Raw genomic sequence first — 56,499 nt, 5'->3', positions numbered from 1 at the left:
CAGTCGCTCTTGAAGCGACTTGAATATCTTATCAAGAAATCAACATCATGTCAACAACAATTTAACAATTAATTAATTTCTCAATGAAAATACTTAATCAATCGTAAAAACGATCTTTTCAGTATACATAAGCTTGGACAACATGTCAACAACAAGTGACCTCTTGTCCAGCAACATGAAAATATTATCAGCATTGAATCCATTTGTCAATAAAAATTTGCTGTGTTCCGTTTATTTTGTTCATAATCCTAAGCACGGCCCGAATTTTCTTTCGAAACCTTGTCATTTAGTTGAAATTGCAATCAATGTCTTGGGTGCTTGTGATCTTTTAATTACCGGCTAATTTTTAAGGTGTCTTCCCTTTCTTTAAGATTAACCGTTCACCTGAAGTTAACCCAACCTTTGCGCATTCGACACGACCACTTTTTCTCATAAGTAACCGTTACGTCATGCCCATCTCCATCTGCAAAAAAGAATGTTGATGCAAATAACGATCTCTTGCGCTGGAAAACCCAGCTTTCACTTAGCAAACTGCTTTCTTTGTTCACGGCGCAACAAAAAAGCCCGTCTGCCAACTTTCTAGGAGGCAGAACGGGCTTTACATATGCTTTATTTATTAATCTTTCTCATCTGAGGAAACAGCAGCACGTCGCGAATCGACGCGGAATCAGTCAACAGCATAATTAAGCGGTCGATCCCGATGCCTAGCCCGCCGGTTGGCGGCATGCCGTACTCCATTGCTTCCAAGAAGTCTTCATCGATAATCTGTGCTTCGTCATTGCCGGCTTCGCGTTCGCGCATCTGATCCTCAAAACGTTCGCGTTGATCGATCGGATCGTTCAATTCGCTGAACGCATTGGCATGTTCTCTACCAACAATGAACAGTTCAAAACGATCACTGAATCGTGCGTCGTTCGGATCCTTCTTCGCAAGCGGAGAAATTACAACCGGATGACCGTATACGAAAGTCGGTTGAATTAATGTTTCTTCAACTTTTTGCTCAAAGAATTCATTAACAACGTGTCCGTATGTCATATCATCCTTTACTGAAACACCGTTCTCTGCAGCCAACTTACGTGCTTCTTCGTCAGTCATTTGCGGCCAAAGGTCAACGCCGGTCTCTTCTTTGATCGCGTCGACCATGTGTACACGGCGCCAGCGGGGCTTCAATTCAACCTTTGCATCACCATATGTGATTTCTGTGCTGCCGAGTACTTTTTCAGCGACAGAAGAGATAAGATTTTCGGTCAATTCCATAACGTCACGCAAATCCTGATAAGCTGTATAGAGCTCCATCATCGTAAATTCAGGATTATGTTTTGTTGAAACACCTTCGTTACGATAGACGCGGCCGATTTCATAAACCTTTTCAAATCCTCCGATAATGAGCCGTTTGAGATGCAGTTCAATAGCAATACGCATATATAGATCCATATCCAAGGCATTGTGGTGCGTGATAAACGGACGCGCCGCTGCTCCGCCGGGAATGGAGTGCATGGTTGGCGTCTCGACTTCAAGATAGCCTTGTCCATCCAATTCATCGCGAATGGCTTTAACAATTTTACTTCTTAGAATAAACGTTTCTCTGACTTCAGGGTTAACGATTAAATCCAAATAACGTTGACGGTAGCGTTGCTCCACATCTTTCAATCCGTGGAACTTGTCCGGCAGCGGTCGCATCGCTTTCGAGAGAATACTGAATTTATTAACCTTAATGGACAATTCACCCACATGTGTTTTAAATACAGTACCTTCAACACCGACAAAATCGCCGATATCAATATGTTTGAAAATCTCGTATTGGTCTTCGCCTACGGCGTCCTTGCGAATGTACAGCTGAATTCTGCCGGAAAAATCCTGGATATCGGCGAATCCCGCCTTGCCTTTACGTCTTTTGGCCATCAAACGGCCAGCCATGACAACGGCAATTTCATTCTCTTCGAGTTCTTCCGCCGTCTTATCTGCATAAAGCGTGCGAATCTTTTCTGTATCATGCGTGCGATCATAATGACCACCAAAAGGATCAATTCCTTGTTCAATCAAAACCTTCAGCTTCTCGCGCCTGGCTTGCAGCTGATCGGTCAGATCCACTTCCTGACTCATTCTTCTTTCAACCTCCAGTCGTATCCCGCTGGCACCAAACAGTGCTCTATAGCAGGATCGAGCTTTGCTCATTTTCAGATGCACAATGAAATACATCTGGCGTATAAAGAAAAATTTGGCGGAGTCCGATTCATACATGACTAAGCCTTAATTTCTCTTATACTAGACACCGCTAATTTCTTATCTTTAATACTTTGTTATTTGTATAAAGAAAACTGCCAGCAATACTTCCGGCAGTTTGATATCTAATCGAATTATAGAGAATTAAAAAAATACTGTCAACCTTAGACTGTCGGTGCTAAATCAAGCTCCAGCTGTTCTCGGAAGTCAATGAGCACCTGACGAAGCTCAGCTCCGGTCTCGCATTGGTTAATTTGCTTGCGCACGTCGTTGCCTCCGCACAAACCCTTCATGTACCACGCAGCATGCTTACGCATTTCCAGCGAAGCAATGTGCTCACCCTTCAATTTTACCAATTGATCGAAATGGATTAAGCAGACATCCGCTTTTTCTTTAGCAGTCGGTTCAGGAGGCAGCATACCACTTTCCAAGTATTTAACCGTCCGATACAGCATCCAAGGATTTCCAAGTGCTGCGCGTCCGATCATAACACCATCCACTCCGGTTTCCTCGAGCATCCGTTTCGCATCCATCGGCGTTCGAACATCACCGTTTCCGATAACCGGAATGCCGACGGACTCTTTTACCTGGCGGATAATGTCCCAATCGGCGTTTCCTTCATACATTTGCACGCGCGTACGGCCATGAACCGCCACTGCACTGCCGCCTGCACGTTCTACTGCTTGGGCATTGCGCACAGCATAGATGTGATCGTCGTCCCATCCCTTACGCATTTTAACAGTTACCGGTTTGTCCACTGCATCGACAACAGCAGACACCATCTCATAGATCTTATCAGGATCGAGCAACCATCTTGAGCCAGCATCACTTTTGGTCACTTTGGGCACCGGGCACCCCATATTTATATCGATAATATCCGCATTTGTGTTTTTGTCTACATATTTCGCCGCCTGAACAAGTGTTTCTTTTGAACCGCCGAAAATTTGCAGGCTGAGCGGCTTTTCACGATCATCAATATACAGCATATCTAATGTCCTTTGATTGTGGTGAATAATACCGCGGTCAGCGACCATTTCGGCACATACCAACCCGGCACCGAAGCGCTTGGCGATCAGGCGAAACGCTGAGTTGCATACACCCGCCATTGGCGCGAGGACCACTTGGTTTTTCATCTCAATCGGACCGATTTTCAGCATCAAATCAACCTTCCTCGGTTTATAATTCCTTCATTTCCTGAAGAGATATAGACAGTGTGTCACAAATTTTCGTAATAAGTTCTGTTTCAGGTTCGCGGCTTTCTCTTTCAATTTCACCTAAAAGGGTTAATGAAATACCTAATTCTTTAGCAAGCTCAGCTTGCGTATAGCCTTTCAGTTTTCGAAAAGCCCGAATTTTCCTTCCCCATTGTTCTTTTTCCATAATCGCACTCCCTCTCCTTCATTGAGATTTTGCCACATTTCCATAACTGAACGGTTGATTCCAGGAACAACCAGGTGAGGCGCAATCTCAGCAAGCGGTTTAAGGACAAAAGCGCGACGCGCGATTTCAGGATGGGGCAGGGACAGTTCTTCTGAATAGGTAATCATTTGGTCAAAAACCAATAGATCAAGATCAATTGTTCTTGGTCCCCAGTGTACCTCTCTCATTCGATCCAAATCTGCCTCTATTTTTTGAAGCCTATGCAATAGAATGATTGAGGGAAGAAGTGTTTCAATCTGCACGATCATATTTAAAAAGTCTGGCTGCTCAACAGGACCATAAGGGTCTGTTTCGTAAATTGACGAGCAGCGCACAACATTTATCTTTTGTTCTGCTTGCAGCGCCTCGAGCGCGTGTTTCAAAAACCCCGCCCGATCGCCCATATTCGATCCAAGCCCTAAGTAGGCAGTTGTTCGAAACCGTTCAACCTCCACCGATACCGAGTCATAGTGACCGGCAATAGGCGGATTGGGTTTAATTACTTTAACCCGGCAGCTTTCAACTTTTGAAAAGCCGAGCAGTATCACTTCAGCAATTTTTTCAGCTACTGTTTCAATAAGCGCGTAAGGACGGCCTTCCACGATTTCCTTTACCTGCGCATATACTTCCGCATAATTAACCGTTTGATCAAGTCTGTCCGTAGTTCCCGCTTGATAAAGATTACATGCTAACGTTAGATCCACTTCAAAGCGCTGACCCATCCGTTGTTCTTCCGGAAGCGCGCCATGATATCCGTAGAACTGCATGCGGTTCAAATTAATTGTGTCAGTCAAGGTGAACCTCCTGCAGCATTGTATCCATCATTTTCGCCATACGCGCAATCTCGAGCACATCATGAACACGCATAATTTGGCAGCCTTTGGAGATTCCAAGACAAACAGTTGCTCCCGTACCTTCAATCCGATTGTCCACGGTTACGTTTAGTGTCCTGCCAATGAAACCTTTCCGCGATGTGCCAAGCAAGATCGGATAACCGAGCTCATGAAACGCCTCGAGATGGTTCATTACAAAGAGATTCTGCTGGTAGTCCTTAGCAAAACCAATACCCGGATCAAGAATAATGTGCTCCGGATCAACACCGGCATCCAACGCGATTGCAATGCTCTCACGAAGATCATTTTTCATGTCGCTTATGATGTCTTGATAATTATTGTTGTCGCGATTATGCATAAGAATGATCGGCACGTGATAGTCCGCGGCTATTTTCGCCATCTCGGGATCCGCTTTGGCACCCCAGACATCGTTAATGATGTCCGCGCCTGCTTCCAAGGCACGACGAGCAGTTTCCGCCTTAAAAGTATCTATAGAAATTGGCAGGTCCGTATGCTCACGTACCGCCTTAATCATTGGTACGACACGAGCGATTTCTTCATCCATTGCGACCGGCGTATGTCCCGGACGTGTCGACTCGCCGCCAATATCAATGATATCTGCACCGTCACGTTCCATTTGCAATGCATGAGACACGGCATGGTCAAGCTGATTGAATTGTCCTCCATCGGAAAACGAATCCGGAGTTACATTCAAAATACCCATAATCACCGTTTTTTTTCGATAATCCAGCGTTCTGCCCCTTACGTTCATCAGATGAAAAGGGGAAAGTTGAAAATTGCTCACAGGTGTTTGTTCCTCCCGAAAATCAGTCACGGCTTTAGAAAAACTTGAATTCGCCAAACATTTGGCGAAGCCGCCGTCGCGACGGTCACGGATGACCCAGTGCCCGGCTTATCACAGGACGTACTTCCGCATGATGCGGTGGCTTCGACGTTGCTCACAAAAAATGGGCGCCGTTAGTCAAAGTTCCTTTATTTGTCGTGCCGATGACACTAAATTCCTCTAAATCTTCTTTTTGTATAACAGAAACAGTATAACACAGATGGTCGACTTTACTTTTATAAACCGCCGGGCAAGTGCAGGTCAGGCATGTTCTCCATCTGAAAAAAATAGAACAATGACTAATCCTCGCCGCCGAGTGACCCATTCTTTACATAAAAAAAGAAAAAACCCGGTTTCCCGGGCTTTTGCTCTACATATTTGATTATTCTTCGACTTGATACAGTGGTGTGCTCAAATAACGCTCGCCGTTATCCGGCACAATGACAACAACTTTTTTACCTTTGCCAAGCTTTTTAGCAACCTGAACACCGCCATAAATTGCTGCACCACCGGAGATACCGGCAAGCACGCCTTCTTTTTTACCGGCAAGGCGCGCGTATTCGAATGCTTGCTCGTTAGCAACATCAATGACTTCGTCGTAGATTTCTGTATCCAATGTATCCGGAATAAAACCGGTTCCGATTCCCTGGATCTTATGCGGACCGCCTTTTCCTCCATTCAATACTGGAGAGTCCTTCGGTTCAACCGCATAAACACGGATGTCCTTAAATTTTTCCTTCAAAGCTTTTCCGCTTCCGCTCAACGTACCGCCTGTTCCGACACCGGCCACAAATGCATCCAGCGAATCGAAAGCTGCGGCAATTTCTTTACCGGTCGTTTCATAATGTACCTTCGGATTTGCTGGGTTCTGGAATTGTTGGGGTAAAAAGTAGCCCTTTTCCTTCGCAAGTTCTTGAGCTTTGGCAATCGATCCTTTGATCGCTTGGGCACCAGGAGTCAGAATGACTTCAGCACCGTATGCCTTAAACAATTTGCGCCGTTCAATGCTCATCGTTTCCGGCATAACCAAAATAGCTTTGTATCCTTTTACAGCAGCAACCAAGGCTAAACCAATCCCAGTGTTGCCGCTTGTCGGTTCGATAATGGTATCGTTCGGTTTCAGTTTTCCTTCTTTTTCAGCGGTTTCAATCATCGCCAGCGCGATTCGATCCTTCACGCTGCTGCCCGGATTAAAATATTCAAGCTTCGCATAGAGTTCCGCATCATTTTCACCAGTCAAATGATTCAAACGAACAATCGGCGTATTTCCAATCAATTCCGTAACCGAATTTGCAACAGTCATCATTCATCCCCCTTTAAATCCTCAGTAATCATGTATGATTTATACACTATATTATCAGTCAATTTGTGGTTCGTCAATGATTATGACTGCTCCGCAATACATCTGTTTGCTTATACAAAAAAGCATGTGTTATTTATATGCAGCTATTTGAAAACTTAGATTTTCCCAATGCTTAGTTAAGGCTGGGCCGGTGTCTGGTGCCTCATGATGCAGCGAAATTTTTATACTCGCCATTCGTTAAAAGTTTCATGTAAAAAAAGAACCTGCCCAAAGACAAGTTCATAGATTATTTATGCGGAATCAGTGCTTGTAATTCATCTGCTGTGAATGCGTAATGCGTTTCGCAAAATTGGCAAGTCACTTCCGCACCGCCGTCTTCATCAATCATGGCCTGAATTTCCTTTGCTCCTAACCCAGTAATGGAGCTTGCGAATTTTTCTTTTGAGCAACCACAGTGAAAAGCCACCGGGTGCTTTTGCAAGAGCTTATAATCGCCGTCCGGGAAAAGGTCGGCAAGCAATTCTTCAGGAGAATGTCCCGCATCAATGAGTTTAGAAATTGGCGGAATAGTCTTCAGCCGCTCCTCAAGTTTTCCAATAGTTGCGTCCTCTGCACCGGGAAGTACCTGAATAATAAAACCCCCAGCAGCCTTCACCGTCTGATCAGGGTTGACAAGCACACCGACACCTACGGCAGAAGGCACCTGCTCAGAGCGGGCAAAATAATAGGTGAAGTCGTCACCCAGCTCGCCTGAAACAATCGGCACACGCCCGGTAAAATTTTCTCTTAGTCCCAAATCCTTCACAACGCTGAGGAAACCGCTCTTGCCGACCGCGCGCGCCACATCTAATTTACCATGTGCATTTAATTCAAAATGTACTTCAGGATTCGACACATAGCCGCGCACTTGTCCATGGGTATTCGCATCGGCAACGATTGCGCCGATCGGACCACCGCCTTGAACAGTAACTGTTATTTTTTCATCGCCTTTTTCTTGTGCGGCCATCATCATCGAGGCAGTCATCGTTCGGCCAAGTGCTGCTGTTGCGGTTGGCCATGTTTTGTGACGCGACTGGGCCTCTCTGATTGTTTCAGTCGTTACCGACGTAATCACCCTGAGACTGCCGCTGCATGCTAAAGCCTTGATAAAATAATCGCCCAATCCGATCATTCCTTTCTTTTTACGCATTGCGTTGATAAATGAGGAAGAGCCCTTTAAGTGTCAATAATGGGTCCACATGGTCAATACTATCGGTCTCATGAGAAATCAGTGAGCACAGTCCTCCGGTCGCAACAACGACCGGATTCGAAGTCGCCTGTTTTTTCATCCGTGAAACGATACCTTCCACTTGCCCGACATAACCGAAAAGAACTCCGGACTGCATGGCGTGGACTGTATTGCGTCCGACGATATGCGGCGGTTTTGCAATTTCAATTCTCGGAAGCTTCGAAGCTCGCTCATAAAGCGCTTCGGTTGCTATATCAATGCCGGGTGCAATTGCCCCGCCAATATACGCCTTTTGCTCATCAATATACGAAAAGGTTGTTGCCGTTCCAAAATCGATTACAATGATTGGTGCCTGATAATCGTTCACCGCTGCTACCGCATTCACAATTAAGTCTGCGCCAAGCTCTTTCGGATTATCGTACTTTAAGTTTAATCCCGTCTTAATACCGGGGCCGACGACTATTGGTTTCAGATGAAAATACTTTTCGCACAACCGTTCCAGTGCAAACATAATTGACGGTACAACTGATGAGATGACCACACCGCTGAACCTGTCAAAGGATAGGCCGGTGTATGAAAAAAGATCATTAATTAGCATGCCGAATTCATCTTCTGTCTTCTCACGATCTGTTGAAATGCGCCAATGATTTGTTAACTTTCCATCATCATAAGTGCCAAGAACAATGTGGGTATTGCCTACATCACAAACAAAGATCATCTCGTTATCCTCCAGTTTATCCAGCCGGTTTCTCGAATTAAATCAGGGCAAAAACGAAAAGGAAGGCACTCCCATTCGGAGAAGCCTCCCTTTTCTTTGTATGTGCAATCGAAACAACGATCAAATTTTATGCTCGTCATCTTTTTTCTCGGTGTCCGATTGTTCTTTCGAGTCAACCGGCTTCTGCATTGAATCCTCGTCCTTTGAATGAATCGTCACTTTGACATCACTCTTTGATTCATCCTTCGGTTCAGCTGGATCAATTGCAGGCGCTTCTTCTTTATCATCTTTAGCAGAAGCGTACCGAGTCTTGCTTGGTTCGATATACTTACCTGTTTCATACAGTGATTTGATCTGCTCTTCTTCCAGTGTTTCCACCTTGAGCAGCGTCTGGGCAATCAATTCAAGCTTATCTCGATGTTCAAGGAGCAGCTTTTTGCATCGATCATATTCCGCCTTTACAAAGCGCTGCACTTCTTGATCGATTTCAAAAGCAATTGCATCGCTGTAGTTCTGATCGTTCTGAATATCGCGTCCCAAGAATACTTGCCCGCTGTCATTATTGCCGAATTGCATCGGACCCAGCTTATCGCTCATACCGAATTCGGTAACCATACGACGTGCCAATCCCGTGACGCGTTGCAAATCATTGCTGGCACCGGTTGAGATTTCGCCAAAGATAATTTCTTCGGCAACTCTACCGCCAAGAAGTCCGCATATCTTCTCAAGCAATTCCGGCTTGGTCATGAAATAGCGATCTTCTTTTGGAAGGGAAACCGTATACCCACCGGCCTGGCCACGAGGGATGACCGTAACTTTATGCACTTCATCCGCGCCTTCAAGAGCAAGGCCGATAATCGTATGCCCCGACTCATGATAGGCAACAATGTTTTGTTCCTTCTTAGAGATCACACGTGATTTCTTAGCGACACCGGCAATGACACGTTCAACTGCTTCATCGATGTCTTCCATATTGATTACTTTTTTATTTGCCCGAGCAGCGACAAGTGCTGCTTCATTAAGCAGGTTTTCCAAATCGGCCCCTGAAAATCCCGGAGTCAGTTTAGCCACAGTTTTCAAATCAATTTCTTTAGCCAGCGGCTTGTTGCGTGCGTGAACACGAAGTACAGCTTCTCGTCCAACAAGGTCGGGACGGTTAACCGGAATCTGACGGTCAAAGCGTCCGGGACGGAGAAGTGCCGGGTCAAGAATATCCGGTCGGTTGGTTGCAGCAACAATAATGATGCCTTCATTGGCTCCGAAACCGTCCATTTCAACAAGTAATTGGTTCAATGTCTGTTCGCGTTCATCATGACCACCGCCAAGACCAGCACCACGTTGACGCCCTACAGCATCAATTTCATCAATGAAAATGATACATGGCGAATTTTTTTTCGCTTGATCAAACAAATCGCGGACACGAGACGCGCCGACACCAACAAACATTTCTACAAAATCCGAACCGCTTATTGAGAAAAACGGTACACCCGCTTCACCTGCTACCGCACGTGCGAGCAGTGTTTTACCAGTACCAGGAGGGCCCTCAAGCAATACACCTTTCGGGATTCGCGCACCAAGCGCAACAAACTTTCTCGGATCTTTCAGGAAATCAACGATCTCCACCAGTTCCTGTTTCTCTTCATCAGCTCCGGCCACATCTTTGAATGTGACCTTCTTCTTGTCTTCCGAATACAGCTTGGCTTTGCTCTTGCCGAAATTCATTACTCGGCCGCCGCCGCCCTGGGCTTGATTCAGAAGGAAAAAGATAAGGAAGAAGATAATGGCGAACGGGATCAGTGATGTAACAAATGTAATCCATCCGCTTGTCCGTTCGGTCGGTTTAAAGTCTAATTTGTACTGTTTTGCCAAATCAGTTACCTGATTCACAACTTTGTCACTCGCCGGCAAATACACTTTGAATGTCGTATTTTTATCAGCACTCTTCAAGTGTCCCGTTGCTGCGTAAACGCTGCCTTCCGGTTGTAAGGTTAACTGATCTACTGCGCCTTTACTTAGGTTCGTTTGAAAGGCGCTGTATGTCATCGGTTTAACAGTACGATTCGTTTCCGTCAGCCAGCTGACGATACCGATGATCACTAAAGCAATAAATAAATATATGATAATATTCTTAAAAAGTCGATTCATGCCTTACCTCCTCCCGCTCTAAAAACAAATCATATTTTATAGTACCACATACACTTGTTACTGCCCAAGCAATTGCATTTTTGCGAGCAGTTCCTCTAAATAGCAACAAAAAACTGTTAAATGAGCAGCTCAAGCCTCGTATATCTCAGGCTTCAATATTCCAATAAATGGAAGGTTTCGGTATTTTTCCGCATAATCAAGACCATAGCCGACTAGAAAAGCATCGGGAACAGTAAATCCTGATAAGTCCGGAGCAACATCCGATTTTCTTCCTGACGGTTTATCAAGCAGCGTCACAATTTTTATGGATTTCGCCCTTCTCGTCTTAAATAATTCGACTAAATAACTCAGGGTCAGTCCGCTGTCAATAATATCCTCAATTATCAGAATATCTCTGTTTTCCACTGAAGTATCCAAATCCTTGAGAATTTTCACTTCCCCTGATGACACAGTAGAGTTGCCGTAGCTGGACACATCCATGAAATCAATTTCAATCGGAACAGTAATGGTCTTAATTAGGTCAGCCATAAAGGGGAGTGCCCCTTTCAGCACACCGATCACTAGGGGAAAGGAGTCGGCGTATTCGTTTGAGAGCGCTGCACCGAATTCATGCACCTTATTTTGAATTTCCTCTTCTGTTATTAATATTTCCTTGACGTCTTCCTTCATTCCTGCGTCCTCCCAAAACCAGCCAACGGTATAAATTTAAGCTTTATATAGGTCTTTTTCTCTAAATCAGGCGGTGACGGATAAGGCGTGCCTCGCCTCAACAGCGGCAGCCAAAGTATACGGCCGTTCGCATCGGTAATTACAGGCCACTTCATTCTTTCATTGCGGTCAATCTTTTCGTTGATGAAAATACGCTGGATCTTCTGCGATCCTGTCATCCCATTCGGACTTATACGATCTCCGCTTCGCCATGTCCGCACATAAAGCGGAAGGGCAATGTTTTCCTCATCGAAGATGCAACAGGCTCGGCCCAATGCAGAAGAAGATAATTTGTCTCCTTTCACATAAGCGGCCTCAATGGAGCCGGAAAGAAAATCTGTCCGTCCAGGGATACTGATCGCTGCCTGTTCTTCTATGTCACCGCTTTCCAGCACGAAGCCGACCCGACAGCGGTTGTAGGATTTTCTAGCTGTGAGCCCCCCGGGAAGAATGACGATCCCTGAGGAACGACTGGAATGCAGCAGCAGCAATAGTTGTTCAATATGTATCGGTTGGTGCATCGGCTGCAACTGTTGATTTGTATAGAGATAACATAATAGTAGATGAATTGTCCGCCTTTGTAAAGCCGGGTGAATGTCACGAAATTTAGGGATTGAAAGCGCATATTCATATTTCCTTTTATCCAGGATTGCCTGCTCAAGCTGATCTTCAGCCATCCGTACAAGCAGTAATTCATCCTCTGCAATCCGCTCGCTTTCATACTGGAATTTGAGATGTACCTGGGGATTCTCTTTCTTCAAAAATGGAAGTACATATTTCCGGAAGCGATTTCTTGTGTGCGCATCGGATTCATTCGACTCATCAAGCCGCGGAACAATTCCGTTCTCAGCACAATAATTTTCTAAATCAGCTTTTGTCTGCGAAAGAAACGGCCGTATAATCTCCCTTCCCTTAAAAACACGCCGAACAGGAATTCCTGCCCTCCCTATTCCGATGGTGCCGCGCACCTGTCGCATCAGCATGGTTTCTACTTGATCGTCACCGTGATGTGCCAGTACAAGCGCATCTGCTTTGAATGTTTCCATCGCTTCTGCAAAAGCCCTGTATCTCAGCTCACGCGCGGCTGTTTCAATGCTGATTTTCCTTTCTGAACTCCAAGAATGGGCATCAACCGTTTTCCCTATAAAAAGGATATCCCTTTTTTCGCAAAATGATGCGACATATTTTTGATCCTCGGCACTTTTGACTCCTCTAAGTGTGTGATCAACGGAACAGACAGCCAGTTCAAGCTTCCAGTCCTTTTTTTTCATATAAAAAAAGTGCAGAAGCGCCATCGAATCTGCCCCTCCGCTGACACCGAGAACAAGTCTTGCGTTTGAGCGGATCAGGTGATGAGTTTCAATAAAACGCGTCACACGTTCAGAAAATGTCATCGTTATTTTCTCCCCAGAAAATACTCGCTAAATAATGTATGTCCACAATACTCCAATTTTTACATGACGTAAATAATGACAAACAAAATATAGGCAGTTAATAAAACCGAAGCGGCAAGCCATGCTGATTTCCAGCTGTTGCTTGAACTTGTATTTGTTTTTCGAATAGTACGCCTTGTCTGCGGCGAGCGTGGCTCGCTTTGACGGCTCGTCATTATTTCTTGGAGCAGCTCACGCCGCATAGCCTCTGCACTTGGGTAGCTCCCCCTCATTGCATTTATTGCTATTTTTCGATACGGTGCCAGCTTCGGATGACTTTTCACAAATTGTACAAGCTGAACTTGAGGTTCATTTGTCCGTACAATGCGTTTGCCTGCGGCAGCATAAATCAAAATCATCACGCAAGCAAACAAATCATAGCTCGGTTCCGCACGACGTCCGCCGAAGCCCCAATATCCTCGGTCATAAAATTCAGTATATTCTCTCACAGATCTTCCTATGCGTGTTGCTCCCCCAAAATCAAGGCAGCGGATCGAATGGCCCGGATGTATAAGAATCAAATTTTCCGGCTTCAGATCACCAAATATATACCCCGACCTGTGCAGCTGCTGCAGTTGCTTCAACAGCTGCAGCATATATACAAGTGTCCAATCAAAGGGTTTCCGCTTAAGCGCATCGGCCAATGAAATGCCGTCCAAGTATTCCATAACGCAGAATCCAATCGTTCTGCCCCGCGTCAGCCAGTCGTCGCTATCATATAAAGAAGGCCCCAAAGGATCCCCTTGGAGCTTTTCAAACTGTTTCAGTACATTAACCTCTGAGATCAGTGACGCGCGATCCTTAGCCAGCTTGATCGCGACCATACGGCGTCCTTCTCTTCCCAAATACACCGTACCTTGTGCGCCGCTCCCCAGCCACTTGACAAGCTGGTATTGGTTTCGATGCCATTTCCCGGTGATCAAGGTTCCCGGAGCAAAGTGCAGATTATCTTGGGCCATCATCATAGGCCTCATCATCTTCAAAGAGCGACTGTTTTCTCGACACCGACGAAAAGCTTTTTACTGCTTCTTTAATTGCCGGTCCTGTGGGTGTAATGCCATGCGAGCTTATTTTTTCAAAGATGCGTTTAATGCTGTCCAACTGCGGCGTCCATGAAATGACTTTCTGCACGGACTTTCTTTTCCCGGGAAATAGAAAGAGACAAAATTGATTTTCACCCATGCGTGCGGATAAGCTCAGTGACAAATCGGTCAGTGCCTCGCGTACAGTCGGCAATTTATTTTTCATACTGGCACTTGTGTCAACAAGAATGCATACATGGAGATCAGCTGTTTCACCAACCTCATCAACGACTTCCATTACTTTTCCACGTTTTTCGGGAGGCAAATCCTCTACCGTTTCCCCGTCACCCAAAATATCCTGAAGCTGTCGATTGATCACACCTTTAATCGTCTGAGTCATCGCCTGCTTTGTCACCATTTGCACCGTTTGCGCGAGCTGCTTCGTCTGGACGATTTGGCTGATCCCGCCGCCCGCCTGTGCAATTCCCTCTACTTCCTGCAAGCCATGACTGTCCTCCGAGTCATATTGATCAAGAACACCAATGACATTAACGGTAATCCCTTGTTCACGAGCCAGTGCCGCCATTGCTACCGGATCTTCGCCTTCATTGGAACACCCGTCAGTGATTAACAAAATTTGCTTTAACGTGCCCTTCTTCATTGAGTCTTTCACTCCTCCCTGAATCTAGCATTATGATAGACAGGAAAAGTAGTTTCTATACCGTTAGTCTCGTAAAACTTGCCTCATGACCGCCAAAGCAAAATCTATCTGCCTCGCAAAGATGCAAGCAACGATAAAAACGGTGTGAAAGATTCATTTAATCCCATTAGGCACGATTGGCATGTTCATCGCTTCGATCCGTCGAAAAAGCCGACCACTCAGGAATATGATGGCTGATTCGTGCAGCGATGACTGTCATATCGTCATCAATACTGCCATCTCCGACACGAATTACTTCCTCAAGCAGCAGATCGGCAATTTCTTGCGGGTCATTAGTCTGCAGCTCTTTAATTTTCCGCTTGACCCATGCTTCTTTATTCTCAATATGCTTTGGCACATCAAAAATCCCATCGCTCATCATGATCAGTAGGTCTCCGGATTTTAACTGTTCAGTCTTCATATCCACATCAACATCACGTATAATTCCAATTGGTAAATTACCTGCATCCAACATGAAAACACGGCCGCCGCGCTTAATAAAGCTTGGATTTGATCCTATTTTCAGAAATTTTGATGTCGCATTTTGCAAGTCAATCAGTGCCAAATCCAGTGTCGCATAAATTTCCTCAGTCGAGCGAAGCGATAGGATTGAATTAATGGATTTGATCGCCAGCGTCTCATGAATACCGGATTTTAATACTTTATTCAGCAGCTGTAAGGTATCTTTGCTTTCCATGTCCGCACGTTCGCCATGCCCCATTCCATCGCTTATTGCCATAACGTATTTTTTGGAACCGATTTCAAAAAGTGAGTAGTTATCCCCGGAAATGCTGCCCCCTCCTCGTGCGGCCGTTGCGACACCGGTATCCAAATCGTATGCACGAGCAGAAATAAAAACAACACGACTCGGTCCTCCGGGATAATCAGAGGCTTGCTTTTTCTCAACAACAATACTCTCGCCGAGAATATCGGACAGCAGAGGTGCAATAACTTTTTCGCATGCACCGTAATTATCGGTCGGCAGCAGCGCTTCAATATCAATAGCCCCAGATTCTAAATTGTAAATCTCCAGACTCTCAACGCGGATACCGATACCATTCAATTTAGCTAGAATCATTTCTTCCTGCCATTCATGAAGACCGCGTTCACGCTTCATTTCACTGGCAAAATCGCCCATTACCTGTGAGACACCTCTGAGCTGATCCGCGACAAGCCGTCTGCTCTCTTTAACATTTTGTTTCATCTTCTCATGCAGTTCAGACAGACTCTGCTCTTTGCGGATGACTTCCAGCGTTCGCTCCGCCTTGGAACAGTGACTACGCCATTTATGATGCAGCCGTGCATTCTCTTCACGATTTCCACGCCGCGACTCATCACGCAATTCGAGCATCAGCTTCTGCGTCCGTTCAAAATTATTGACCCAGCAGAACTCTTTTTTGAAGCAGTTCTGGCATGTCTTGGCCGTGACATTACTCAAAACGTCGCTGTCTTCCTCTGTTTCCGCTTCTGCCGGTGGATAAAAGCTCTTCGCAAGCGTCTGAAAAAGGCCTGAAAACTGCTCCACCCGACCAACTGTTACATCACGCAGCTTACGTACATATTGCTGTTGTTCAGCCTGATACTCGCGTGTCCCCGGAATAAAGGAAGCCATTTGCCGGATCAGACTCTTCGGTGTAACAAGAAAAAGTATAATGGCCGCAATCGAATCAATCACCTCGCTCCCAAGCCCTGCATATCCGCCGCCATAAACACCAATTAATAATGTCGAGATTAACAATCCGGCACAAACACCCGCTTTTCCCGCCTCCTTAAGTAAGCCGCCAAGCACGCCTGAGAAGGCGAGCAGGCTCATTTGATAGAGACTCGACACGCTCGCCATGCCCAGAATGAGACCGATCACCACACCAACCGTTGAACCGATCGCCGCACCGCCAGCGTATGCGAACAGAAGCACGGCATACCGGGCAAGTACATGATCAATGGATAGATCATAGATATGCAATCCGATTGTTCCGGCGATTACTGATGAAATTAAAATGACGAAACAAATGATTTCCTCATTTCGAAACAGTTTATGGTTAACACGCGTAGACATGAGCGGAACGCTCTGCATAAATATGAGTGTCACAAGCGCGGATAATGATGCCTCGGCTCCGGCCGTGAGCACATCCGTCCATACAAGTGTCAATGAAAATGCTGCCTGACAGAGCAGACGCACTAAAAATCCGGTAAGAAATACAAGTCCAGGCAGCCAGCGTTCCATATGCACACGTTGAAACGAAGCCACAATCCTCCACCCTGCCAAGAAAACGATTAATCCAAGCAGTGCGTAAAAAGCTTGTCCCACAGACAGCGTGAGCCCTCCGGCCAAAACTGCCATTGAATCTGCCCATCTCCGTTTGCGTTTCATCCAGAATACAGTTGCAAAAAAAGGAAGAATAAACGGTGTCAAGCTTGTAATGATTACAGCCCGTCCAAGTAAAAATCCTGCTGCCAGAAAAAACAGATCGGTACGAAACATAACACCCAGCAAAAAGGTTTGAAAAGAGCGCTGCGATTTTGATCGTTCTTGTATCGTTTGATTTTTTTGTAGGTAAGGGTCAATGGTACCCGCTGCTGCACCGCCAAATTTTTGAATCATATCGCTCGCCGCCTTTAACTTATGATTGTATGATCCATTAAAGCATAGTAGACGTTCATAATTTGTCACAATCACAAGCCGCAGATCAAAAAAACTTCGACGGCATTCTTGATGTTCAGCCATAAACGACAAATGATCGTGCAGTCTGTCGATGAATAGCATGAATTTATCGTCTATAGAAGGCGAAGACTTTGAAATACCGCCTTTTTTCCCTAAATTTTCTGCCTTCGCCATCGTTCATCTTTCACCTTGACACCACTACAAAAATTCAGCACCTTTAAAACAAGTCATTCATAACAGCGCCTGTTCAGTGCAGTCAAGCATTCCAATAGGCAGTGTCGGAACTCCCCCTGTCAAGGGGCAATAAAAAACACCCAAGCTCTGTTTGAACTTGGGTGTTGCGTTTATATATTGAGAAACTTTCGGAGGTCGCGCTCAGCCTCTTCTCGCACCGCGTCCCCCGCGTTTGGATTCTGTCTGGCGCTTAATTGTCGAAAGCCGATCTTCACTGTCCTTCAAATACTGGGAGATTTTGTCCTCAAAGCTTGGAGCACGCGAGGTAAACCGTTTCCCGCCGCCATGTCTCTGAGAACCTCCGCGCGAGGATGAAGATGCAACCTTAGGTTTATCGACAGCTTTACGGATCGATAGACCGATTTTTCCATCCGGAGCGACTTGCAACACCTTTACCGTTACTTCATCACCAACCGCCAGAACGTCATGAATGTCTTTCACATACCGATCCGCAACCTCACTGATATGAACCAGACCCGTTTTTCCGTCTGGTAAATCAACGAAGGCTCCGAAGTTCGTAATTCCTGATACTTTACCCTTCAGCTTGCTGCCTGCTTCAATTGACATAAAAAAAAGCTTCCTCCTAAATTGGTATCACTAATTATATTATTATACATAGCAAAAAAAGTGCCTGTCAATCCTTGTTATTATCGGGTTTCGAAAAAATAATTTCTCCTTTATTCGATAACAGATAATCGCGCCTTGCAATTTCGCCAATATATTTTTTATTATGCAGCAGAGAAATGCGTTTCTTCAATTCCACTGCTTGGGATTTCGACTGATTCAGCTGTTTTTGTAAACTTATTTTTTCTTGTGATGCAGCATTTAGTTTATGGGATTGCGAAATCAGAGAGGAGATCATGAAGGCGCAGGCTAAAGCAAAAACAATAAAAAAAGCAGTCAAACGCCGAATTAACCCCTTGTGCCGTTTTCTTTTTCTCTTTTCATTCATTTCCTGCGACTGCAGATAATTATTCTGCAGTCGAGTGACCCGCTCTGCACCGGCACTCTCCATATCGTTCCCCCCGATCATTTCCGTTTGGTGAATAGTGACATCCACTGATTGAATTTCTGCTGTATCCAAATTCTTTTTTTTGCCAGATAGACCACTGCTCGATCCGGAAGAACCAGTCGAACAATGCCTCTTAGAATTTTCAAAGGAATCAAAAGCAGAAAGAGCAAAATTTTCAGTAAGGTGTTTACTGTCATTCTACACAATCTGAAGACAAGCATCAATAGGAAAAAGAGCGGATAAATCAATAATTGATAGACAGTTTTTGCGGTAAAACGCCCTGTTCGGACAGTCACCGCAACAATTTTGCCGAATAGACGCATGAATGGTTTTTCTAAAAGTGCTTTATAAAAAGCAAAGCCGAGTGCAATACCCAGGAAATAATAAAGACGCAATTGTCCTTCATTTACGGGTAACAAAAGTGAAAAAAGCAGTACAGCCTGTACGATCCAAAAGAGAGGGTCTGAAATCAGCAAAATCCAACGGCGTCCTTTTTTCGGGTGCACAAAGTGCTGATAGACCGAAAATGAAGCACCGAACCAAATACCCATGGCGAGCATCAGGATAAGCGAGACGTATTGCTGTTCAAGCGTCATCGAAACAGCTTGCCGAAGAAGCCTTTATGAGCTTCTCCGCCCTGATCATCCAGATAGCTGATTTCAATAATATGCCCCTCAATCAATACCTGGCCCTGCTCAACATTCAGATTTTGCATTTTCAGACCGGAACCTCGAACGGCAAGATACCCCAATACCGTCTCAAGCAAGAATTCTTCATGATCAAAGCTTTCCACGTGTTTGACACCGGTAATCTCGATTGATTTCCGATCCTTAACAACTATATTTTGATTTTGCGCCGGCTTGTCTTTATTAGGGATCTGAGACGAATAAAATTGACTCATTGGACTCCCCCTCCTCTGTTTCCTACATTATGAGGGAGCTGTCCCATTTAGAACCAACCGGAATCACCAACAATAAATCAATTTCTACTTAATGCTTATTGACCTTCCTGCTGGTCACGGACCACTTCATAGAGCGAATCGGCTTCTTCTTTTTTGACGACTTCTTTTAACAGCAAGATGCGAACAGTCATTGGTTTTTGGCCGAAGTGCAGAGTCAGCTGATCACCGACCGCAACATTCGAGCTTGCCTTTCCGGGTTGTCCATTAATATCAACGCGCCCCTGATCGGCGAGTTCCTTCGCTACTGTTCGCCGTTTAATCAATCGGGATATTTTCAAATATTTGTCTAATCTCATTTTTTCACTGCATCCTTAAATTTATTGCCGGCTCTAAACCCTGGCACGCGGGTCGCCGGGATTGTGATTGTTTCGCCTGTCTGGGGATTGCGTCCTGTCCTGCTTGCGCGCTGACGGACTTCGAAGGTACCGAATCCGACAAATTGAACCTTTTCATCGGCATTCAGCGCTTGAATAATTTGTTCCAGCGCTTCGTTAACCACCGTTTCCGTATCTTTTTTCGCAATGCCCGTTTTCTCTGCCACTTTATGGATGAGTTCATTTTTATTCATTCAAACCATTCCTCCATATTGTATTCATTCGTTTATACGTTTTTTCCCACGTATAGAGATCTGCTCAAAAGAGATGATCATAGTCCTGCCTCCCGAGCATCTTCTATAACCATCATTTTTTTCATTCTATCATAAGTTACCTTCAGATCACAGTTTCCGAGACCGTGCCGATGCCGCACTGTGCTTCTTTTTTCTTCGTATCGGAAGCCGCTTCAGGTCATGCTTATTCAGAAAACGGACCATATAAAGGATCACGATAAAGACCACACCGCCGACTACGGCTCCGGATAAAGCGAGCACTGATGCTGCGGGCCTTGCCGAAAGGGGATCGGTGAAGCGGCTGATTATTCTTTTCCAAAGAGACACGCTTGCCGCCATCCCGGATAAGGCAATGCCTAATTTCACAACCGCGCGCCAGGGCAATCGCTCGGTCAATGCATGGCGGTGCAAATAGACAAGACTCATTACAGCAGCTGCAGCGGTTCCTAGACATGTACCCAAAGCAGCACCGACAATAGCAAAGTGCGGAATAAGGAAATAATTTGCCGCACCTTTTACACACGAGCCAAGGACAAGAAAGTAAAAAGGTACCCAGGGTTTTCCGTTTGCCTCTAAAATTCCTGAAGCGGTCAAAATGATCGAAAGCGTCAGCATCGTGAACGATGCAATTGCGAAAGCTGCCGTTCCGTCGGCATTTCGAAACAGCATAATATTAACCTCGCGGCTGATCATCATGAGTCCTGCAGCTGCTGCTGCACCAAAAGCAACGCTTACTTTAATCGAAAGCGTTGCCTCCATTTGAAATTCATAACGCTTTCGCAATGCTGCGAGTTGCGCTAGGCGCGGCACCATGGCCACCGTCAGCGAAGCAGATGCGATCATTCCAAACTGTGTCAGTATATAAGCACGATCATAGATGCCCTTTTCAGCACGCGGATCGGCAAGATGCATTTTACCCAAAAGCCGAAGTACGGTTAATGAATCAATAAGCTGAAACGAGAGCAGGGGAACGGCAAGAATGGAAAAAAGACAGCCGGCAGTTATAAGTGTTTTGACCATCCGCCAATTGATTGCAACGGCCGACCTCGAAAACAGTTCGTATGCGAACTGTTTTTTTCGGGGCAAAAACAGAATAAGAATAATCAGTGTGACGAGCGGCGCAAATGCCGATCCTGATGTTGCAACCAATCCGAATGCATAGGCATCTCCATGATTGAGAAATAAATACCAGGACAATCCTAAAATGAAACAAACACGCGTCACCTGTTCTCCGATTTGAGAGAGAGCTGTAGGCAGCATATTTTCCTTGTCGCCTTGAAAAGTTCCGCGCAAAAGGGCCACAATCGGGACGAAAAGATAGGCTGATGCGGCGATACGAATTAAGGCAGCAAGATGCTGATCACCAATCAGTGCTGCCAAAGGCTGTGCAAAGATAAAAAGGGCAGCAAAAAAGAATCCGCAGATCAGCAGCAGCGCGATCAGTGCATGCCTTTGCACGTCCACTTTCGCGTCATGCCGTTCTCCTGCCTCAGCCATATATTTGGAAATGACAATTGGAAATCCCGTGCTTCCAAGTGCCACTGCCAGTGCGTAAAAAGGATAAACTTGCTGATAAACATAAAAACCGACGTCGCCGGCAAAATTTTGGTAGGGAAGCCGGTAAAGCGCGCTCATAATCTTCACCAGCAGAGCTGCACCCGTGAGTATCGCCGCACCGCGCCACACCAAGTGGCTCTCCCTCTTCTCGTTGCCCATGATCTCTCTCATTTCTCCAAGAATTCTCTGTTGGATTATATCATAACTTGCCCTATCGCGTACCTGGAATCAAGAATCAACCCAATAAGAAAAACCGGGCAAAAAACGCCCGGTCCTTCATTAAGTAACGAGTAAAATAAGCGGAGATTTTCCGGTTATATGCGCCATGGCGCTAGTTTTGCCTGTAAATAAGGGTAATTTTTCCGCTTATTCAGAGAAAAAACCTCTATTTTTACATTTTTCGATTCAATAAGGGTAATTTCTCCGTCTATTTAAACGATTTTACCATTCATTTTCAATTTAAGCGGAATTTTTCCGTCTATTTCTCAGATTGGGCGCTTGCCTGATCACCCACCCGAATCTTATGACGCTGATCATTGTACCAGCAAGGCAGAACGATATACATTCTTTTCTTGTAAGAAAAACCGGGCAAAAAGCGCCCGGTCCTTACTTTCACAGGACGTGATGGCTTTCGCGTTGCATACAGGACGTATGCGTATTTAGCGAAAGCTCCTTTACACTTGCGAAAGTTCCCTTTTTTAGCATTGATTTGTGTCTTTATGGTGTGAATCATCGCTTCGGTTGCTCGCATCAACTGAGCGCGACCGCGGGCGCACCGCGAGCCTCCTCAGACAAGCAGAAATCCGCGGGGTCTCGCTGGCACCTGATTCCGCTGGCGTCTCGAACCTCCGCTTTTATTCTCGTCCAAGACACTGGCTTATTCGTTTAAATATGGGGCAAAATCCTATACTTTCTTATCTTGCAAAAAAGAGGCGCTGCAGCCGCCTCCTCTCATGCAAACATTTTACTTTTAATGCTCCATCTGCCTGCCAAGAAAGCCTGCAGCCGTCTCAGCAAGCTTTACCTCGACTTCACCCATCGGCTTCTTGTCCTTATCGATGAGAATAATGGTACCGATTGGATCGCCCCCGGCAATAATTGGTGCAACAACATAGGGGCCGGACAGATTTTCATGTCCTTCCATTAGCGGCTCGCCGCGATCCTGTTCAAGAATGGTTTGCCGCTGCTCCATGGATTTTTCCGGTACCGCAAGCAGACGCTTTTCCAAGTAGTCTTTTTTAGGTCCTCCCGCGACTGCAATCACAGCATCACGGTCACTGACAAGGGTCAGCTTGCCGGAATTTTCCGCCAAGGACTCCGCGTATTCTTTTGCAAAATCGCCGAGCTCGCTCAGCGGCGAGTATTTTTTCAAAATCACTTCGCCATCATGATCAACGAAAATTTCTAGTGGATCCCCTTCACGAATACGAAGTGTACGCCGTATTTCTTTAGGAATAACTACCCGCCCAAGATCATCGATTCGGCGGACAATGCCAGTTGCTTTCATACAAGGATGTCCTCTCTTTCCGCTTCCGCAAAAATCATCTATTCCTTGCATTATTATCTGCGCTACTGGTCAAAGTATGCATTTTTCGCCAAATTTATCCTACCTTCTCAGACGGCTTCTGAAGCTGCTCGATTCCGCCAAGCAGTTTAGCAACCTCCTCCAGCAGCTTAGAATCTGCATTGCGCCTATTCTGTTTAATGGTTATTTTCATTTTCGATCCTTCCGCGCCGAGACCAACTCCGGACCCCATTTTGCTGATTGCTTTAAACAGCGACTCTCGATCCAATGATTTCCAGCCCATTTCCGAGAAAATAATTCTGACCTCAGAACTTTGCTGCTTAATTTCCTCAATCATTAATTGATTTGCTGTCACGCGTATCTCGGCCACTTTGAACAGGTCGGCTACTTCTCTTGGGTAATCGCCGAACCGGTCGATCATCTCATCCTTCAGTTCTTCAACATCTTGAACCGAGGCAGCAGCTTTGAAGCGTTTATACATATCAATTTTCTGCAGAGAATCCTCAATATACAGATCCGGAATGTATGCATCTGTCTCCATCTCAATGGTGACTTTAGGCGGTTTTGGTGCCATGTCCGTACTGCTCTTCTTGCTGCGCTCAGCAATGGCATCCTGAAGCATTTGCGAATAAAGATCAAAACCGACAGAGTCGATAAATCCATGCTGCTGGGCGCCCAGCAGATTTCCGGCCCCGCGAATGGACAAATCACGCATTGCGATTTTAAATCCGGAACCGAGCTCGGTAAATTCCTTTATGGCTTGCAGTCTTTTCTCAGCAACCTCGTTCATGACCTTATCGCGTTGATACGTAAAATAAGCATAGGCAACACGGCTGGAACGCCCGACTCGTCCGCGAAGCTGGTACAGTTGAGCTAGCCCCATTCGATCGGCATCGTAAACAATCAGGGTATTGACGTTTGGAATATCAACGCCGGTTTCAATAATTGTCGTACTAACAAGTACATCTGCATTTCCGTCGAGAAAATCAATCATTGCAGATTCAAGTTCTGATTCTTTCATTTGCCCATGCGCAAATGTGACTGCTGCATCAGGGACCAGTCCGGAGATCATTTCAGCCATCCGCTGAATCGTTTCCACACGATTATAAAGGAAGTACACCTGCCCGCCGCGCGCCATTTCGCGTTCGATTGCTTCCCGAATTAATGACGCATTGTATTCCATGACAAAGGTTTGTACAGGGAAGCGGTTCTCCGGTGGTGTTTCAATAATTGAAAGGTCACGTACCCCGAGCATCGACATATGCAGTGTACGTGGAATCGGTGTCGCGGTCAGTGTCAGCACATCGACATTCGCCTTCAGACGTTTAATTTTTTCCTTGTGGGTGACTCCGAATCGTTGTTCTTCATCAACAATCAGCAAACCGAGATCTTTATATTGAACATCCTTTGACAGTAGACGATGCGTCCCAATGACTAAATCAACCGTGCCCGCTTTAAGGCCCTTAAGCGTTTCCATTTGTTCTTTCCTCGAACGAAAACGGCTAAGCAGTCCGATCGTGACCGGAAAATCTTCAAACCGTTCACTCGCCGTCTCGAAATGCTGTTGTGCAAGGATTGTAGTCGGAACCAGAAGAGCCACTTGTTTTCCGTCGGCAATGGCTTTAAATGCAGCACGCAAAGCAACCTCGGTCTTGCCGTAGCCCACATCACCGCACAGCAAACGATCCATCGGCTTCTCGTTCTCCATATCCTTCTTGATTTCTTCAATGGCTTGGAGCTGGTCTGTGGTCTCCTCATATGGGAACGCCGCTTCAAATTCCTGCTGCGCATCGCTGTCCTTCGCAAAAGCGTAGCCTTTGCTCGCTTCACGCTTTGCGTAGAGCTTGATCAAGTCATCAGCGATATCTTGAATCGACGAACGTGCTTTGCTCTTGACCTTCTTCCATTCGCCGCCGCCTAGTGCATAGATCTTCGGTTCCTTACCCTCGGAACTCACATACTTCTGTACTTGATCAATATGTTCCACCGGGACGTAGAGCTTATCATTGCCCTTATAAATAATTTGCAAATAATCTTTATGCGTACCGTTGACTTCAAGCGTCTCAATACCGGCGTATCGGCCGATCCCGTGATCCACATGAACCACATAATCGCCGACTTTAAGCTCGCTATAATTTTTCAGGCGTTCGGCATTCGACAGTTTCTTTCCATGATGGTTCGCTTTCGCCGTCTTTTTTGTAAAGACTTCCTGCTCAGTAATCACGGCGATTTTCTTAAGCGGCAATTCAAAGCCAATTTCAAATTGACCGATTGTAATCTGATTCACACCGTGAACAGGTGGCGTTTCGGGTGCTACAAATTCCGCCTGAATGCCATAATCCGATAATACTTGATCTAAGCGTTTTGCTCGTTCTTTGTCAGAGGCGAGAAAGGTAACGGAGAAATCGCCCTTCTTCCAACGTTCAACCTCAGTCTTCAACAATTGAATCTGACCATGAAAATTTTGCATCGCACGACATGTTATACTGACGACATTCTGCGGCTGAAACTGACCATGGTACCTGAGGAAAAGGGACAGCAAGAGAAGCGGATGGGACAGCCGCTCGGTCAGTTGTGGCCAACTCATAGTCAGCGGCAATTCACTGACCATATCCCCTCTTTGCAGCATGTCGACTCGCCATTCGGCTTCTTCGCGATCCAGCTGTTCAGACATTTCTTGGATCCGGCTGATCTCATCAAAGATAATCAAAGCATCTTCAGGCAAATAATCATCAATAGTCGTCAATTTGTTGTAATACAAAGACGCATACTTGATCATTCCGTTAAAAGGCACACCTTGTTTTAATGATTCAATGTCAGCAGAGCTATGTTCGCTGAGCAGCTCTTGAGCCTTCTGATCCTTCATCTTGGCTAACGAGACAGCCAGTTCATGCTCAAGTCCTTGCGCAGCCGCCGCATAGTTTTCCTCGTAAAGCAGAAGTTCCCGTGCCGGACCGATCAGCACGCTGTTTTGAATCATTTCCAGCGAACGCTGAGAGTCACTGTCAAAATAGCGAACAGAGTCGATTTCATCGTCAAACAGCTCAATGCGGATCGGATGGGCTTCTGTCAGCGGGAAAAGATCAATGATTCCGCCCCGTATACTGAATTGACCTGGACCGGCAACCATAGATTCGCGTTCATAGCCCATGGCTGTCAATTTTCGCGGAAGCGCATCTAAATCAACCGTCTTTCCGACCTCAAACTGCAATAAGCTCGCTTTCCACAAATAGAGCGGAGCGAGCAGTTTTTTCAGTCCGGCGACCGGTATAATAATGAGTGCTTTGCGATTTTGCGCAAGCCGGTTCAGTACATCAATACGTTGAGCGAGCAGTTCCGGGCTTGCCACAGCAAGTTCAGACGCAATCAAGTCGTTGGCAGGGTAAAGAAACAGCTCCTCCGAATCGATCAAGCCTTCGAGATCATTATAAAGTTTCTGCCCTTGATAAAGGTTATGTGTCACAACAACAGATGTCTGATGTCTCTTCTGATAAACCGCCGCAATCCATAATGCTTTTGCGCCGCCTGAAAGTCCGGACACCAGCTGCTGCTTCATACCTTGCTCATAGCCTTCAAGGACTGTTTGAATTTCATCTATGTTCTGTTGATAATAGTGGCTCAGGCCAAGCATGGACTACCCTCGCTTTCTGAAAACCGAAAAACGCTTTGGCTTAAGCCAAAGCTCTGCAGTGATTCTTCAGAACCCTAATCATCTGTGATAAACTTCTATGATTATACCCGCGCGGTTTTCTACTTATTCGCATTATACGTATTCATCACCTGTGAAAAAGGTAACGTGAGCCAAGCTTCTGCAGCTGATGCTGCACGTTCAATTGCCGACGAAATCTGTATTTGGTCATCCCCGGAAAAACCTTGAAGCACATAACGTATGACTGCCTCACGCGAGTGCTGAGGATGGCCAACACCTACTTTAATTCGAGCAAATTCCTGCGAGTTCACATGCTGAATAATTGACTTAATCCCATTGTGCCCGCCGGCGCTTCCCTTTTGCCTCACGCGAATCTTGCCTACCGGCAGATCCATATCGTCCTGAATAACCAGCAAGTCAACGACTGACAGCTTAAAAAAACGAAGCAGCGGCCCAATCGCTTCACCTGAGGCATTCATATAAGTAAGCGGCTTCACTAACAAAAGTTCTTCCCCATCGATCGACCCTTTTCCAAACAGCGCATTAAACTTGTTTTTGTTTAAACGGATTCCGTGCTGCTGCGAGATTAAGTCGATCACTTCAAACCCTATGTTATGCCGCGTATGGGCATATTCAGAACCGGGATTGCCCAGTCCGACAATGACTTTCACAGTGATTCCTCACTTTCTATCTGAGATAAGTGTTTCGCGCATTAATTTCTCGGCTCAACTCCACCGTGTCTTATCTCATGTTCAGAAATAACCAACATGTTTTTACTTTCTAATTGGTACGAAAAAAGGCGTAACGCATTGGTTACGCCTTTCCATTCATTTAAATGAACACTTATTCAGCTGCGTTTTCACCATCAGCTGCAGGCGCAGCAGCATCCGCAGTTTCGGTTGCTTCTTCTGCTGGTGCTTCAGCTTCTTGTGTACCATAAGACAGCGTCACAACAACGTCTTCAGGGTCGCCAAGAACGGTATATTTTTTCGAGTCTGCAAGGTCGCTCACACGAATGGCATCACCGACAGCCAGTTTAGACACGTCAATTTCAATCGTATTTGGAAGATCATTAGGAAGCGCGCGTACGGTCAGCTCTGACAGCTGGTTGTTCAAGACAACATCGCCGGTTTCAACAACTTCCGTACCCTTAAGTACTACAGGTACAACAGCATCGATTTCTTCATTCATATTGATTTCGAGAAAATCAATATGACGAACAGTGCCCTTTAACGGATCAAATTGCAATTCATGAGCCATCACCGTATATTTTTTCTTACCTTCAATGTCCAAATTGATAATTGCGTTTCTGCCTTCGCTGCGGAAGAGCTTGCTTACTGCTCCGGCATCAACCGCAACAGATTCGTTACCTACTGTCTTTCCATAAACTACGGAAGGAATCTTTCCTTCTTTTCTCAATTTCTTTGCATACGATTTCTTGAATTCGCTACGAACAGCCGCACTTAATGTTGCCATGCGTCATTGCACTCCCTTTCAAATGGATCCTTATTAAATTTTTGACGAATCACGTATAATCTAACCCTGTAAGGCACTAAATTCCGATCGATAGTTAATTAAACAACCTGCTGACCGACAATTTTTCATGAATACGAATAATTGCTTCACCAATCAACGGTGCGACAGACAACTGCACAATTTTGTCAATTTTCTTTTCTTCAGGCAACGGAATCGTGTTGGTCACAACGAGTTCGCTGATTGCAGACGCCTGAATACGTTCGATTGCGGGACCCGACAAAACAGGGTGTGTACAGCAAGCATACACCTTTTTAGCGCCGCGCTCAACTAAGGCGTTAGCGGCAAGCGTAATTGTACCTGCCGTATCGATAATATCATCGACAATAATGCACGTTTTGCCCTGAATATCGCCGATAATGTTCATGACTTCCGCAACATTGGGACGCGGGCGGCGTTTATCAATGATTGCAATCGGTGCTTTTAGGCGGTCAGCCATTTTGCGTGCACGCGTCACACCGCCATGATCCGGAGAGACAATAACGATATCCTCAAGCTGCTTGCTCATGAAATATTCCGACAGGGTCGGGACACCAAGAAGCTGGTCGACAGGAATGTCAAAAAATCCTTGGATTTGCGGTGCATGCAAATCGAGCGTCAACACGCGCGTTGCGCCTGCCGTTTCCAAAAGATTTGCGACAAGCTTTGCTGTGATCGGTTCACGAGCACGTGCTTTGCGGTCCTGTCTCGCATAGCCGTAATAAGGGATAACCAAATTGATCGTTTTTGCGGATGCGCGTTTCAACGCATCAATCATGATCAGCAATTCCATCAAGTGTTGATTCACCGGATCACTTGTTGACTGAATGACATAAACTTCACTGCCTCGAATGCTTTCTTCGATGCTGATTTGGATCTCGCCGTCACTGAATGACGATACAATGCATTTTCCGAGTTTAATACCGATATGCTCTGCAATTTGCTTTGCAAGATCAGGATTTGAATTGAGGCTGAATACTTTCAAATTTGGATCTAAATAGCTGACCATCTAATGGTTCCCTCCAGTTAATGGTTTAACCTGTACTTTAATTATGTTTTTTTGCCCGGATCTTGCGATGCCTCACCTATTTTTAAATGCTCGGCCCGCTCCGTTCTCCAATGTCCGTGTTCTTTACGTCGACAAAACTGCCCACTTTTGTCTGATCATGGATCTTGGACAGCGGACGAATATGTGCGAAAGGTCCGATCTGCACATTGCTTCCAATCGTACTGTTCTCCAGCACAGATTGATCAATCTGCGTCCCGTCGCCAATCACACAGTCGCGAATTTGCGAATAAGCACCGATTGTGCAGCTGCTTCCGATTCGTGTCTTTCCGGCAATGACCGTCCCCGGATAGACAACCGTATCCATGCCGATCTCGCATTCCGCCGACAAATAGGTTGTATCCGGATCGATCAGTGTCACACCATTCTGCATCATTGCCCTATTGATGCGTACCTGCATATATTTCCCTGCAGCAGCCAATTGAATGCGGTCATTGACACCGACTGTTTCCTCGAACTGTTCTGTTGCGTAGGCAATCACTTTCTCAGAGTCGCGGACAAGCAAACCAATAACATCAGGAAGATAGTATTCACCCTGAACATTATTGTTTTTCACTTGCTTTAAAAGGGTGAACAATTTACGGTTGTCAAAACAATAGATGCCCGTATTAATTTCTTTTACCCTTTTTTCATCAGGATTTGCATCTTTATGTTCGACAATTTTCGCAACATTTCCTGATGAATCCCGAATGACGCGACCGTATCCCGTCGGATCTTCCAATTTAGCGGTCAACACTGCTGCCGCTGCCTGATTCTTTTCTTGAATCTGAATCAGCTTCTCAATGGTTTGATGAGTGATCAGTGGAGTATCTCCGCAGAGAACAACCGTCGTGCCTTCTTGCTCGGCTAATCGATCCGCGGCTTGAAGCACAGCGTGTCCTGTTCCAAGCTGCTTTTGCTGCAACAGGCATTCAGCCCTATCACCGACCGCCGCTTTCACCTCATTCGCCCCATGTCCGACAATGACATAAACCTTTTCGAAATCAGCTTTGCCAACCTCATCAATGACATGTCGGATCATCGGTTTGCCACAAACCTGATGCAGCACTTTATATAGTTTCGATTGCATTCTTGTACCTTTACCGGCAGCAAGAATGATCGCAAATCGATTTGACATGATGAACCCCCATAGCTTTCGCTGATCCTTAGCGTCCATTTTAGACTATAGCTTAAAAACAACCCTTTTTCAAGATAACAAAGGCGAAATTTGCGTCAATTCGTCAGAACATGTTTTTTAATGTTCAAGTAAAAAAAAAGAACCAATTGGCTCCTTTTTTTACTAATAGCTCTTATCCTCAAATCGAATCGTATTCATGAACAAGTAATTCGTGAACATGCTGGGCTTGTCTCACAAAATTCTGCAAATGAAAAGTATCTTTAAAATGACGTTGACGCAGCCCTGCTGATAAAAATGTTTGACCTATCAAAGACATGCAATCTTATAACACGGCCATTATTTAAGAAGCGCCTGCCTGTTCGAATGAAGGATCGCCCTCACATGCATGTTCATATTCACTAAGTATTGCCGACTGTATTTTCTCTCTAGTCCCTGATGTGATGGGGTGGGCAATATCCCTAAACTCCCCGTCAGGTGTCCGCTTGCTGGGCATCGCGACGAATGTGCCATTGTTTCCATCAATCACGCGAATATCGTGGACAACGAACTCTTTATCAAGAGTTATTGAGGCGATTGCCCTCATGCGCCCGTCAGTATGCACAAGCCGCAATCTGACATCTGTTATTTCCATTGATAAGACACCACCCTTTCCCTTATGCGTAACTCGTCATTCTAAATACTTGTTTCAACATAAAAAGTGGGAAATCCTGCAAGTGGCAAAAAGAAACAAAAATATTTTTATTATTTGCGCATATAGTGTTTGACGGCAGTTCAAAAATTTATTGGAAACGGTTAGTCTTTTACTCCAAGAGAATTATTTTTCGGCAGCCATTCGTACACGTTACCGTTTTCAATTGTCAGCGCATCTTGTTGCTCAAGGATTGACAGTTTAAGCAGCGATACATAATGATTAACCAATTTCGGACGTTCATCTTTTTTTTCAACGAGAACGGCCATGCCGGCAACCTTTGCGCCGAATTCCTCCACTAAATTAATCATACCTTTCATCGTTCCTCCAGCTTTCATGAAGTCATCGACGATTAAAACACGTGCGTGTGCTTTCAGACTTCTTCGCGGCAAAACCATTGTCTGTATCCTTTTTGAAGACCCGGATATATAATTAATGCTTACTGTAGATCCCTCGGTTACTTTGCTGCTTCGTCGGACGACAACAACCGGTACGCTGCACTGTGTGGCAACTGCGTACGCAAGCGGAATACCCTTTGTCTCCATCGTCATGATTGCATCCAGCTTTTCATTAATAAAAACCGATGCGATCAGCCGTCCAATCGCATTAATATAGTCCGGCTTCCCCAGAATATCAGTCATATAGAGATAGCCTCCAGGTAGAATCCGCTCCTTTCGCGTCATCTGTTCCTGCAATCGTCCAAGCAATTGTTCGGCTTCCTCGCAGCCCATGGATGGCATATAACATACTCCGCCCGTAGCCCCCGCCTGCGTCTGCAGCCGTCCGATTTCTTGAGATTCAAAGTTCTCCTTGATAATCGTCAGATCTTCGCTTATCGAGGATTTGGCAGATTCATACCGTTCCGAAAAATAGGAAAGCGAAATCACCTGGTGAGGATGCCGCAGCAAATATTCTGTCATATCGACCAGTCTGCTGCTTCGCTTAAGTTTCATGATAATCCTCCAAATCCGAATATTTTAAAGCAATTTTACACCATTATTCGTATTCAGACAAGAGGGTAAACGGTTTACAAAGCCTCACGGCGAATACCTGCGAACAATAACCTCTCATCCCATTCATCAAGCGCAACATTCGTGATTCATGCTGGGTAAGCGCAAACACGGTTGGTCCGCTTCCGCTCATCAATATCCCTTCCGCACCGATTGCTTTCATATGACCTTTTATCTTTGCGATATCCGCAACTTTTCTCATGGTCACAGACTCAAGAGAATTACCGAGCAGTCCGCAGATTGTCTGAAAATCTTCCTTTTTGATGGCTTGGATCATGGCATCAACATCCGGATGAATAATCGGCTGACTGTCCAAATCTTTATAGATCTGCGCCGTTGATACTGACACGTCCGGCTTAACAAGAACGACCCAGCAAGGAGCCAAGGACGGCAAAGGCGTAATTTGTTCGCCTCTTCCGGTGGCGAGTGCCGTTCCTCCTTTAATGCAGAAAGCGACATCAGATCCGATTTTCGCTGAAATTTCCAGCATTTCTTTATAGGACATACCAATATGCCATAGCTTGTCCAGGGCACGGATCGTTGCCGCGGCATCCGTGCTTCCTCCGGCAAGTCCTGCAGCAACTGGTATATTTTTTTTAATCGTTATTTCTACACCGCGGCGAATATCATAACATTCTTTGATGTACTTAGCAGCCTGATATGCGAAATTACGTTCATCCTCAGGCACATAGGGGGCTGATGTACGGACTATAATTCGATTCTCATGCAGATCGCCGCATTCCACCCGATCTGCTAAATCAATTGAGGTCATGATCATTTTGACCTCATGATAACCATCGCTTCGATTCCCAACAACATCAAGGGAAAGGTTAATTTTTGCCGGTGCTTTCTCAAGTACTTTCAAACGGTTCCCCCACTTCCAATTAACAAGCTGCTTTCGTATACATGTCCAATTTTAATAAAAAGCAATTGATGCGACGATCACGGATGATCTAATGTCCGGATTGCCACAGAACGTGGCGCTTTGACGGACCGACATTCATGGATGCCCTAGTATCCCGTTCACCCCAGAACAGCATTCTTAGCTGGATCCTGATCTATAATACCTACTCCGTTTTTTTACACTTTATAGTTTAAAGGAAACGAGCATGAAGAAAAAGGGGGTCCCATCCGTTTCTGGACAGAATCCCCTTCTTTCGTGCTCAATCATGGTGCTGTTTATCAGCGTCACCAAGTGTCGCTTCAGCTTTTTGAATAGCGAGGCGCACCATATTGCCTGCGTCGCGGGCCTTGATGCCGCCCCATCCTTCATTCTTGACCGTATCATAAAACCCCAGCTCTTTGGCAAGTTCCTCTTTAAATGCTTCAGACATAATGCCTCTGCGTCTGGACATGATCGGCACAACTCCTTTCCAATGGTCGAGCAGAAATTAGGTTGCACTAATTTACTTTCTTCTATTCGCCAAACGTGCTAAAATGAATTTTGACGAAAGACTTATGAAAAGCATAAACGCGCATCTCCAGTTTTGTCCGTGAATTTCGAACAAAAAGGGTGCGCGCATCCGCTATAAATAAATGGTCTGTCATCATGGAAATCGAACAAGCAATTCATTACTGGCCGCTCGCCATTTCCTCCAAAAAGGTGAGTTCCACCGAGTCCGTCAACACATCAGTGTAGCTGTACGATACGCGGTCATACGCGTTCGAATCTTTATCCAGCCTCACAATAAAAACCGACGGATAGGTACCTTCCAAAACACCAATGCGTTGAATCGTTTTGCGTCTGCCACCGTTTGCCTTTAATGTCAAACGTTCGCCGACACGTTCGTCTAGAGCGCCTCTGATATCATCAATGGTTTTTCCCATCTCGACAATCCACCTCGCTTAATTATAAGTATACCACAATGGACGTCAAAAAATCAAATAGTATGAATTATATCAAGAAACCATTGTTGCTGTCAATACATTTATTGCGAAGAACAGGCGTTATTTTCTCTCAAAATTCGACTGAATTTCCTACTAAATTATTTTTATTCCGAGGGGTAGGGCAGACCCGTGCGAAGCATCCCCCGACTTTCCACCCCGCCCAAGCCGCCTGCACCGGTCAGCGTGTTTCTGAGCACTTCCCACACATTGACACTATCCATAAAAGACGTAAAACTGATCCTGGCGGCAAGATAAACCGGATCAAGCGCATGAATATTTACGCGGTCAGGCGAACTGGCAAAATTCGATCCCGCCCGAATTAAATATTCAAAATTAGATTGGCAAGCGCCGGAAAAAATAATCATCTGATCAAGACTAGGCCAGTGATAGCGAACCTCTTTGACTGTTCGGATAAAATACCCCGAATTGCGGTAGGCCTTAATCTCGTCTGGCATTCCCTTATTCTTCATAAATGCATCATGTCCGGTCAGTACAAGAATATCCGGGCGGATCTGCGCGACCAGCTTCGGAGCAAGATCAGGCATTTCCGATTCCTGCATATATTTGCCGATTACAGGTACATGCAGTTTTTCATAAAAAGCAAGGCACTTTTTTAAATAATACGGATCTCCGTCAATGTGAAGCACACGTCCGGGCATTTCAAAATACGAAGCCCCTTCCCGATAACCATTTGTTGCCGTATATCCTCTTTTCAATTTCATTTGCTTATAGTCCTGTCTGAAAAGCTTGTAGGACTCCGCTTCCTTCGAACTCGTCACTTTTTCATACTCTTCCCGTTCATCTTTAGTTACTAGAACCAAGTCATCGAGCGGCGCGTCTGCGTACAAACGCAAGTCATGGCCATTCAACTCGGCACTTTTTGTCTCTTCATGAATGGCCACCACACGAAACGGAAGGTCGCAATGGTATGAAGTTCGCGCCACGAGATCTCCTACTTGAACCGTCATGTTCCACTCCCTCTTTTCAGCACATCCGGATCCGTAAAAAATCAGAGTCATCCTTTTCAATCTATGATTGTGCAGAAACGAATATTCATGAAGGGACACTTCAACAATTGAACATGATCGCAGCCTTTAACTTCCTCTTAGAAAAATCTGGCATTGACCGGTCCGTACTGCCGCAGGACGCGATGACTTTCGCGTTGCATACAGGACGTACTTTCACAGGATGTGATGGCTTTCGCGTTGCATACAGGACGTATGCGTAGTTAGCGAAAGTTCCTTTACTCCTTTACATACGAAAGTTCCTTCATTCCACCTCTGCTTCATTGAGCATTTTGGTCCTTCATTAAGTAACGAGTAAATTAAGCGGAATTTTTCCGGTTATACACATCATTGAGCTTGTTTCGCTAATAAATAAGGGTAATTTTTCCGGTTATGCAAAGCAAAGCTCTCCATTTTCACGTTTTTAGATTCGATAAGCGGAACTTATCCGTCTATTTAAGCTATTTTTTCGTTCATTTTCTTATTAAGCGGAATTTTTCCGTCTATTTATCAGATTAGGCGCTTATCTGATCATCCAAACAATATCTGCGGGGTCTCCCTTGGCTCCGGATCAACAGGGACGCACCCGCAGGCGTCTCGCGCTTTCGTGTCTAGTTTCCAACTTTTTGTTAATCCGAAAATCTTATATTTTCTTAATTTGTGCAAACCATTGGCCTTATCTTTTTAGGGCATGAAAAATAGGCACCTCTCGTAAAAGAAGGTGCCTATTTTATAATCATTGTTTTTACTCATTGCTCAGTGCGTCACTCAATCGAGCGAACTCTTCGATTGACAGTGTTTCGCCGCGGCGACCGGGGTCAATACCGACTTTTTCTAATATCGACAGCAAATGTTCTTTTTGGTCTTTGTCATATAAATTATTGATGAGGTTGTTCATTAAGGTCTTTCGCCGTTGCGCAAAGCTTGCGCGAACCAGTTTAAAAAAGAACGCTTCGTCGACAACCTGCACTTTTTTCTCAGGGCGAACATCTAGACGGATCACAGCAGAATCCACATTCGGCTGCGGTACAAATACCGTCTTCGGGACCGTCATCACAATCTTTGCTTCGGCAATGTACTGAACGGCTATGGACAGCGATCCATAACTTTTCTCTCCCGGTTCAGCTTGGAGCCGGCTCGCGACTTCCTTTTGAATCATCACAACAATTGTATTGATTGGCAAATCGCCGGTCAGCAATTTCATCAAAATCGGAGTTGTCACGTAGTAAGGCAGATTGGCCACTACAGTCACCGTTGCACCCGGAGGAAATTCCTCACTGATTATTTGGTGAAGATCAAGCTTCAGCACGTCGCCGAAACGAATGGCCACATTGTCAAAATCGTGCAGTGTATCATTTAATACGGGTTCCAATCTACGATCAATTTCCACAGCAAGCACTTGCTTCGCCTGACCTGCGAGTACTTGAGTGAGCGCACCCGCTCCCGGTCCAATCTCCAGCACGTAACTTTCTTCGTCGATACCGGCTGACAAGGCGATGTTATTTAAAATATTTTCGTCAATGAGGAAGTTCTGTCCAAGACTCTTTTTCAAAGTGAATTTGTGTTTGCGAATGACATCCTGCATGGTCTTCGGTGATGATATTCTTTTGTTCATGACGTTCACTCCTTCGATCGGATGACATCAAGCGCCTGCCTCAGGTCGCTTTCAGCAATTTGAAACATACGCAGTCGTTTATATAATTGTTTACCATTGGCATAGCCGATATTAAGTAGCTCACAAAGCTGTTCACGCAACGACCGCGACGTTTTACCGCCGAGCAGTCCCAGGCTCCTCAACGTCTGCATGCTGATCTGCTCCTCAGGCTCCTCGAATTGCGTATAGACCTTTTCGAGTGACCGCAGAATGGTACGCGGCGAGGCATGTTCAATTCCAAGGCTTTCATTTGTACCGCCCTGACCCTCGGCACGTGTAATAAATGCGTGTTTGCATCCGGGGACGGCGCGGCTGACAATCTTTCGAATTCGTTCACCAGGATAATCGGGATCTGTAAACACAATCACGCCGCGGCGAGCCTGTGCATTTTGAATAGCGCGAATAGTGCGCTTGCTGACACGCGATCCGTTGGTTTCAATCGTATCGGCATCGAGCGCACGATGAATTGCCTCCGTATCGCTTCTACCTTCAACGACGATTATTTCTTTAACAATCATAAGATTTCTCCTTGCTCAGCCATTTTCGTGAATTCGGAAACAACGTCGTGCGTTTTCCGTTGTTATCTTTGCCATTTCTTCGAGAGACAGACCTTTAAGCTCTGCTACTTTTTCAGCAACCAGACGCACACGCGCTGGTTCGTTGCGTTTACCTCGGAACGGTTGCGGACTGAGGAACGGGCAATCCGTTTCAATTAACAAACGATCAAGCGGGACCATGGTGGCCGTATCTCGCTGCAGCTGCGCATTTTTAAAAGTAACCGGACCACCAAAACTAATGTAAAAATTCAAATCAATAAATTTCTGTGCCCAGTCCCAATCATCACTGTAACAATGCATGACGCCGCCAATTGATTCGGCATGCTCTTCTTTAAGAATGCGCCAAGTATCTTCGGTTGCCTCGCGATTGTGTATAATCAGAGGCAGACCCGCTTTTTTGGCCAACCGAATCTGTCTGCGGAACACCTCATGCTGCACCGACTTAGGCGATTTGTCCCAATGATAGTCCAAACCGATCTCGCCAAGTGCGACAATCCCGGGATGGGTCAAATTTCGTTGGATCAGTTGAAAATCATCCTCAGTCATGTCAATAGCATCTTCAGGATTCCAGCCGATTGCGCCATAAATATATTTATGCTGATCAATGATCGGAAAGACGCGTTCAATGGTCGGACGATCAACGCCGACCACAACCATCTGCGTAACGCCCGCTTCCTCAGCTCGATTGAGCATATCAGGAAAATCTGCGTCAAACGCCTCATCATTTATATGAGTATGTGTATCAAAAAGCATCGTGCCTCCCCCTAACTGTTCACTGTCACCATGAAGCAAAAAGGCGAGATCTGCGCGCACCCGCTCATCTCCCGCCTGCTTTGTTTTACATATCGCTAAATCAACGAATCTTTGTGCCGTTTGGCAGCGGTCCCGAGACCGTCGCCACCTTTAACGTACCGTTTGCGTCGCCCGCCAGCAACATTCCTTGGGAGAGCTCGCCTCTCAGCTTCACCGGTTTCAGGTTAGCAATAACAATAATTTTCATACCGACCAATTCTTCAGGTTTATAGAATTCAGCGATGCCGGATACGACTTGCCGCTTCTCATAGCCGAGATCCAGCTGGAGCTTAAGCAGCTTATCAGCACCTTTGACTTTGTCTACCTGCAGTACTTCGGCGACACGCAAATCAATTTTTTGAAAATCTTCCAAATGAATTTGCGCCGGTGCTTCTGCAACTGCTTTCGATTTTTTTTCCTTGTTGCCGTTCGGCTTCGTGCCTGATGCGCCTCGCATTTGCGACTTGATATAGGCTACCTCTTCTTTAATATCAAGACGCGGGAAAATCGGTTCTTCCTTGCGTACCGTCCATTGACCCTTGTTGAGGTTCAAGTCGCGGATCGAATCCCAAGTCTGATCTGCTGGCTCAGCTACACCGAGCTGACGGAATATTTTTGTCGGAGTCGAAGTGAAGAACGGCTGAATCATGATGGCCACACTGCGAATCGTATTCACTAAATGTGCCATGACCGAAGCCAGTTCATCCTTCTTCTCTGCATTCTTTGCCAACACCCAAGGCTGCGTGTCATCAATATATTTATTGGCTTGACCAACCAGCTTCCAGATTGCGGATAACGCAACGGAGAACTGCAGATTTTCCATCTGTTCTTCGACCACAGATACAGCCTCTGCGAGCGCATTTTCGAGTCCTGCATCAAAATGAGTCACGTGACCGTCATAAGCAGGAACCTTACCGTCAAAATATTGGCTGCACATCGCAACCGTACGATTCAGCAGGTTGCCCAAATCATTTGCCAAATCAAAATTGATGCGTTCCACGAACGCCTCCGGGGTGAACAAGCCGTCTGACCCGAATGGCACTTCGCGCAGCAGATAATAGCGCAGCGCATCCAGTCCGTACCTGTCAATCAGTGGTTCCGGATCCACAACGTTGCCCTTTGATTTGGACATTTTGCCGTCTTTCATCAGCAGCCAACCGTGACCGAACACTTTTTTTGGAAGCGGAAGACCGAGCGCCATCAACATGATCGGCCAATAAATGGTATGGAAACGAACAATCTCCTTACCTACCAGATGCACATCGGCCGGCCAGAATTTCTTGTAATTCGTATCGTCTTCAGATCCATATCCGAGGGCAGTAATATAGTTGGTCAATGCATCCAGCCATACATAAACCACATGCTTCGGATTATTCGGCACTTGGATACCCCAAGAGAAAGAGGTTCTTGATACCGCAAGATCTTCCAGTCCCGGTTTAATAAAGTTGTTGATCATTTCGTTTTTACGCGATTCCGGTTGAATAAAATCCGGATGCTCTTCATAATATTTCAGCAGGCGATCCGCATACTTGCTCATCTTGAAGAAGTAGCATTCTTCTTTAACTTTTTCGACAGGATGACCGCTGTCCGGACTTTTCCCGCCGATCACTTCGCCCTTGTCGTTTTTTTCAATGTCAACGAGCTGAGATTCCGTATAGTACGTTTCATCAGGAATACTGTACCAGCCTTCATATTCACCAAGATAAATATCACCCTGGCGTTCCAGCTGAGCAAAAATTTTCTGAACGACCTTCGTATGGCGTTCCTGTGTCGTGCGGATGAAGTCGTCATAAGAAATGTCCAGTTTCTTCCACAGCTGTTTGATCTGTGCGACCATACCGTCAACATAGTCAATCGGTGAAATCCCTTTGGCTTTGGCTTTTTCCTCAATTTTCTGGCCATGTTCATCCGTTCCTGTTAAGAACATGACATCATAACCGCGCAGCCGTTTGTAGCGGCACATCGCGTCCCCGGCCACCGTCGTATAAGCGTGGCCAATATGTAGTCTACCGCTTGGATAGTATATAGGCGTTGTCAGATAAAAAGATTTGCGTTCCTCAGTCATAAATCCGTGCAGCCTCCTTATTTAATACCGTTTCCAAAAGATCCCTATCTTTAAAAACTATACGTTTCACCGGATTGAATGTCAAGAAAGCAAAGCGCGCATAAAGGTTGAATTTAAAGCACATGATTGCTCCTTTTAAGACCAATCATTTCCACGAATAAATCAGCTTATTCAAAAAGGACTCGCACCTGTTATGCGAATCCTTTTAAATTACGATTCAATTTGATGATAAATGCGGTAAATATCACGCTTCGGCTGCGCGCGATCGACCGCCGCCTGTTTAATTGCATCCTTTACGCTCAATTGTTTTTCACGGATGTAATATTCAACATGTTCATGTACTGAAAGGACCGACCACCAAAGTTCATCTGCTCGCGCCTCCGATTCGCTGCTTCCATCAACGATCAGGCAAAATTCTCCTTTTTGCGCTTCTCCATCATTCAGAAAATCAAGCATATCGCTGATTGTCCCGCGTATAAATGTTTCGTAGCGTTTCGTCAGTTCGCGTGACAATGCCATTTGGCGATTGCCGAAGAGCTCAAAAAGATCTTTCAAGGTATCCTTCACGCGAAACGGCGATTCATAAAAAATGATCGTGTACGGAAACGTACCAAGTGCTTGAAGTGCTTGGCTGCGCTCCTTTTTTACTCGCGGCAGAAAGCCATAAAACAAAAAATGATCGGTTGACAAGCCGGATGCAATTAAGCCGGTAAGCGCCGCATTCGCTCCGGGAAGAGGCACAACCGGGATCTCATGTTTGATGCAGGCCGCAGCGAGGTCTGCGCCGGGATCGGAAATACCCGGAGTTCCGGCATCGGTGACCAACGCCACATTTTTGCCGTTTTCAAGTTCAATGATCAGCTTTGCACCGCTTGTTTTCTTGTTATGCTCATGATAGCTGAAGAGCGGTGCATGGATATCGAAATGCGAGCAAAGTTTCATCGTGTGCCGGGTATCCTCGGCTGCAAGAATATCAGCGCTTTTCAACACGTCCAGTGCCCGATATGTGATATCATCCAGATTGCCAATCGGGGTCGGAACAAGAAACAAACTCCCCTTTCCTTCATGATCGCCTTGAAAACTGCGCTGCTCCCACATCTGTGCCGCTCCCTTGAATTAATACCTTTTTTTCCTGTCTTGTTAAATGCTTGATTGCCCATTCGCGTCGCATCGCTGCGGACTTGTCTGTAAGTTCTTCCTGATAAACAACGCGAACCGGCTTATGGCTGCGCGTGTATTTCGCGCCTTTTCCGCTGCAATGAAGCGCGAACCGTTTCGCAACGTCAGCCGCATATCCTGTATAAAGACTGCCGTCCGCACATTCTAAAATGTACACACTGTAGTGACTCATGAGTGCGGCCACACATCCTCTGTATAGCGTCCGTCCGGATGATACACAACGATCGGTGTAAGCGCGGCAAGTCCCGGCCTTCCGCCTTTCGTTCCTTCAACCAACACCATATTTGCCGGTTTGTGCCGATGGGGATGCACGAATTGCATTTTTTTCGGTTCTATACCCTCCGCACGCATCCCTTCCAGAATATCAACCAGCCGCTCCGGGCGATGCACAAGTGCAAGCTTTCCGCCCGGTTTGAGCAGGCGTGCACTCACTGCCAGCACATCCGCGAGCTTAATCAGAAGTTCGTGACGGGCAATCGCCAAATGTCTATTGATTTTCATGTCGCGCGCCGCATCAATTGTGAAATAAGGCGGATTGCAGGTCACCACGTCACAGGTGCCTCGGCCTATTTTTTCATCGATATGCTTGGCATCTTCGCATAAAAAATCAACGCGTTCTTCCAAATGATTCAGCAACGCGCCTCGTTCCGCCAGAGCGCATACTTCAGGCTGAATTTCAACGCCGGTAAGCTTCCCCTTTGTCCTTGCTGATAAAAGAAAGGAAATCACACCGTTCCCGGCACATAAATCAACCAGCCTGCCTCTCTGAATCGGCACATAGACAAAGCGGGCTAATAGAACAGAATCCAGTGAGAATGGAAAAAGGTCACTGGATTGAATAATTTTCAGATCGGTATCGAACAAATAATCGACTCGCTCATTATTGTTTATGTGCTGTTCGTTCATTATTTTCACCCAAATTATGCGTTCCGATTGCATTGCCTGAATCAGCAATCATTTTTTATTAAGAAACGAAAGACAAAATAAGCAGTCGCCATCATTGCGGACACTGCCGTAGTGCAGATTGCATATATGAAAGCCCTCTTTATAGAGTCTCGCCAAGTTGTCATAGCCTTCACCCACATCCGGCTCGGAAACAATCCCCGATTTCGGAGCAGTCTGGCTTTTCAAACCTTGAGCACGCTTCCCGGCATCATCAATGCGTTTTCTCAGGTTCTCATTCTCTAGAGTGAGATTCTGATTTTCTTCAAGCAATGCTGCAAGCTGCGCTTTCAAATTGCCGAAGTCCACATAAATTTGTCCCAGTTGCTCCTCTAAATGACTGACTTGTGAGAAAATGTCCTTCTTCTCCAAGTTCATCCACCTCTTATTTAGTGGCTTGCGAAGAAATAACCCCTTCTTCAATAAGCTCATCCAATGTATACTCAACGACTTTATTTTGTTCTTTAAGCTCAATCTGAACCAAGCGTTCCAAGATATTCAGCCCGACAACACGGCCCGCGCCATAGCTTACATTAATTGGTGCCCCGATATCCGGCAGTGCCTTCTTCGCCGATTCATACTGATCATTTTCATATTTCAGGCAACACATCAACCGTCCGCAAACACCTGAAATTTTTGCAGGATTCAAAGACAAATTCTGATCTTTGGCCATTTTAATCGATACCGGCTCAAAATCGCCGAGAAAAGTCGAGCAGCAGAGCATTCGTCCACAAGGGCCGATACCACCAAGCATCTTAGCTTCATCGCGGACACCGATTTGCCGCAATTCGATTCTTGTTTTGAATACTGCGGCGAGATCCTTAACCAACTCGCGGAAATCGACGCGTCCATCAGCGGTAAAGTAAAAAATAATTTTATTGCGGTCAAATGTATATTCAACATCCACCAGCTTCATTTCCAAGTGGTGATTGTATATTTTCTGAAGGCAAATATCCATTGCAGCCTGAGCATCTTCCTTGTTCTTACGCACTTGCAATTCGTCGGAATCTGTTGCGATTCGTACGACTTTTTTAAGAGGCAGAACAACGTCCTCTTCGTCTACCGTCTTTTTTCCGATGACAACTGTCCCGCATTCAATCCCGCGCGTTGTTTCAACAACGACTTGTGCATTTACCGGAATGGACAACTGATCCGGGTCAAAATAATAGACTTTACCGGCTTTCTTAAAACGAATGCCGACAATTTCATAATTCATTTACGTTACCTCCTAACCTGATCACCAGCCGCTCCATGACACTTACGCCATTGACATGAGCGTCCAGCTGTCCTCGGGCGTCCAGAATAAGTGACATCGCCCGAATCGTTTGATCAGATGAAAGCGAGAGCATCTGCTCCTTGAGCCTGTCCATCTGATCCTCAAAGACAATTTCCTCTTGACGATTCAAATGAAGCGACAGAAGATCTCTATACCAAAAAAGGATCAAATCTAAGCCGATAGCCATTTTTTGATTATCATCAAAGTTGGGAGAGAATTTTTCATAAATATAAGGCAGTGCGGATTCTACAGACTTAAATAGCCTTTGCATTAATTGTAACACTTGCGAACGCGCCTCGGCAAACCATTCCTCTTTGCATAAACGAGAGGCTTCTTCATAGTCATGCGTTAAGGCGACTGCCGGTTTCAGCAACGGCTCCGGCAGTCCTTCCTGCACCATACGCTGACACAGCATATGATCCGAGAGCGGCACGAACGAAAGCACTTGGCATCTGGAAATAATTGTGTCCAGAAGCTGATGAATCTGTTCGGTCACAAGCAGAGCCAGCGTTCCCGGATGTGGTTCTTCAATAAATTTCAGCAAACTGTTTTCTGCTTGAGCAGTCATTTTTTCCGCCTGCTCAATGATGAATACCTTGCGCCCAGATTCCACGCCGCGATAGGCGAACTCTTTCATTAAATAAGCGATTTGCTCTTTTTTTATCGACGCCGCCCCTTCTTCAGGCGCAATCCAGATGACATCCGGATGATTTCCCGAAGCAATTCTGCGGCAATTTCTGCACGTCATGCATGGGCCCTGATCGGTAGGTGATTCACAAAATAAGGTTTGCGTAACAAGCAGGGCAACCTTGTGTTTTCCGGTTCCCCGCGGTCCTTCCAGCAAATACGCGTGCGCCAATTCATCTCTTTTGATGGCGTGCCGAAGCACCTTCGCCACAGTCTGCTGCTGCTTGCTTAATTCCTGCCAGTCCATGCTTTGCTCACTTTCCAATCATTTTTAACAACTATATATAAAGATTAATCAGCATGCCGCGAATTTCATCAAGCTGATCAAGCAGTTTGAGTTCATCTTTATTTTTATCCAATAAATCATTCGTCAGTGTAATCAGTTTCTGATCCACGGTCTTAACCAGTGTCTGCTGAGCACCGCCTTGCTGCCACGAACGAGATTGCGATGTCCCAAGTCCGGTTTGTACCGCTTCCTGAAGAAAGGAGCGCACATATTTTTTGTAGACTTGCAAATCACGGATTGTACGCGAGCTCGATACGCGCTTCGCCTGTTCGTCGACCTTATTGAGCAGTGCCTTCAGCGCATCGTCTTGCATTGCGCCCTTTTGAGTGCTTAAAGTGCGCTCAAACGAGGTACGCGGCTGCACGGCCGTACTTTCCCGTTTGGACACAGATTCGCCCAGGTTTGCATGCTGATTAATTTTAATCGCCATGAAAAACAATGCCCCCCTCTCACCCAAGCATGTGCATTAAAAATGCTTAAATTGATCAACATCAAGAACGAACACCGTCGCCCCTCCGACTTCAACCTCTACCGGATGCATCATATAACCGTCTGCATTCGCGTCAAGCGAAGATATAGGTGAAATCACTTGATTACGGCTGTGGCAATGTTCCTTGATTAGTTCAAGAAGTGCGTCTACTTGGTGATCCTCCGTGCCGATAATAAAGGTCGTATTGCCTGAGCGCAGAAATCCACCTGTGCTCGCCAGCTTTGTCGCGTGGTAATTTTCATCCACAAGTGCCTGCTGCAGAAAATTACTATCCTTATCTTGAACAACAGCAACAATCAATTTCATCGCAATCATCCCTTCCGCACGATCCATATTATGATTCTAATAATAAGTGCCCAACAACATAATCCTTTAACAAGACCAAAAATTAATGAACACGATTAATAAATTGGAAAAAATCAGCAATAACATCTTGAAAAACATGGTCATGATCCTGCTCACCGTCAATTAAACGGATACGTGATTTATTTTCTTCATAGATTGAGAGAAATCCTTCTCGAACGCGTTTATGATAGGTCAGCGCACGCATTTCAATTCGATCCAGATCATCCGCAGATTTTGTGACCCCTGCTTCCGGAGCCCCGCTTCGATTCTTCATTCTACTTCTGCCAGTCTCCGGTGAAACATCGATCAGATACGTTCTGTCCGGCAAAATGCCACCGGTAGCAAATTCATTAATTTGTTTCACAACTTTAACGGGCTGCCCTAAGCCATAGCCCTGATACGCAATGGATGCGTCGACAAATCGGTCGCAAAGAACGATTTGTCCGGCGTTAACAGCCGGCACAATTTTTTCTATCACATGCTGACTTCTTGAGGCAGCATAGAGAAGAATTTCTGTCTTTTCGGCCAGTTCTTGATCAGGATTCAGAACGAGCTGTCGAATTTTATCACCGATCTCTGTTCCGCCCGGCTCTCTTGTAAGCAAATAGGGAAGGCCTCGGCGTTCCAACTCTCCCGCCAATCGATGAATTTGCGTTGTTTTTCCGGAACCATCCGGGCCTTCAAATGTAATAAAAAGTCCTTTATGTGTCATTCTTATGATGCTCCCTCAACTGGTAAACCTTGATTTTCCCTTGATTAATCCATTCATTCTGAAAGACTGCCCCAGCCTCTTGCCAATACCGGATCAGCTCCAGACCATGCTCCGTCACACGTTCGCCTTCAACAACAATAGGAATCCCCGGTGGATATGGAATTACCGATTCCGCTGCAGTTCGTCCGACCGACCGATTCAGCTCTGTATGTTCACTGCTCAGCACCGCTAAATTCCGGTACGAATCGACAAGGGAATCGAATTTTGGAAACGAAGGCGCCTGTCCTTGTTCGGCAGAGGTACCCGAGGCACATTGGCCAATGACTTGGTTGATGCACCGAAACGCCTCGTCGTAATCGATGTCCTCAGTTAAGCCGAGAACCAGGAGGATGTGACGCGGATCAGCCATTTCAGGATATATTCCCGAAGCGATCAGCTGCCGCTGTACCTCAAACCCATTCTCCCGAGTAGCCAGCTGCAGCACCACCTTAAATGGATCAAGCATGAAGCGATTTGAATCTGCATGCAGAACGCTTAACCCGTCAATTGAACACAGACGCCGAACGAAAGCATCGCGACGTGCAAGCATCCGGTCGATTCGTATGTCATCAAGAGCCGCCATGTAATAACGCGCCAAATCGAGCGAGGCCATGATCGGGTAAGACGGACTTGAGCTTTGCAGCATAGCACGAACGCTCTCAATTTTTTCTAGTGAAACGCGTGTTGAGTTGACATGCAGATAGGCACCCATCGTCATTGCCGGTAGCATTTTATGTGCCGAGTGAACCACAAGATCGGCACCCAGATCCAAACTTGACGGTGGAACGGGCGCACCGATTTTGAAATGCGGTCCATGAGCCTCGTCCACCAAGACGTACAGTCCCTGTTGATGGGCACAGGCAATTAATGGACCTATTGATTGAGACGCGATTCCATAATAACTTGGATACGTCAAGATAAGTGCTTTTGCCTGCGGATAACGGTTCATACATTCAACAAGCGCCTGGAGTTCGATTCCCGCCGCAAGTCCAGACGACGGATCAACGGACGGAGCGAGAAACACCGGATGAACCTGCGCTAATTTCAAAGCATTGAAAACAGACTTGTGACTGTCCCGCTGAACCAAGACAACATCACCCGGTTCACACGTGGCAAGAACCATCGTCAAGTTCCCAACTGTTGATCCATTAACAAGAAAATAGCTGGCACGCGTCTCGTAATAGGCTGCAAGAAGCCGCTGCGCATCACGCAGTATCCCCTCCGGATGGTACAAATCATCCAGATTTGCCACTTCCGTCGCATCGATGGACAGGATTGATTTAAAAACAGACTCCGCCTTTTCAGGAAAAACCAGACCATCTTTGTGTCCGGGAACATGAAAGGAATATTCCTGTTTTCGATGATACTTGATTAATCCGTCATAGACGGGGGTACTTTGCTGATTCATTGTTGAACTTCCTTGACGTTTAATATCTTCATTTTAGCATAGTCAAGGATTTTTCAACCATTATTAACTCGAGGGTTTTTTATTGAGATGAGCTTATTCTCACTGAGAAGTATAAATGCGTGTATCGATTATTTTTTCCCTATCTTAATCGTCAGCTCCGTGACGCCAATAATTAGCAATGCAGCAACAAAAAGAGAAAGTGCAGTAGTATTATCAGACGCTCCAACATTAAAGATTACGAGGCTGAGTAATAAGAGAAGAACGCCGATTATGAATCCGGCTGATTGTTTCATAAGAATCAACTCCATGAGACGCAGCGTGATCGCAGCTTGTGGAAGATCAATGAGGTAGATTAACGCCGCCGCTGCAAAATAGGAACAGCCTAAGCTAATAAGACAGTTGAGGTTTTTATCGAGTGGACATTGTTTCTGAAATATAATCTTTCATCCATTGTTTGGTTTCCATCCAGCGGAAAAATAATGTGCCGAAGAAAACACCAATTCCATTAAGAATCAAGGCATCGACATCAAAAAGGTGTTTTGGAAATTGAGGAATTCCATTCATGAGAAAAAGGGCAAGTTCAACTGCAAAAGAAGCAGACATACCAATCATTATGAGACCCGGAAGAGCGAACCGGCCTCGCGTCATAAAGCCGACAAAAAACATAAAGGGAACAGGCAGACAAATCCGCCACATAAGCAGCCAATGTCCTTGAGTACTTTGAATCTGCAAACCAATCGTTTGAAACGGCTGCAGATTGAGCAATATACTGTCCGGCTTCACGACCGACTGCTCTGCAGCGCCCATCGGCTGAACGGTCAGCAGGGCGGTGATCATAATGTAACCAACGAACAGAGACAGGAAAACACCGCGATTATAAGTCAGCGTATGTCGTATATATTTCTCAAATAACAAACATGCAGAGAGCAAAAGACTGTAGGTCACAAAAAAGTCAAAGATCGTCGGATTGAGTATATGGTCCACCAAGTCGCCACCTCTCGCCTACATTTTTCTTTGTACCCATCATAATATAGATTAGGCCGCATAAACGCGCATTTTTGATGCGTGATCACGCATTTTTGATGCGGTATCACGCATTATTTGAAAAAAGAGAGGATTTTGACTGTTACCTGTTTGTTTTCGTCTGTTGGGCAGCTCTTGTTCTATGGAGTTCATTCCCGATTCCCAGCTCGTTGACTTTTTCAACGGCTTCAATTCGTGAATGGACACCTAGTTTTTGAAAGATGCCGGTCAGATGCTTTTCAACGGTTCTCTGACCAATCAATAAATTTTGAGCGATTTCGCGATTGGTCTCGCCACGCATCACTGCAGAAAGAATAGCTCGCTCATTTTGATTTAAATGCACTTTTGCCCTTCCTGTTCGCGCTGCATCAGCGACCTGCAGGCGCTGGAAAAGCCAGACCGGGAGCAGCACCTCATCACGGAGTGCCGCATGCAGTGCAGCAATGAGCGAATCGATGGAGGCTGATTTACTGACAACACCTGCAATGCCTCGTTGAATCATGGATGCAAAAAGTGGCTCGATTTCTGTTTCATAACCTGTGTAAATAATGATCTTGGCATCGGGATCCAGATCTAAAATTAAGTCGGCTGTTGCCATACCGTCCATATCTGGCATATTAAGATCCACTAAGAAGAGATCGTAGCTCTTTTTCTTTAAAATGGCTTGAATCATTTTTGCCGACTGCTCCGTATCGACTTCAAAACCTGCGTTTTTCAGCACCGCTTTTGTTCCGCTTGCAACTACTGCATGATCGTCAATTACTAATATTGATGTCATAGATTCCAACTCCCTTAAGTGACACTCCAGCCGCTCGCTGTCGCGGACGCACCGCGAGCTCATACATGCTCGTATCAGCCGGGTCTCGCGCTTTCGTGTCTGGTTTCCTAATCCGACTTTCTTTTCTTGTTAAATAGGCAGATGAATTTGCACAGATAATCCTCCATCTGTTCCCTCAATTTTTCTTTCTCTGAACAAGACGTTCCCATTCAGACCTTCAACCCTGCTCATTATTCCGGTCAATCCTGTAGTACTGAAAAAAGGATCAATAGCAGTATTGGCCAAACCGGCACCATCATCTTGATAGCAGAGCAGACAGCTGTCCTCTTCAAAAGAAAGATCCAATCGAACTCTGGACGCTCGCGCATGGTTCATGGCATTGTGCAGCAATTCCTGAATCGCTCGATAAAGACAGAGTACCATTTCTTTGGAGAGTCCATGGGGTATATCGGCAAGGTGCGTTTCCAAATGAAAGTCTGCCGACAGATTGACTCGTTGAAATAACACATCGAGCGCATTTTCCAATTTTCCGTTGAAAATATCTGCCGGATACCATTCTCGAATCATTTTGCGCATTTCTTCAGTATTATCGAGAATGCGTTCGCGAATATAGCTGAGCTTTCTGACGGTCTCCGGATGATGAATCTTTTTAACCGCCGCATCGATTTCGCGGGCAATCGCCAATTGATCCTGAATATTTGTATCATGCATATCCCTTGATAAATGCGCTCTTTCTTGTTCTGAAATGGAGAACAGCCATCGATTCATGGCATGTGGAATTCTTTTGCGATCATTCTCGAGATGATGAAAGGCTTGCAAGAGTCCTTCCGTTTTATAGAGATTATCGATAACGACCCGTGCGTAGCTCACCAATGTCTCAAGCCACATATTTTCATCAAGATTAAGACTACGCCCCGGCTTCATCCACTTTCCGACAAGTACAACTTTATTGGTTTTATCATCTTTAAGCAAAACGGTAAATCCAATATTGCTTTTCTTTAAATCAAAATCATGATCAGCAATGATCGGCATGTGACGCATCAACAACGTTGTCTTTTTATTCACTTGACGCATCCGGCCTTTCGAATTCACAAGAAAAAGTGCCGTTTCTTCAACCGGGAGCTGAGACAAAACAGCACGCCGCAGCATTAAGTCAACATGACGAAGTGTGTACTCGGTCTTGGATTTCTGCAGAAACCGATTCAGCGTTTCCTGTCGCCTTCTGCGCTTTGGATGAAGAAACTGAATCAAATGGTAATCGGTGTACTCTTTGATATAAAAAATAATCAGTCCAACGACAAAGCATAGTGCCCCGAGCCTGGCTACATCCGCCGGACTCTCAGTTATATGCCGCTGTACCAATCCGAGAAAGCTGATCAAAATCAGCAATGTAATTGCGAAACTCAATGCACAGTAATAGCCGAATTGCCCAATATAAAAGGACATGTCGATCAGTGCTGAGGACAAGACGATATAGCACAGAGTAACAGGAAGCATGATCATCCATGGTGTTGTCCACTCTACAGGGACTAATGATGTCCCAATGAACATATTTGGGAGCGCATAAAGCGCAACAAATGGAAATAACGCAAGAAAAAAGCCAGCCATCAGCAAATGAATGATACGGCCGTATTCAGATGCCCGAATCTGATAATAGAGCCGCGTTAACTGAATGCACAACAATCCGAACACGAAAACGGAAAAGACCAATTCTTGCTGATAATAGGCACTGACTTCTCTCGAGGTAAAAAAACAGCTGTTGATGACGATCAACGTCCCGCACAGGTAGAGACAGCCAAGCAGCCAGTTGGACACGAGAAGAAATCCGCACACCGAAAAATAATTACGAAGAAAGTGTACGAGAAAAATTAGTGTGAATACGATTGCCACACTAGTCAGCCGCAAGCTCCAGCTATCATGCCGGGCGTTAGCCGACATCTCAAACAGCACCGGACTAACCGTGATCAGTAGTGCAATCAAGATACGCACCACGGGACTGCTTTCTTTGCGCAAATAAAGGAACAAAACCGCTACAAAACACGTTGCAAAAAAGGCGAGCGGGATAATTAAATAGAAAAGAAGTGCCCATTCGGATGCACCGTTGTCAATGTTAAGGTTGCGAACAACTGCACCTCTCGCCACAGTGACCTGTTTTGCCTGTCCAACCATACCAAAGGTTGTGATGTTTCTGTTATCTTCCGGCTGCCTGCCATCAACGTTTAAAATGACATCACCCGTTCGCACACCCGCAGATTCGGCCCAACTGTAGGGAGCAACGGCGCTGACCTTGATCTGATTGTCCTCTTGCACGGTATAGATACCGACATACGGCCGATCAAGAATAACCCACATAAAGTGAGCGGCAAGAGTCAGCGCATAGATAAGCGCAGCTAGAAACAGAATGGAGCGCCTCCATTGTTTCCAAATGTTATTAATCATGTGTCCCGCCTCTCTCACAGTCATCCGGCATAGACCTCTTTGCTTGTCCATTGCATGATAATCTCTACGCCCTTTCCTTTTTCCGAGCGAATATTAATGCGCCCGCCAAGACCTTCTACTCGACCGATCATCCCCGGAAAACCCATTGTTCCGAAGGATTTGCCGATTTTAGCGACATCCAGGCCAACGCCATCGTCAGCATAATTCAGCGTAAACAGACTGCCTTCTTTTTTCAGACTTAACGTAACAAGACGGGCATGCGAATGTTTTCGCGCATTATTTAAAAGCTCCTGAACCACACGATAAACGGCCATTTCCCATTCACGCTGAAATCCGTCCAAGTGTTCGTCAACCGCCCAGCGAAGTGTAAAATCGGCTCGCAAATTCACTTTATTAAAGAGTTCAATAAGTGCTGTTCTAAGACCCGTTCGATAGATAAACTCCGGATGAAGATCATTGATCACCTGACGTAGCACATAGATGCTGTCCAGAATCTGCTCGCGAAACTTCACCATCAGCGCCTTTGACTCCGGATTATCGGCGCCTGCCCCCCATGCATCAAGCTGACGGGCAATATCAAGCTGATCCTGCATATTCTGATCATGAAGACTGCGCGACAGCTTCCATCGCTCACGTTCTGAGATGCGCAGCATCATTTTTTTAACGGTGAGCGGCACGGATGTACTTAAGACGGAGGAACCTTCCAGGTTTTCCAGCATATCCTTTGTATTTGCCAAATTTTCAATGACGATCTGTATATAATTAATTAACGTCTCCAACCAGACACGTTCATCGGGGTTTAACCGCCTCCTTGGCATTTTCCATTTACCCATAAGCACAATTTTTCTACGGACATTCTCGTACAGCAAAATACGGAATCCATCTTGAGTCGCGAAGAGCTTGCCCAGACCCTCCTTTGTCTGATTGGTTGCTGAGTCGTTTTCTGTGTCAAACGTCCCCATCATTGATTCATTATGTTCGGTCCGTGACATGCGGACGTCTTCCACAGGCAGGGTTGCCTCCATCTCCCGTTTGATAATTCTGTCGATATCTCCCAAATCATAATCCGTTTTCATCCATTGCAAAAATCTGTTTATACTCGTTTGCGCATCCTGCTGTTTGGGATAAAGTCTCTTCCTGAGTGAATAATCCAGGTATTGCTTTATATAAAGAATCATAAAGATGGCAAAAAAAGAAACAATAACGAAGCGGTAATCATTAACACCGTCATAGGTAATTAAATTCCATCTGTTCAGTGCATAAAAGGCTGTTCCAAGTAAAAAAGATGACGGTGCCGCGATCATCGCACAGTAAATGACGCTAGTCGTTACAAAGGCAGGATCCAAGAAGCGGTCAGAGACGATCATATAAAAAAGGACAAGGGGCAGTATGAATAGAAAAATGCCCGCGAGCGGACGAAAAATGAACTCATCTTGAATAATTGAAGGAATAATCGACAGCACAAGATTGGGAATCAATGAAACCACCAAGCCCAGCAGTAGTGTCTGCAGCATCGGCCTGTGCGCGGGTTCATTATAGTGTCTGGAAGCGTGAATAGCCAAGACAATCGCAAGAATCATCACTGCCGCCACAAAAAGCATACCTAATGATCGTACACCTGCATAATGTGTCATGCTTGCAAACACAAAGAGCACAAACGTTGATGCAGCGCTGCCGATCAGGGCAATTTTGACTTTTCCGGACATCCAGTTAAGGCCCCAATAGGAAAAATAGTTTTGAAGCACCTGCATGAACAAGATAAGTGCAGAATAAAAGATAACTAGATAGAGAATAAGGCAAAAAAAACGTTCGTGTTGCGTACGGCCGGCACCCCATGCAAGCCATAACAGGCTGATATCCGCTAAACACAGGATCAGCGTACGTTCGCCTTTCGCACGCTTATTCATGAACCATAAATAGAGTCCAAGGCTAAAACAAAAAAGGAAAAAGAAAAAAGGAAGGACATTGTCGAGAATCGGGTCGCTGCTTTGACGCCTAATCGTTAACAGAACCATCGCCGCGAGCAGGGAAAAAACCAGACTTGCCAAAGGCATCATCCGTTTTCTTAGTTTTGAATTGACAGCCACTGCCCGCACCTCCGTACTACTAGAGAACCTCTTCTCCATAATGCGGGAGGCCCCCCTTTGCATTCAGTGTAGCAAAAATGAGCCGCTCATAAAATAGCAATCACGCAGGAAAAAAGAAAAGTCGGATACGAATATACATTTATTTTGCTGGAAGAGATGAATCATTGATATGAGAGGATAGAAAGGGTCTCGAGCCTCTTTTGCTACTCTGCTTACTGTCTGGGGCTGTTGTCTTAGGCTTTCAGAGGTTAGAATATAAGGAATGTCCATGGTTTTTCATTAATAAGATGTAATTATAATTATGCGTCTTCATTGCAAAAAAAAGAAGCATCATCATTTGCCTGCTTCTCCTCCCGATCCTGCATGACCCACTGCTGTTTCCATCAACTGTCCCTTTTGGCCGATCTGAAGCTTTGCTAATTTATTCATATAAAATTTGTATTTCCAATCCGTCACATCGGTTTCCACAATTTTTTTCTGACAAGAGTCACAGATTAGTTGATTGCAGATATGAATACCTTCAACATCTTCGCGTCCGCAAATCAAGCATGCTTCCTTCGCCTGATTCAATTCGCGCATTGCCATCTTTCGTCACCTCCACACTCAGTTTCTCCATTCATTCAAAAACTATTCATCAATCAGCTAGCAAACTAGTTTCCCGTCTTATTTTAATAAAATGATGTGCGTCTCTGCTTTATCTAATGTATGTTTTTTGGGCTTGCCCCGTGTATGTGGCACAAAAGCTCACAATTAATCATTCACACTGGTTAACAAGCATTGACAGCATGGTAGAACAATGATTATAATTTATTAAAATTATTAGAAAATTTAATTGTCCCCGCGGGGATGGCCAAATGCCGGATATGCTACAAGATGCACTTCCGCAGGCTGCGGTGGCTTCGACGTTGCTCATAGGATGTACTTTCACAGGAGGTGATGACTTTCGCGTTGTGTACAGGACGTACACGTACTTAGCGAAAGATCCTTTATTTACCCGATCACTTACCTAAATTTCTTTAAGTCCTTTTATTTATATCTGTGTTTAAAAATTCAATAAAATTCATTGGGTTTGCGTCTGTTCGCATTGCGGCACAACTAATATTGCCGCAACAGCCCTCCTTAAGGGAGACGAGTTTGCCATGTTTACGATCGACCATTCGAAAACAACCTGCTTTAATGAAATGTTTCTGCCGGACGGTCGGATCAGGACGCACTATCAGAAATTATTTGATTGTCTGCAGACACTTGGAGAGAACGAGCTTTTGGATCGATCCAAAGAAATCAAACAACAGATGGTGCGTCAAGGCGTTACCTTTCAACTGTACACGGCAAATCAAGCAAGTGAACGTATCATTCCTTTTGACATCATACCGCGAATTATTTCACATGATGATTGGGAAAAACTAAGCGCCGGACTCAGACAGCGAGTACGTGCACTGAATCATTTTATTCATGATGTCTATCAGCAGCAGCAGATTATAAAGGACGGTTTGATCTCTAGAAAGCATATCGTGAATAATCCCTATTTTTTGCCGGCAATGGCCAATGTCGAAGTGCCTGAGAATGTCTATATCGCTCTTTCGGGCATTGATCTGATCCGTGATGAACACGGCGCCTACTATGTACTTGAAGATAACCTGCGGACACCGTCCGGTCTTTCTTATGTGTTTAAAAATCGTTCGCTTATGATGCATTATTTCCCTGAACTCTATTTTTCCTCAAACGTTCAAAGCATCGAGCAAGGTACTCAGGATCTGCTTACAGCGCTGCACGATCTGGCACCGCATCATCAACAGGATCCCTGCATTGTCCTTTTGACTCCGGGCCGATACAATTCAGCCTATTTTGAACATGTTTTCCTGGCACAGCAAATGGGCATCGAACTCGTCGAGGGACCAGATCTGCGCGTCGTAGACCAAAAAGTGTACATTAATTCGATTGAGGGATTGAGACAAGTGGACGTGATCTATCGCCGGCTTGATGACGATTTTCTTGATCCGCTTGCCTTCAACCCGAATTCACTGCTTGGCGTAGCCGGTTTGATGAACGCCTATCGAGCAGGAAATGTGGCCATCGCCAATGCACCGGGAACGGGCGTTGCTGATGACAAAGCCGTTTATACCAAGGTTCCGGACATGATCCGCTATTATTTGCATGAAGAACCGATATTGAAAAATGTTCCCACCTATCATTTAGAGAAAAAAGAAGACCGAGAATTCGTTCTGGATCAATTGGAAAAAATGGTGGTCAAAGAAACATCGTTATCCGGCGGCTACGGCATGCTGATCGGTCCGCAATCCACGCCTGAGAAGGTTGCCCTGTTCCGGAAAAAGATTTTGGAACATCCGGATCGATATATTGCTCAGCCGACCATCAATCTTTCTGCCGTTCCAACACTTACCGACGGCCACATCGAAGATCGGCACATCGATCTTCGCCCGTTTATCATCCAGGGCAAGAAAATTTCTGTTATTTCCGGTGGACTGACTCGCGTCGCCATGACGAAGGGTTCGCTCGTTGTTAACTCGTCGCAAGGCGGAGGAAGCAAAGACACTTGGATTGTTTAATCCCTTCTGCGCGACTCATTAGTTCTAGGAGCAGCAAAGACACTTAGATCGTTTAGTCCCTTCTGCGCGACTCATTAGTTCTAGGAGCAGCAAAGACACTTGGATT

Annotated in this window: 54 protein-coding genes; 1 reads left to right on the top strand and 53 read right to left on the bottom strand. The window is 45.5% G+C overall.

Going from position 1 to position 56,499, the window contains the following annotated elements:
- Positions 1–609: 609 nt before the first annotated feature.
- The 53 genes from lysS to NOM01_RS14620 form a co-directional block, all read right to left on the bottom strand.
- Complete coding sequence (gene lysS / locus NOM01_RS14885; protein WP_255749283.1) at positions 610–2,103, bottom strand: lysine--tRNA ligase; 1,494 nt, start codon at positions 2,101–2,103, stop codon at positions 610–612.
- Between the two features lie 284 nt (positions 2,104–2,387).
- A complete protein-coding gene (gene dusB, locus NOM01_RS14880) occupies positions 2,388–3,380 on the bottom strand; it encodes a tRNA dihydrouridine synthase DusB (RefSeq protein ID WP_255749282.1) in 993 nt (330 codons plus the stop codon).
- A 19-nt stretch (positions 3,381–3,399) separates the two neighbouring features.
- Positions 3,400–3,603, bottom strand: a complete 204-nt coding sequence (locus tag NOM01_RS14875) for a helix-turn-helix domain-containing protein (RefSeq protein WP_255749281.1) — start codon at positions 3,601–3,603, stop codon at positions 3,400–3,402.
- Positions 3,555–4,436 (bottom strand): 2-amino-4-hydroxy-6-hydroxymethyldihydropteridine diphosphokinase, encoded by an 882-nt coding sequence (gene folK, locus NOM01_RS17310; protein ID WP_370646150.1) that lies wholly within the window; start codon positions 4,434–4,436, stop codon positions 3,555–3,557. Before folK ends, NOM01_RS14875 begins: the two co-directional genes overlap by 49 nt.
- Entirely contained in the window at positions 4,429–5,247 is an 819-nt protein-coding gene (folP, locus tag NOM01_RS14860; RefSeq protein WP_255749286.1) for a dihydropteroate synthase, read from the bottom strand. Before folP ends, folK begins: the two co-directional genes overlap by 8 nt.
- Positions 5,248–5,701: 454 nt before the next feature.
- Positions 5,702–6,625: a cysteine synthase A gene (gene cysK, locus NOM01_RS14855; RefSeq protein ID WP_255749280.1), complete on the bottom strand. Its 924-nt coding sequence runs from the start codon at positions 6,623–6,625 to the stop codon at positions 5,702–5,704.
- 283 nt (positions 6,626–6,908) lie between these two features.
- Entirely contained in the window at positions 6,909–7,784 is an 876-nt protein-coding gene (hslO, locus tag NOM01_RS14850) for an Hsp33 family molecular chaperone HslO (protein ID WP_304654921.1), read from the bottom strand.
- 19 nt (positions 7,785–7,803) lie between these two features.
- Entirely contained in the window at positions 7,804–8,568 is a 765-nt protein-coding gene (locus NOM01_RS14845) for a type III pantothenate kinase (RefSeq protein WP_255749278.1), read from the bottom strand.
- Between the two features lie 120 nt (positions 8,569–8,688).
- On the bottom strand, positions 8,689–10,713 hold the full coding sequence (ftsH, locus tag NOM01_RS14840) for an ATP-dependent zinc metalloprotease FtsH (protein ID WP_255749277.1): 2,025 nt from the start codon (positions 10,711–10,713) through the stop codon (positions 8,689–8,691).
- Positions 10,714–10,842: 129 nt separating this feature from the next.
- The gene (gene hpt / locus NOM01_RS14835; RefSeq protein WP_255749276.1) at positions 10,843–11,382 is read right to left on the bottom strand and encodes a hypoxanthine phosphoribosyltransferase; all 540 of its coding nucleotides are present in this window, start codon (positions 11,380–11,382) and stop codon (positions 10,843–10,845) included.
- Entirely contained in the window at positions 11,379–12,815 is a 1,437-nt protein-coding gene (gene tilS, locus NOM01_RS14830) for a tRNA lysidine(34) synthetase TilS (RefSeq protein WP_255749275.1), read from the bottom strand. The genes hpt and tilS overlap by 4 nt, the downstream gene beginning before the upstream one ends.
- Before the next feature lie 59 nt (positions 12,816–12,874).
- Positions 12,875–13,816 (bottom strand): protein kinase domain-containing protein, encoded by a 942-nt coding sequence (locus tag NOM01_RS14825; protein ID WP_255749274.1) that lies wholly within the window; start codon positions 13,814–13,816, stop codon positions 12,875–12,877.
- Positions 13,800–14,537, bottom strand: a complete 738-nt coding sequence (locus tag NOM01_RS14820) for a VWA domain-containing protein (RefSeq protein ID WP_255749273.1) — start codon at positions 14,535–14,537, stop codon at positions 13,800–13,802. Before NOM01_RS14820 ends, NOM01_RS14825 begins: the two co-directional genes overlap by 17 nt.
- A 166-nt stretch (positions 14,538–14,703) precedes the next feature.
- Positions 14,704–17,178 carry a stage II sporulation protein E gene (gene spoIIE / locus NOM01_RS14815; RefSeq protein WP_483315992.1) on the bottom strand — a complete coding sequence of 825 codons (2,475 nt, stop codon included), beginning with the start codon at positions 17,176–17,178 and terminating at the stop codon, positions 14,704–14,706.
- 435 nt (positions 17,179–17,613) lie between these two features.
- Complete coding sequence (locus tag NOM01_RS14810) at positions 17,614–18,039, bottom strand: S1 domain-containing RNA-binding protein (RefSeq protein WP_255749271.1); 426 nt, start codon at positions 18,037–18,039, stop codon at positions 17,614–17,616.
- 67 nt (positions 18,040–18,106) lie between these two features.
- A complete protein-coding gene (locus NOM01_RS14805) occupies positions 18,107–18,487 on the bottom strand; it encodes an FtsB family cell division protein (protein WP_255749270.1) in 381 nt (126 codons plus the stop codon).
- Between the two features lie 14 nt (positions 18,488–18,501).
- Positions 18,502–19,080: a spore cortex biosynthesis protein YabQ gene (yabQ, locus tag NOM01_RS14800; protein ID WP_255749269.1), complete on the bottom strand. Its 579-nt coding sequence runs from the start codon at positions 19,078–19,080 to the stop codon at positions 18,502–18,504.
- Positions 19,077–19,385 (bottom strand): sporulation protein YabP, encoded by a 309-nt coding sequence (yabP, locus tag NOM01_RS14795; protein WP_255749268.1) that lies wholly within the window; start codon positions 19,383–19,385, stop codon positions 19,077–19,079. Before yabP ends, yabQ begins: the two co-directional genes overlap by 4 nt.
- A gap of 95 nt (positions 19,386–19,480) precedes the next feature.
- The gene (locus NOM01_RS14790) at positions 19,481–19,741 is read right to left on the bottom strand and encodes an RNA-binding S4 domain-containing protein (RefSeq protein WP_255749267.1); all 261 of its coding nucleotides are present in this window, start codon (positions 19,739–19,741) and stop codon (positions 19,481–19,483) included.
- Positions 19,738–20,013, bottom strand: a complete 276-nt coding sequence (locus NOM01_RS14785; RefSeq protein WP_255749266.1) for an HU family DNA-binding protein — start codon at positions 20,011–20,013, stop codon at positions 19,738–19,740. The genes NOM01_RS14790 and NOM01_RS14785 overlap by 4 nt, the downstream gene beginning before the upstream one ends.
- Before the next feature lie 147 nt (positions 20,014–20,160).
- Positions 20,161–21,738 carry a putative polysaccharide biosynthesis protein gene (locus NOM01_RS14780; protein WP_255749285.1) on the bottom strand — a complete coding sequence of 526 codons (1,578 nt, stop codon included), beginning with the start codon at positions 21,736–21,738 and terminating at the stop codon, positions 20,161–20,163.
- Positions 21,739–22,579: 841 nt separating this feature from the next.
- Positions 22,580–23,116 carry a stage V sporulation protein T gene (spoVT, locus tag NOM01_RS14775; protein WP_255749265.1) on the bottom strand — a complete coding sequence of 179 codons (537 nt, stop codon included), beginning with the start codon at positions 23,114–23,116 and terminating at the stop codon, positions 22,580–22,582.
- A gap of 94 nt (positions 23,117–23,210) precedes the next feature.
- Positions 23,211–26,765, bottom strand: coding sequence for a transcription-repair coupling factor (gene mfd, locus NOM01_RS14770; protein WP_255749264.1), 3,555 nt, complete (start codon positions 26,763–26,765; stop codon positions 23,211–23,213).
- Positions 26,766–26,884: 119 nt separating this feature from the next.
- Entirely contained in the window at positions 26,885–27,454 is a 570-nt protein-coding gene (pth, locus tag NOM01_RS14765) for an aminoacyl-tRNA hydrolase (RefSeq protein ID WP_255749263.1), read from the bottom strand.
- A gap of 172 nt (positions 27,455–27,626) precedes the next feature.
- Positions 27,627–28,259, bottom strand: coding sequence for a 50S ribosomal protein L25/general stress protein Ctc (locus NOM01_RS14760; protein ID WP_255749262.1), 633 nt, complete (start codon positions 28,257–28,259; stop codon positions 27,627–27,629).
- Positions 28,260–28,353: 94 nt separating this feature from the next.
- Positions 28,354–29,304 carry a ribose-phosphate diphosphokinase gene (locus NOM01_RS14755; protein ID WP_255749261.1) on the bottom strand — a complete coding sequence of 317 codons (951 nt, stop codon included), beginning with the start codon at positions 29,302–29,304 and terminating at the stop codon, positions 28,354–28,356.
- 82 nt (positions 29,305–29,386) lie between these two features.
- The gene (gene glmU / locus NOM01_RS14750) at positions 29,387–30,478 is read right to left on the bottom strand and encodes a bifunctional UDP-N-acetylglucosamine diphosphorylase/glucosamine-1-phosphate N-acetyltransferase GlmU (RefSeq protein WP_255749260.1); all 1,092 of its coding nucleotides are present in this window, start codon (positions 30,476–30,478) and stop codon (positions 29,387–29,389) included.
- A 340-nt stretch (positions 30,479–30,818) separates the two neighbouring features.
- On the bottom strand, positions 30,819–31,109 hold the full coding sequence (gene spoVG / locus NOM01_RS14745; RefSeq protein ID WP_023511710.1) for a septation regulator SpoVG: 291 nt from the start codon (positions 31,107–31,109) through the stop codon (positions 30,819–30,821).
- 161 nt (positions 31,110–31,270) lie between these two features.
- On the bottom strand, positions 31,271–32,119 hold the full coding sequence (gene purR / locus NOM01_RS14740) for a pur operon repressor (RefSeq protein WP_255749259.1): 849 nt from the start codon (positions 32,117–32,119) through the stop codon (positions 31,271–31,273).
- A gap of 43 nt (positions 32,120–32,162) precedes the next feature.
- On the bottom strand, positions 32,163–33,041 hold the full coding sequence (gene ispE, locus NOM01_RS14735) for a 4-(cytidine 5'-diphospho)-2-C-methyl-D-erythritol kinase (protein WP_255749258.1): 879 nt from the start codon (positions 33,039–33,041) through the stop codon (positions 32,163–32,165).
- Positions 33,042–33,339: 298 nt separating this feature from the next.
- Positions 33,340–33,531: a small, acid-soluble spore protein, alpha/beta type gene (locus tag NOM01_RS14730; protein WP_255749257.1), complete on the bottom strand. Its 192-nt coding sequence runs from the start codon at positions 33,529–33,531 to the stop codon at positions 33,340–33,342.
- Positions 33,532–33,748: 217 nt separating this feature from the next.
- Positions 33,749–34,003 carry a Veg family protein gene (locus NOM01_RS14725; RefSeq protein WP_253064440.1) on the bottom strand — a complete coding sequence of 85 codons (255 nt, stop codon included), beginning with the start codon at positions 34,001–34,003 and terminating at the stop codon, positions 33,749–33,751.
- 164 nt (positions 34,004–34,167) lie between these two features.
- On the bottom strand, positions 34,168–35,031 hold the full coding sequence (gene yabG, locus NOM01_RS14720; RefSeq protein WP_255749256.1) for a sporulation peptidase YabG: 864 nt from the start codon (positions 35,029–35,031) through the stop codon (positions 34,168–34,170).
- Positions 35,032–35,812: 781 nt separating this feature from the next.
- Positions 35,813–36,682 carry a 16S rRNA (adenine(1518)-N(6)/adenine(1519)-N(6))-dimethyltransferase RsmA gene (rsmA, locus tag NOM01_RS14715; protein WP_255749255.1) on the bottom strand — a complete coding sequence of 290 codons (870 nt, stop codon included), beginning with the start codon at positions 36,680–36,682 and terminating at the stop codon, positions 35,813–35,815.
- A 5-nt stretch (positions 36,683–36,687) separates the two neighbouring features.
- A complete protein-coding gene (gene rnmV, locus NOM01_RS14710; protein ID WP_255749254.1) occupies positions 36,688–37,239 on the bottom strand; it encodes a ribonuclease M5 in 552 nt (183 codons plus the stop codon).
- 15 nt (positions 37,240–37,254) lie between these two features.
- Positions 37,255–38,031: a TatD family hydrolase gene (locus tag NOM01_RS14705; protein WP_255749284.1), complete on the bottom strand. Its 777-nt coding sequence runs from the start codon at positions 38,029–38,031 to the stop codon at positions 37,255–37,257.
- A gap of 100 nt (positions 38,032–38,131) precedes the next feature.
- On the bottom strand, positions 38,132–40,135 hold the full coding sequence (gene metG / locus NOM01_RS14700) for a methionine--tRNA ligase (RefSeq protein WP_255749253.1): 2,004 nt from the start codon (positions 40,133–40,135) through the stop codon (positions 38,132–38,134).
- Positions 40,136–40,345: 210 nt separating this feature from the next.
- The gene (gene rsmI, locus NOM01_RS14695) at positions 40,346–41,233 is read right to left on the bottom strand and encodes a 16S rRNA (cytidine(1402)-2'-O)-methyltransferase (protein ID WP_255749252.1); all 888 of its coding nucleotides are present in this window, start codon (positions 41,231–41,233) and stop codon (positions 40,346–40,348) included.
- Positions 41,199–41,486, bottom strand: a complete 288-nt coding sequence (locus tag NOM01_RS14690) for a GIY-YIG nuclease family protein (protein WP_255749251.1) — start codon at positions 41,484–41,486, stop codon at positions 41,199–41,201. Before NOM01_RS14690 ends, rsmI begins: the two co-directional genes overlap by 35 nt.
- Entirely contained in the window at positions 41,483–42,220 is a 738-nt protein-coding gene (locus NOM01_RS14685) for a tRNA1(Val) (adenine(37)-N6)-methyltransferase (protein WP_255749250.1), read from the bottom strand. Before NOM01_RS14685 ends, NOM01_RS14690 begins: the two co-directional genes overlap by 4 nt.
- A 48-nt stretch (positions 42,221–42,268) precedes the next feature.
- The gene (gene yabA / locus NOM01_RS14680; protein ID WP_255749249.1) at positions 42,269–42,628 is read right to left on the bottom strand and encodes a DNA replication initiation control protein YabA; all 360 of its coding nucleotides are present in this window, start codon (positions 42,626–42,628) and stop codon (positions 42,269–42,271) included.
- Between the two features lie 13 nt (positions 42,629–42,641).
- Positions 42,642–43,472 (bottom strand): PSP1 domain-containing protein, encoded by an 831-nt coding sequence (locus NOM01_RS14675; protein WP_255749248.1) that lies wholly within the window; start codon positions 43,470–43,472, stop codon positions 42,642–42,644.
- Complete coding sequence (gene holB, locus NOM01_RS14670) at positions 43,462–44,466, bottom strand: DNA polymerase III subunit delta' (protein ID WP_255749247.1); 1,005 nt, start codon at positions 44,464–44,466, stop codon at positions 43,462–43,464. The genes NOM01_RS14675 and holB overlap by 11 nt, the downstream gene beginning before the upstream one ends.
- A gap of 31 nt (positions 44,467–44,497) precedes the next feature.
- On the bottom strand, positions 44,498–44,935 hold the full coding sequence (locus NOM01_RS14665; RefSeq protein WP_255749246.1) for a YaaR family protein: 438 nt from the start codon (positions 44,933–44,935) through the stop codon (positions 44,498–44,500).
- A gap of 36 nt (positions 44,936–44,971) precedes the next feature.
- Positions 44,972–45,301: a cyclic-di-AMP receptor gene (locus NOM01_RS14660; protein WP_255749244.1), complete on the bottom strand. Its 330-nt coding sequence runs from the start codon at positions 45,299–45,301 to the stop codon at positions 44,972–44,974.
- Between the two features lie 82 nt (positions 45,302–45,383).
- A complete protein-coding gene (tmk, locus tag NOM01_RS14655; protein WP_255749242.1) occupies positions 45,384–46,052 on the bottom strand; it encodes a dTMP kinase in 669 nt (222 codons plus the stop codon).
- Complete coding sequence (locus NOM01_RS14650; RefSeq protein ID WP_255749241.1) at positions 46,042–47,499, bottom strand: aminotransferase class I/II-fold pyridoxal phosphate-dependent enzyme; 1,458 nt, start codon at positions 47,497–47,499, stop codon at positions 46,042–46,044. The genes tmk and NOM01_RS14650 overlap by 11 nt, the downstream gene beginning before the upstream one ends.
- Before the next feature lie 128 nt (positions 47,500–47,627).
- Positions 47,628–47,792, bottom strand: a complete 165-nt coding sequence (locus tag NOM01_RS14645) for a hypothetical protein (protein ID WP_255749240.1) — start codon at positions 47,790–47,792, stop codon at positions 47,628–47,630.
- 115 nt (positions 47,793–47,907) lie between these two features.
- Positions 47,908–48,483, bottom strand: a complete 576-nt coding sequence (locus NOM01_RS14640; protein ID WP_255749239.1) for a VanZ family protein — start codon at positions 48,481–48,483, stop codon at positions 47,908–47,910.
- Positions 48,484–48,625: 142 nt separating this feature from the next.
- Positions 48,626–49,300 carry a response regulator transcription factor gene (locus NOM01_RS14635; protein WP_255749238.1) on the bottom strand — a complete coding sequence of 225 codons (675 nt, stop codon included), beginning with the start codon at positions 49,298–49,300 and terminating at the stop codon, positions 48,626–48,628.
- A 129-nt stretch (positions 49,301–49,429) separates the two neighbouring features.
- Positions 49,430–51,739, bottom strand: a complete 2,310-nt coding sequence (locus NOM01_RS14630) for an ATP-binding protein (RefSeq protein WP_255749237.1) — start codon at positions 51,737–51,739, stop codon at positions 49,430–49,432.
- 20 nt (positions 51,740–51,759) lie between these two features.
- Complete coding sequence (locus NOM01_RS14625; RefSeq protein WP_255749236.1) at positions 51,760–53,826, bottom strand: sensor histidine kinase; 2,067 nt, start codon at positions 53,824–53,826, stop codon at positions 51,760–51,762.
- Between the two features lie 333 nt (positions 53,827–54,159).
- A complete protein-coding gene (locus NOM01_RS14620) occupies positions 54,160–54,411 on the bottom strand; it encodes a sigma factor G inhibitor Gin (protein WP_255749235.1) in 252 nt (83 codons plus the stop codon).
- Positions 54,412–54,965: 554 nt separating this feature from the next.
- Between NOM01_RS14620 and NOM01_RS14615 the strand changes: the two genes are divergently transcribed.
- Positions 54,966–56,393, top strand: a complete 1,428-nt coding sequence (locus NOM01_RS14615) for a circularly permuted type 2 ATP-grasp protein (RefSeq protein WP_255749234.1) — start codon at positions 54,966–54,968, stop codon at positions 56,391–56,393.
- Positions 56,394–56,499: the final 106 nt, after the last annotated feature.

The organism is Sporolactobacillus sp. STSJ-5 (assembly GCF_024385605.1).
Classification (GTDB): domain Bacteria; phylum Bacillota; class Bacilli; order Bacillales; family Sporolactobacillaceae; genus Sporolactobacillus.
Note: the sequence above shows the minus strand (reverse complement) of the source record. Positions and strands in the feature narration are given on the sequence as shown.

Bases quoted from the DNA above. Each gene is read 5' to 3' on its own strand.
- cysK (WP_255749280.1), bottom strand. From the start codon at position 6,625: ATGATGACTGTTGCAAATTCGGTTACGGAATTGATTGGAAATACGCCG.
- folP (WP_255749286.1), bottom strand. From the start codon at position 5,247: ATGAACGTAAGGGGCAGAACGCTGGATTATCGAAAAAAAACGGTGATT.
- spoVT (WP_255749265.1), bottom strand. From the start codon at position 23,116: ATGAAAGCAACTGGCATTGTCCGCCGAATCGATGATCTTGGGCGGGTA.
- rnmV (WP_255749254.1), bottom strand. From the start codon at position 37,239: ATGATTGTTAAAGAAATAATCGTCGTTGAAGGTAGAAGCGATACGGAG.
- NOM01_RS14705 (WP_255749284.1), bottom strand. From the start codon at position 38,031: ATGCTTTTTGATACACATACTCATATAAATGATGAGGCGTTTGACGCA.
- NOM01_RS14875 (WP_255749281.1), bottom strand. From the start codon at position 3,603: ATGGAAAAAGAACAATGGGGAAGGAAAATTCGGGCTTTTCGAAAACTG.
- dusB (WP_255749282.1), bottom strand. From the start codon at position 3,380: ATGCTGAAAATCGGTCCGATTGAGATGAAAAACCAAGTGGTCCTCGCG.
- mfd (WP_255749264.1), bottom strand. From the start codon at position 26,765: ATGCTTGGCCTGAGCCACTATTATCAACAGAACATAGATGAAATTCAA.
- NOM01_RS14675 (WP_255749248.1), bottom strand. From the start codon at position 43,472: ATGAATTATGAAATTGTCGGCATTCGTTTTAAGAAAGCCGGTAAAGTC.
- NOM01_RS14615 (WP_255749234.1), top strand. From the start codon at position 54,966: ATGTTTACGATCGACCATTCGAAAACAACCTGCTTTAATGAAATGTTT.
- NOM01_RS14660 (WP_255749244.1), bottom strand. From the start codon at position 45,301: ATGAAATTGATTGTTGCTGTTGTTCAAGATAAGGATAGTAATTTTCTG.
- NOM01_RS14630 (WP_255749237.1), bottom strand. From the start codon at position 51,739: ATGATTAATAACATTTGGAAACAATGGAGGCGCTCCATTCTGTTTCTA.
- NOM01_RS14690 (WP_255749251.1), bottom strand. From the start codon at position 41,486: ATGAGTCACTACAGTGTGTACATTTTAGAATGTGCGGACGGCAGTCTT.
- purR (WP_255749259.1), bottom strand. From the start codon at position 32,119: ATGAAACTTAAGCGAAGCAGCAGACTGGTCGATATGACAGAATATTTG.
- NOM01_RS14790 (WP_255749267.1), bottom strand. From the start codon at position 19,741: ATGAGATTAGACAAATATTTGAAAATATCCCGATTGATTAAACGGCGA.
- NOM01_RS14635 (WP_255749238.1), bottom strand. From the start codon at position 49,300: ATGACATCAATATTAGTAATTGACGATCATGCAGTAGTTGCAAGCGGA.
- hpt (WP_255749276.1), bottom strand. From the start codon at position 11,382: ATGAAGGAAGACGTCAAGGAAATATTAATAACAGAAGAGGAAATTCAA.
- tmk (WP_255749242.1), bottom strand. From the start codon at position 46,052: ATGACACATAAAGGACTTTTTATTACATTTGAAGGCCCGGATGGTTCC.
- rsmA (WP_255749255.1), bottom strand. From the start codon at position 36,682: ATGAACAAAAGAATATCATCACCGAAGACCATGCAGGATGTCATTCGC.
- NOM01_RS14845 (WP_255749278.1), bottom strand. From the start codon at position 8,568: ATGATCTTTGTTTGTGATGTAGGCAATACCCACATTGTTCTTGGCACT.
- metG (WP_255749253.1), bottom strand. From the start codon at position 40,135: ATGACTGAGGAACGCAAATCTTTTTATCTGACAACGCCTATATACTAT.
- NOM01_RS14820 (WP_255749273.1), bottom strand. From the start codon at position 14,537: ATGAAGAAGGGCACGTTAAAGCAAATTTTGTTAATCACTGACGGGTGT.
- yabQ (WP_255749269.1), bottom strand. From the start codon at position 19,080: ATGACGCTTGAACAGCAATACGTCTCGCTTATCCTGATGCTCGCCATG.
- NOM01_RS14730 (WP_255749257.1), bottom strand. From the start codon at position 33,531: ATGTCCAGACGCAGAGGCATTATGTCTGAAGCATTTAAAGAGGAACTT.
- NOM01_RS14760 (WP_255749262.1), bottom strand. From the start codon at position 28,259: ATGGCAACATTAAGTGCGGCTGTTCGTAGCGAATTCAAGAAATCGTAT.
- yabG (WP_255749256.1), bottom strand. From the start codon at position 35,031: ATGACGGTTCAAGTAGGAGATCTCGTGGCGCGAACTTCATACCATTGC.
- NOM01_RS14685 (WP_255749250.1), bottom strand. From the start codon at position 42,220: ATGAACGAACAGCACATAAACAATAATGAGCGAGTCGATTATTTGTTC.
- NOM01_RS14645 (WP_255749240.1), bottom strand. From the start codon at position 47,792: ATGAAACAATCAGCCGGATTCATAATCGGCGTTCTTCTCTTATTACTC.
- NOM01_RS14725 (WP_253064440.1), bottom strand. From the start codon at position 34,003: ATGGGAAAAACCATTGATGATATCAGAGGCGCTCTAGACGAACGTGTC.
- NOM01_RS14805 (WP_255749270.1), bottom strand. From the start codon at position 18,487: ATGGAGAGTGCCGGTGCAGAGCGGGTCACTCGACTGCAGAATAATTAT.
- rsmI (WP_255749252.1), bottom strand. From the start codon at position 41,233: ATGTGGGAGCAGCGCAGTTTTCAAGGCGATCATGAAGGAAAGGGGAGT.
- spoIIE (WP_483315992.1), bottom strand. From the start codon at position 17,178: ATGATTCAAAAATTTGGCGGTGCAGCAGCGGGTACCATTGACCCTTAC.
- NOM01_RS14665 (WP_255749246.1), bottom strand. From the start codon at position 44,935: ATGGCGATTAAAATTAATCAGCATGCAAACCTGGGCGAATCTGTGTCC.
- NOM01_RS14650 (WP_255749241.1), bottom strand. From the start codon at position 47,499: ATGAATCAGCAAAGTACCCCCGTCTATGACGGATTAATCAAGTATCAT.
- NOM01_RS14825 (WP_255749274.1), bottom strand. From the start codon at position 13,816: ATGATGGCCCAAGATAATCTGCACTTTGCTCCGGGAACCTTGATCACC.
- NOM01_RS14755 (WP_255749261.1), bottom strand. From the start codon at position 29,304: ATGGTCAGCTATTTAGATCCAAATTTGAAAGTATTCAGCCTCAATTCA.
- lysS (WP_255749283.1), bottom strand. From the start codon at position 2,103: ATGAGTCAGGAAGTGGATCTGACCGATCAGCTGCAAGCCAGGCGCGAG.
- glmU (WP_255749260.1), bottom strand. From the start codon at position 30,478: ATGTCAAATCGATTTGCGATCATTCTTGCTGCCGGTAAAGGTACAAGA.
- NOM01_RS14620 (WP_255749235.1), bottom strand. From the start codon at position 54,411: ATGGCAATGCGCGAATTGAATCAGGCGAAGGAAGCATGCTTGATTTGC.
- tilS (WP_255749275.1), bottom strand. From the start codon at position 12,815: ATGACATTTTCTGAACGTGTGACGCGTTTTATTGAAACTCATCACCTG.
- ftsH (WP_255749277.1), bottom strand. From the start codon at position 10,713: ATGAATCGACTTTTTAAGAATATTATCATATATTTATTTATTGCTTTA.
- spoVG (WP_023511710.1), bottom strand. From the start codon at position 31,109: ATGGAAATAACAGATGTCAGATTGCGGCTTGTGCATACTGACGGGCGC.
- holB (WP_255749247.1), bottom strand. From the start codon at position 44,466: ATGGACTGGCAGGAATTAAGCAAGCAGCAGCAGACTGTGGCGAAGGTG.
- NOM01_RS14810 (WP_255749271.1), bottom strand. From the start codon at position 18,039: ATGTCAATTGAAGCAGGCAGCAAGCTGAAGGGTAAAGTATCAGGAATT.
- yabP (WP_255749268.1), bottom strand. From the start codon at position 19,385: ATGAGTCAATTTTATTCGTCTCAGATCCCTAATAAAGACAAGCCGGCG.
- NOM01_RS14785 (WP_255749266.1), bottom strand. From the start codon at position 20,013: ATGAATAAAAATGAACTCATCCATAAAGTGGCAGAGAAAACGGGCATT.